54 protein-coding genes and 1 other RNA gene (1 of these 55 only partly in view) are annotated in these 57,671 nt (G+C 41.8%); 13 read left to right on the forward strand and 42 right to left on the reverse strand.

What is annotated here, in order from left to right:
* Positions 1-157 precede the first annotated feature (157 nt).
* From gcvH to KDJ85_RS07730, 6 genes are all read right to left on the reverse strand, one after another.
* Positions 158-550, reverse strand: coding sequence for a glycine cleavage system protein GcvH (gcvH, locus tag KDJ85_RS07705; protein WP_047756761.1), 393 nt, complete (start codon positions 548-550; stop codon positions 158-160).
* Between the two features lie 43 nt (positions 551-593).
* Complete coding sequence (gene gcvT, locus KDJ85_RS07710) at positions 594-1,688, reverse strand: glycine cleavage system aminomethyltransferase GcvT (protein WP_225819153.1); 1,095 nt, start codon at positions 1,686-1,688, stop codon at positions 594-596.
* Between the two features lie 570 nt (positions 1,689-2,258).
* Positions 2,259-3,488: an FAD-dependent 2-octaprenylphenol hydroxylase gene (gene ubiI / locus KDJ85_RS07715; protein ID WP_225819154.1), complete on the reverse strand. Its 1,230-nt coding sequence runs from the start codon at positions 3,486-3,488 to the stop codon at positions 2,259-2,261.
* Positions 3,489-3,513: 25 nt separating this feature from the next.
* Complete coding sequence (gene ubiH, locus KDJ85_RS07720) at positions 3,514-4,692, reverse strand: 2-octaprenyl-6-methoxyphenyl hydroxylase (protein WP_225819155.1); 1,179 nt, start codon at positions 4,690-4,692, stop codon at positions 3,514-3,516.
* Between the two features lie 48 nt (positions 4,693-4,740).
* Positions 4,741-6,063 (reverse strand): Xaa-Pro aminopeptidase, encoded by a 1,323-nt coding sequence (gene pepP, locus KDJ85_RS07725; protein ID WP_225819156.1) that lies wholly within the window; start codon positions 6,061-6,063, stop codon positions 4,741-4,743.
* A gap of 164 nt (positions 6,064-6,227) precedes the next feature.
* Positions 6,228-6,806 (reverse strand): YecA/YgfB family protein, encoded by a 579-nt coding sequence (locus KDJ85_RS07730; RefSeq protein ID WP_206082656.1) that lies wholly within the window; start codon positions 6,804-6,806, stop codon positions 6,228-6,230.
* 138 nt (positions 6,807-6,944) lie between these two features.
* Here KDJ85_RS07730 and zapA point away from each other — a divergent pair, with 138 nt between their 5' ends.
* From zapA to KDJ85_RS07745, 3 genes are all read left to right on the forward strand, one after another.
* Positions 6,945-7,274, forward strand: a complete 330-nt coding sequence (gene zapA / locus KDJ85_RS07735; RefSeq protein WP_047756767.1) for a cell division protein ZapA — start codon at positions 6,945-6,947, stop codon at positions 7,272-7,274.
* A 111-nt stretch (positions 7,275-7,385) separates the two neighbouring features.
* Positions 7,386-7,567: non-coding RNA, 6S RNA (gene ssrS, locus KDJ85_RS07740), on the forward strand.
* Positions 7,568-7,698: 131 nt separating this feature from the next.
* The gene (locus KDJ85_RS07745) at positions 7,699-8,289 is read left to right on the forward strand and encodes a 5-formyltetrahydrofolate cyclo-ligase (protein ID WP_225819157.1); all 591 of its coding nucleotides are present in this window, start codon (positions 7,699-7,701) and stop codon (positions 8,287-8,289) included.
* A gap of 46 nt (positions 8,290-8,335) precedes the next feature.
* On the opposite strand, the gene serA is transcribed toward KDJ85_RS07745, so the two are convergent.
* On the reverse strand, positions 8,336-9,586 hold the full coding sequence (serA, locus tag KDJ85_RS07750) for a phosphoglycerate dehydrogenase (RefSeq protein ID WP_206082658.1): 1,251 nt from the start codon (positions 9,584-9,586) through the stop codon (positions 8,336-8,338).
* Between the two features lie 482 nt (positions 9,587-10,068).
* On the reverse strand, positions 10,069-10,731 hold the full coding sequence (rpiA, locus tag KDJ85_RS07755; protein WP_206082659.1) for a ribose-5-phosphate isomerase RpiA: 663 nt from the start codon (positions 10,729-10,731) through the stop codon (positions 10,069-10,071).
* Positions 10,732-10,924: 193 nt separating this feature from the next.
* Between rpiA and KDJ85_RS07760 the strand changes: the two genes are divergently transcribed.
* Positions 10,925-11,839, forward strand: a complete 915-nt coding sequence (locus KDJ85_RS07760; protein WP_225819158.1) for a LysR family transcriptional regulator ArgP — start codon at positions 10,925-10,927, stop codon at positions 11,837-11,839.
* Here the strand turns inward: KDJ85_RS07760 and KDJ85_RS07765 are convergent.
* From KDJ85_RS07765 to KDJ85_RS07780, 4 genes are all read right to left on the reverse strand, one after another.
* A complete protein-coding gene (locus KDJ85_RS07765) occupies positions 11,836-12,567 on the reverse strand; it encodes an oxidative stress defense protein (RefSeq protein ID WP_225819159.1) in 732 nt (243 codons plus the stop codon). The two genes, KDJ85_RS07760 and KDJ85_RS07765, sit on opposite strands and share 4 nt — an antisense overlap.
* Positions 12,568-12,722: 155 nt before the next feature.
* A complete protein-coding gene (argO, locus tag KDJ85_RS07770) occupies positions 12,723-13,355 on the reverse strand; it encodes an arginine exporter ArgO (RefSeq protein ID WP_225819160.1) in 633 nt (210 codons plus the stop codon).
* Between the two features lie 179 nt (positions 13,356-13,534).
* Complete coding sequence (mscS, locus tag KDJ85_RS07775; protein ID WP_225819161.1) at positions 13,535-14,401, reverse strand: small-conductance mechanosensitive channel MscS; 867 nt, start codon at positions 14,399-14,401, stop codon at positions 13,535-13,537.
* Between the two features lie 142 nt (positions 14,402-14,543).
* Entirely contained in the window at positions 14,544-14,909 is a 366-nt protein-coding gene (locus tag KDJ85_RS07780) for a YacL family protein (protein WP_225819162.1), read from the reverse strand.
* A 180-nt stretch (positions 14,910-15,089) separates the two neighbouring features.
* On the opposite strand from KDJ85_RS07780, the gene KDJ85_RS07785 reads away from it, so the two are divergent.
* Complete coding sequence (locus KDJ85_RS07785) at positions 15,090-15,467, forward strand: VOC family protein (RefSeq protein WP_225819163.1); 378 nt, start codon at positions 15,090-15,092, stop codon at positions 15,465-15,467.
* A 50-nt stretch (positions 15,468-15,517) separates the two neighbouring features.
* Here the strand turns inward: KDJ85_RS07785 and acnB are convergent, their stop codons facing one another.
* The 14 genes from acnB to nadC all read right to left on the reverse strand — a co-directional run bounded on the left by acnB (position 15,518) and on the right by nadC (position 32,534).
* Positions 15,518-18,115 (reverse strand): bifunctional aconitate hydratase 2/2-methylisocitrate dehydratase, encoded by a 2,598-nt coding sequence (gene acnB / locus KDJ85_RS07790; protein ID WP_225819164.1) that lies wholly within the window; start codon positions 18,113-18,115, stop codon positions 15,518-15,520.
* A gap of 441 nt (positions 18,116-18,556) precedes the next feature.
* Positions 18,557-18,910, reverse strand: coding sequence for a VOC family protein (locus KDJ85_RS07795; protein WP_225819165.1), 354 nt, complete (start codon positions 18,908-18,910; stop codon positions 18,557-18,559).
* 149 nt (positions 18,911-19,059) lie between these two features.
* The gene (locus KDJ85_RS07800; RefSeq protein ID WP_225819166.1) at positions 19,060-19,344 is read right to left on the reverse strand and encodes a hypothetical protein; all 285 of its coding nucleotides are present in this window, start codon (positions 19,342-19,344) and stop codon (positions 19,060-19,062) included.
* Between the two features lie 274 nt (positions 19,345-19,618).
* Positions 19,619-19,855 carry a hypothetical protein gene (locus KDJ85_RS07805; RefSeq protein ID WP_225819167.1) on the reverse strand — a complete coding sequence of 79 codons (237 nt, stop codon included), beginning with the start codon at positions 19,853-19,855 and terminating at the stop codon, positions 19,619-19,621.
* The gene (locus tag KDJ85_RS07810) at positions 19,852-20,943 is read right to left on the reverse strand and encodes a Contact-dependent inhibition of growth factor CdiA (RefSeq protein ID WP_225819168.1); all 1,092 of its coding nucleotides are present in this window, start codon (positions 20,941-20,943) and stop codon (positions 19,852-19,854) included. The genes KDJ85_RS07805 and KDJ85_RS07810 overlap by 4 nt, the downstream gene beginning before the upstream one ends.
* A 2-nt stretch (positions 20,944-20,945) precedes the next feature.
* Positions 20,946-21,077 carry a hypothetical protein gene (locus KDJ85_RS19225; protein WP_263974615.1) on the reverse strand — a complete coding sequence of 44 codons (132 nt, stop codon included), beginning with the start codon at positions 21,075-21,077 and terminating at the stop codon, positions 20,946-20,948.
* A gap of 24 nt (positions 21,078-21,101) precedes the next feature.
* Complete coding sequence (locus KDJ85_RS07815; RefSeq protein WP_225819169.1) at positions 21,102-21,467, reverse strand: DUF596 domain-containing protein; 366 nt, start codon at positions 21,465-21,467, stop codon at positions 21,102-21,104.
* Between the two features lie 225 nt (positions 21,468-21,692).
* Positions 21,693-22,016, reverse strand: coding sequence for a hypothetical protein (locus KDJ85_RS07820; protein ID WP_225819170.1), 324 nt, complete (start codon positions 22,014-22,016; stop codon positions 21,693-21,695).
* A 14-nt stretch (positions 22,017-22,030) separates the two neighbouring features.
* Positions 22,031-23,650: a hypothetical protein gene (locus KDJ85_RS07825; RefSeq protein WP_225819171.1), complete on the reverse strand. Its 1,620-nt coding sequence runs from the start codon at positions 23,648-23,650 to the stop codon at positions 22,031-22,033.
* A 269-nt stretch (positions 23,651-23,919) separates the two neighbouring features.
* Positions 23,920-25,347 (reverse strand): dihydrolipoyl dehydrogenase, encoded by a 1,428-nt coding sequence (gene lpdA, locus KDJ85_RS07830; protein WP_206082677.1) that lies wholly within the window; start codon positions 25,345-25,347, stop codon positions 23,920-23,922.
* Between the two features lie 204 nt (positions 25,348-25,551).
* Positions 25,552-27,411 carry a pyruvate dehydrogenase complex dihydrolipoyllysine-residue acetyltransferase gene (gene aceF / locus KDJ85_RS07835; RefSeq protein ID WP_225819172.1) on the reverse strand — a complete coding sequence of 620 codons (1,860 nt, stop codon included), beginning with the start codon at positions 27,409-27,411 and terminating at the stop codon, positions 25,552-25,554.
* 13 nt (positions 27,412-27,424) lie between these two features.
* Positions 27,425-30,091: a pyruvate dehydrogenase (acetyl-transferring), homodimeric type gene (gene aceE / locus KDJ85_RS07840; RefSeq protein ID WP_225819173.1), complete on the reverse strand. Its 2,667-nt coding sequence runs from the start codon at positions 30,089-30,091 to the stop codon at positions 27,425-27,427.
* 173 nt (positions 30,092-30,264) lie between these two features.
* On the reverse strand, positions 30,265-31,035 hold the full coding sequence (pdhR, locus tag KDJ85_RS07845; RefSeq protein WP_225819174.1) for a pyruvate dehydrogenase complex transcriptional repressor PdhR: 771 nt from the start codon (positions 31,033-31,035) through the stop codon (positions 30,265-30,267).
* 596 nt (positions 31,036-31,631) lie between these two features.
* Positions 31,632-32,534: a carboxylating nicotinate-nucleotide diphosphorylase gene (gene nadC, locus KDJ85_RS07850; RefSeq protein ID WP_225819175.1), complete on the reverse strand. Its 903-nt coding sequence runs from the start codon at positions 32,532-32,534 to the stop codon at positions 31,632-31,634.
* Positions 32,535-32,639: 105 nt separating this feature from the next.
* Between nadC and ampD the strand changes: the two genes are divergently transcribed.
* The 7 genes from ampD to yacG all read left to right on the forward strand — a co-directional run bounded on the left by ampD (position 32,640) and on the right by yacG (position 38,225).
* Positions 32,640-33,176, forward strand: coding sequence for a 1,6-anhydro-N-acetylmuramyl-L-alanine amidase AmpD (gene ampD, locus KDJ85_RS07855; RefSeq protein ID WP_225819176.1), 537 nt, complete (start codon positions 32,640-32,642; stop codon positions 33,174-33,176).
* A 276-nt stretch (positions 33,177-33,452) separates the two neighbouring features.
* Positions 33,453-33,878, forward strand: coding sequence for a prepilin peptidase-dependent pilin (ppdD, locus tag KDJ85_RS07860; protein ID WP_206082683.1), 426 nt, complete (start codon positions 33,453-33,455; stop codon positions 33,876-33,878).
* 12 nt (positions 33,879-33,890) lie between these two features.
* On the forward strand, positions 33,891-35,288 hold the full coding sequence (locus KDJ85_RS07865; protein ID WP_225819177.1) for an ATPase, T2SS/T4P/T4SS family: 1,398 nt from the start codon (positions 33,891-33,893) through the stop codon (positions 35,286-35,288).
* Position 35,289: 1 nt separating this feature from the next.
* Entirely contained in the window at positions 35,290-36,477 is a 1,188-nt protein-coding gene (locus KDJ85_RS07870) for a type II secretion system F family protein (RefSeq protein WP_225819178.1), read from the forward strand.
* A 161-nt stretch (positions 36,478-36,638) separates the two neighbouring features.
* Positions 36,639-37,244, forward strand: coding sequence for a dephospho-CoA kinase (gene coaE, locus KDJ85_RS07875; RefSeq protein ID WP_225819179.1), 606 nt, complete (start codon positions 36,639-36,641; stop codon positions 37,242-37,244).
* Positions 37,245-37,252: 8 nt separating this feature from the next.
* Positions 37,253-38,011 (forward strand): cell division protein ZapD, encoded by a 759-nt coding sequence (gene zapD, locus KDJ85_RS07880; protein ID WP_225819180.1) that lies wholly within the window; start codon positions 37,253-37,255, stop codon positions 38,009-38,011.
* 16 nt (positions 38,012-38,027) lie between these two features.
* Positions 38,028-38,225, forward strand: a complete 198-nt coding sequence (yacG, locus tag KDJ85_RS07885) for a DNA gyrase inhibitor YacG (RefSeq protein WP_206082688.1) — start codon at positions 38,028-38,030, stop codon at positions 38,223-38,225.
* A gap of 83 nt (positions 38,226-38,308) precedes the next feature.
* On the opposite strand, the gene mutT is transcribed toward yacG, so the two are convergent.
* From mutT to secM, 3 genes are all read right to left on the reverse strand, one after another.
* Complete coding sequence (mutT, locus tag KDJ85_RS07890; RefSeq protein WP_225819181.1) at positions 38,309-38,701, reverse strand: 8-oxo-dGTP diphosphatase MutT; 393 nt, start codon at positions 38,699-38,701, stop codon at positions 38,309-38,311.
* Positions 38,702-38,761: 60 nt separating this feature from the next.
* A complete protein-coding gene (gene secA, locus KDJ85_RS07895) occupies positions 38,762-41,473 on the reverse strand; it encodes a preprotein translocase subunit SecA (protein ID WP_225819182.1) in 2,712 nt (903 codons plus the stop codon).
* Positions 41,474-41,569: 96 nt separating this feature from the next.
* Entirely contained in the window at positions 41,570-42,097 is a 528-nt protein-coding gene (gene secM / locus KDJ85_RS07900; protein ID WP_225819183.1) for a secA translation cis-regulator SecM, read from the reverse strand.
* Between the two features lie 76 nt (positions 42,098-42,173).
* Between secM and KDJ85_RS07905 the strand changes: the two genes are divergently transcribed.
* Positions 42,174-42,695, forward strand: a complete 522-nt coding sequence (locus KDJ85_RS07905; RefSeq protein WP_225819184.1) for a DUF721 domain-containing protein — start codon at positions 42,174-42,176, stop codon at positions 42,693-42,695.
* 26 nt (positions 42,696-42,721) lie between these two features.
* Here the strand turns inward: KDJ85_RS07905 and lpxC are convergent, their stop codons facing one another.
* The 13 genes from lpxC to ftsI form a co-directional block, all read right to left on the reverse strand.
* A complete protein-coding gene (gene lpxC, locus KDJ85_RS07910; protein ID WP_225819185.1) occupies positions 42,722-43,639 on the reverse strand; it encodes a UDP-3-O-acyl-N-acetylglucosamine deacetylase in 918 nt (305 codons plus the stop codon).
* Between the two features lie 99 nt (positions 43,640-43,738).
* Positions 43,739-44,899, reverse strand: coding sequence for a cell division protein FtsZ (ftsZ, locus tag KDJ85_RS07915; protein ID WP_206082694.1), 1,161 nt, complete (start codon positions 44,897-44,899; stop codon positions 43,739-43,741).
* 60 nt (positions 44,900-44,959) lie between these two features.
* On the reverse strand, positions 44,960-46,216 hold the full coding sequence (gene ftsA, locus KDJ85_RS07920) for a cell division protein FtsA (protein ID WP_225819186.1): 1,257 nt from the start codon (positions 46,214-46,216) through the stop codon (positions 44,960-44,962).
* A gap of 35 nt (positions 46,217-46,251) precedes the next feature.
* Positions 46,252-47,058, reverse strand: a complete 807-nt coding sequence (ftsQ, locus tag KDJ85_RS07925) for a cell division protein FtsQ (protein ID WP_225819187.1) — start codon at positions 47,056-47,058, stop codon at positions 46,252-46,254.
* 1 nt (position 47,059) lies between these two features.
* Entirely contained in the window at positions 47,060-47,980 is a 921-nt protein-coding gene (locus KDJ85_RS07930) for a D-alanine--D-alanine ligase (protein WP_225819188.1), read from the reverse strand.
* 2 nt (positions 47,981-47,982) lie between these two features.
* Positions 47,983-49,446 (reverse strand): UDP-N-acetylmuramate--L-alanine ligase, encoded by a 1,464-nt coding sequence (murC, locus tag KDJ85_RS07935; protein ID WP_225819189.1) that lies wholly within the window; start codon positions 49,444-49,446, stop codon positions 47,983-47,985.
* A gap of 45 nt (positions 49,447-49,491) precedes the next feature.
* Positions 49,492-50,565 (reverse strand): undecaprenyldiphospho-muramoylpentapeptide beta-N-acetylglucosaminyltransferase, encoded by a 1,074-nt coding sequence (gene murG / locus KDJ85_RS07940; RefSeq protein WP_225819190.1) that lies wholly within the window; start codon positions 50,563-50,565, stop codon positions 49,492-49,494.
* Positions 50,562-51,755 (reverse strand): cell division protein FtsW, encoded by a 1,194-nt coding sequence (ftsW, locus tag KDJ85_RS07945; RefSeq protein WP_225819191.1) that lies wholly within the window; start codon positions 51,753-51,755, stop codon positions 50,562-50,564. The genes murG and ftsW overlap by 4 nt, the downstream gene beginning before the upstream one ends.
* Complete coding sequence (gene murD, locus KDJ85_RS07950; RefSeq protein ID WP_225819192.1) at positions 51,755-53,065, reverse strand: UDP-N-acetylmuramoyl-L-alanine--D-glutamate ligase; 1,311 nt, start codon at positions 53,063-53,065, stop codon at positions 51,755-51,757. Before murD ends, ftsW begins: the two co-directional genes overlap by 1 nt.
* A gap of 1 nt (position 53,066) precedes the next feature.
* Entirely contained in the window at positions 53,067-54,149 is a 1,083-nt protein-coding gene (gene mraY / locus KDJ85_RS07955; protein ID WP_047756943.1) for a phospho-N-acetylmuramoyl-pentapeptide-transferase, read from the reverse strand.
* Positions 54,143-55,507 (reverse strand): UDP-N-acetylmuramoyl-tripeptide--D-alanyl-D-alanine ligase, encoded by a 1,365-nt coding sequence (murF, locus tag KDJ85_RS07960; protein ID WP_225819193.1) that lies wholly within the window; start codon positions 55,505-55,507, stop codon positions 54,143-54,145. The genes mraY and murF overlap by 7 nt, the downstream gene beginning before the upstream one ends.
* A complete protein-coding gene (gene murE, locus KDJ85_RS07965) occupies positions 55,504-56,991 on the reverse strand; it encodes a UDP-N-acetylmuramoyl-L-alanyl-D-glutamate--2,6-diaminopimelate ligase (RefSeq protein ID WP_225819194.1) in 1,488 nt (495 codons plus the stop codon). Before murE ends, murF begins: the two co-directional genes overlap by 4 nt.
* Positions 56,978-57,671, reverse strand: the 3' end of a protein-coding gene (gene ftsI, locus KDJ85_RS07970; RefSeq protein WP_206082705.1) for a peptidoglycan glycosyltransferase FtsI. The gene runs 1,073 nt beyond the window's last position; only the last 694 of its 1,767 coding nucleotides appear in the window; its start codon lies off the right edge, out of view — the gene reads right to left on this strand; its stop codon occupies positions 56,978-56,980. Before ftsI ends, murE begins: the two co-directional genes overlap by 14 nt.

The following is a 57,671-nucleotide window of genomic DNA, read 5'->3' on the forward strand; positions in this document are numbered from 1 at the left end:
GGTAAACTCAACACACCTAACACCTCAATAAATCCTCTAAATAGTTCATCTTGTGGCTAGGCGGCAAACGAGACAATCTTGGGGAGCATACACCAGTATGTGACCCGAGTTGTCGAGTGCAGCCAACACCGCCACAAGAAGAAATATGACGAGGATTTTATTCTTCGGCTTCAATCATAGAGGTATACCCCGCCGCATCAATCAAATCCGCCAGCTCTGCAGTATCTGATGCTTTAATACGGAAAATCCAACCTTCTTGATACGGCTGTTCGTTTACCAGCTCCGGAGAATCGCTCAGTTCGCTGTTTACTGCCACTATTTCGCCGCTTAGTGGTGCGTAAATATCGGATGCCGCTTTAACGGACTCGACCACGGCAACATCATCACCTGCACTGACGACATTTCCCACCTCAGGTAAATCAACAAACACCATGTCCCCTAACGTTTCTTGTGCATGTTCAGTGATACCAACGGTATATTCACCATTGCCTTCATCACGTAGCCACTCATGTTCACGGGTATACATTAACTCTTTAGGTGTATTGCTCATCATTAGCCTCTCATTTTAAATTTATTGATTGGGTTAGCCCAAATTACACTAAGCGGTTACCTTCACGGACAAAGCCCGGTTTAACCACTTCAACTGGCATTTCTCGCTGTCGAATCTCAACAATCGCTTTGTCTTGAATTCCGTTCGGGACACGTGCCAACGCAATACTAAAACCTAAAGTGGGCGAGAAAGAACCACTGGTAATGACTCCTTCTTTCAATTCACCCAGATCATCTGTAAAGCGAACCACTTGCCCTGCACGCAGTATACCCTTATCACGCATCACAATACCGACAAGTTTTTCTGTTCCTTGCTCACGTAACTTTTCGAGGGCTTCTCGACCGATAAACTGGCGATCTTCAGGTTTCCACGCAATGGTCCAACCCATATTGGCTGCAAGGGGAGAAATGCTTTCATCCATATCTTGGCCGTATAGGTTCATCCCTGCTTCTAAACGCAATGTATCACGAGCACCTAAGCCTGCGGGATGAACGCCTGCTTTCAATAATTTATGCCAAAAATCAACAACCTGCTCTTTTGGCATTGCAATTTCATAGCCTTTTTCGCCAGTATAACCCGTTGTTGCAATAAACAAATCGCCAGTTTGAACGCCATAGAATGGCTTCATCCCCTCAATGGCCTGATTTTGCTCTGGGCTCAATAATGAATGAACTTTTTCTAGCGCTTTAGGGCCTTGAACGGCAAGAAGGGCTAAATCATCACGCACTTGGATATCGACGGCATAGCCTGCGGCGTGTTGCTCAATCCATGCAAGGTCTTTTTCCCGAGTTGCCGAGTTAACCACAAGACGATAAAAATCATCAGTAAAGTAATACACAATCAAGTCATCAATCACGCCACCTGATGCATTCAACATACCGGTATACAGTGCTTTGCCTTGCTCAGTCAGTTTATTGATATCATTTGCTAAGAGGTAACGCAGGAAGTCACGGCAGCCATCACCCTGCAAATCGACAATAGTCATATGGGAAACATCAAACATCCCTGCATCCGTTCGAACAACATTATGTTCATTAATTTGCGAACCATAATGCAATGGCATCATCCAACCATGAAAATCCACCATCTTTGCACCACAAGCAATATGCTCGTCATACAGTGTTGTCTGCTTTACCATGAATACCCTCTTTGTTCGATTAAGATATTTTGGAATGTTTACGGGTTAAAAATACCAATTGGTCATTATTAAATGGGCATTTTTAACCTAACGCAAACGATAACTGCTGTTAAAAAACTACCACTGTTTGCTTTCTGACTCTATAAAAAAAAATAGGGCGATATCTCCTTCTGTATTACTGATTACCCCCTACTTTTACCAGTGATTTTTGTTAAATAATTGAGAATGATCACTCAAAAACAGCCCAACACTGCTTATTTAGCTCAAAATATCGCCAGCCAACTCTAAAAACACACTAATGATTTAATTAATCAAAACCCCATTAAATTAGAAAAACTAATGCGAAAAATTGATGTGATTAGTTTTTTTCAGTTATTGCTAGAAATAATAACAGAGCAAAACTAACTCAAAAATGATCATTAATAGCGACAAAGGATAAAAAGATGAATGACTCAATTATTTTAATTGGCAATTGATGTTATGAAAAATAGGTCACTGATAGTGGGACGTTGGAAGGTTTTAATCATGAGAGAAGGCATAATGTGTAATTATGCCTTCTGAGAAAGAAATTTATACTACGTCATCAACTTGCAGCTGTTCCAGCCACTTAGGCATATCAAACAGCCCCATCGCGTGGTTCAATAATTGAGGTTTTACACCCGGTAGGCTATCTGCCAATACTAAACCGATATCGCGCAAAAGTTTTTTCGCTGGGTTATTGCCATCGAACAACTCACGGAAACCTTGCATTCCCGCTAACATCAATGCAGCGCTGTGTTTACGGCTACGCTCATAGTCGCGCAAATAAAAATACTGGCCAAAGTCCTTACCTTCACGGTGTAAACGCTTAATTTCACCGATTAACATCGCCACATCCATGAAACCAAGGTTAACCCCTTGCCCAGCCAATGGGTGGATGGTATGGGCAGCATCGCCCAATAAGGCTAATCGCTGCGCCGCAAACTGCCGTGCATAACGCCCTGTGAGCGGAATGGTCATACGGTCACTTTCTACTTGGCAGAGGCCAAGCTGAACATCGAATGCAACAGCAAGTTCTTTATCAAAATCGGCTTTATCCAGCGCTTGGCGCCTTGCCGCTTCGGCTGCGGGTTGAGACCAAACAATAGAGCAAAGATGCGGGTCAGCTAACGGTAAAAAGGCTAAAATACCTTCTCCATCAAAAGATTGACGCGCAACACCCTCGTGCGGTTTTTCTGTACGAATGGTTGCCACCAGCGCAGTATGTTCGTAATCCCAAAAAGTCAGAGGAATATCGGCATGGCTGCGTAACCACGAATTCGCGCCATCAGCACCCACAATCAGCCTTGCAGTCAACATGTTTTCATCATCTAACGTGATAAACACATCGTTCTCACCCCATACGACTTTTTTAATGGTTGTAGGTGCCAATAATGTCACATCACGCAGTTCAGAGGCCTTTTGCCACAACGCATCGCGTACCACATTATTTTCGACAATATGGCCTAAATGGGTCAGGTTGCGCTCTTGCGCTGAAAATGTGATACGCCCAAAACTATTGTTGTCCCACACTTCCATACCGTTATAGGCAGCAGCTCTCATGCTTTTAATCGCTGGCCAAACACCCAAATGGGTTAACAGTTTTTCACTTGCCGCATTAATCGCAGATACTCGTAATGCATAAGGCTCCGACGCAGAAAATGTCTTTTTCGGTGGATGATTTTCCACCACAGCAACGCGCAGGCCGCTCCCTTCAAGGCCACATGCAAGGGCAAGCCCCACCATGCCACCACCAGCGATAACCACATCAAACGATTGCATACTTTTTTTCCTCTTTATATCGTGGTTATTGGTGAACAACCCAGCCCAATGTTTGACGAGCTAAAACATCGCGGACAGGCGGCAACATCTCCATTGCCATTAAACCTAAATTTCTTCCCACAATTAATGGGATACAGCGATTTGCAAATACGCGAACCAAACCATCAGTCATTGCCACAGTTTTTTCACGGTCAATTGCACGAGCCTGTTGATACTGACTTAAGAGTGAATAGCTGCCAATATCTAGCTGATTTTTATGAGCCTTAACCACAATTTGTGCCAATTGCATCACATCACGAATACCAAGGTTAAACCCTTGCCCCGCAATAGGGTGTAATGTTTGAGCGGCATTACCGACTAAAACGACACGGTGACTCACTGGGTTCAGTGCTTTGCGAAGTGCCAGCGGGTAGCAATGGCGTTTGCCCGCCATTTCTATTTTCCCTAGGCGCCAACCAAATGCGGTCTGCAATTTGTTAATAAAGGTTTCATCATCCCATGCATTAATCGCCTCTGCGTGTTCTTGATGATGACACCAAACTAGCGAACTGCGCCCCTCTGACATAGGTAATAATGCCAGCGGCCCAAACTCAGTAAAACGTTCAAAAGCTTGGCCTTTCGGATCAATGGCCGTTTTCACATTAGCAATAATGGCGACTTGGCCATAATTATCCTGCTGCCACTGCATATTGCAGGCTTGACCAACTAAAGAACGACTACCATCTGCTGCAATCAATAGCGCACCACTCACCGTTTTCCCCGTATCTAATGTCACGGTGACAGAATCTTGTTCGCGGTGAATACTGTCAACTTTTGCTGGGCAATATAACGTGACACCAGGCGCCTTTCGTAATAGTGAAAAAAGACGAGCACCCGCTTCGTGTAACTCAATCACATTGCCAAGAGCAGGAATATGATAGTCTTTTGCGTTGATATTCACAAAACCTGCGTGCCCACGGTCAGAAACATGAACGTGAGTAATCGGCGTTACGCAGTCGGCAAATGCTGGCCATACCCCTATTTTCGCCAAATACTGGCATGTACCATGGGCTAATGCGATAGCACGCGCGTCGAATCCGGGGTGTTTACCTTCTGGTAAAGAGGCCTCGATTAATGAAACCGATAATTTTCCTTGGCTAAGTGAAGAAATTGCTAGGGCTAATGTCGCCCCAGCCATACCTCCACCCACGATGATCACATTCATGGGTTGTTTATTACCTTTTTATGATTAACCTTTTACCGTTAATAACCTCTACCCTAAACGCTGCTTTGCAGCCGCCATTAGGGCTTCTATTTCATCAGGGTCTTTGACCACTAAGTCCGTTAAGTTCTCATTCCCGTTTTCAGTGATCACAATATCATCTTCAATACGAATACCAATTCCACGGTATTGTGGTGGCACATCAGCATCTGGCGCAATATACAAGCCAGGTTCAACCGTCAGCACCATCCCCACTTCTAATTGACGATCACGGTCTGTACCATAGAAACCAACATCATGTACATCTAACCCTAACCAGTGACTTAAACCATGCATAAAGAAGGCTTGATATGCTTTGTTTTCGATCAATTGATCGACGTCACCCTGTAAAATTCCGAGTGCAACTAACCCTTCAGTCTTAATCCGCACAATTTCACGTGTCACTTCATGGATACTGGTGCCCGGGCGATACAGCGTTAATGCTGTATCCAACGCTTTAAGAACAATGTCATAAATTTCACGTTGTGCTTGACTAAACTTACCGTTCACAGGGAAAGTACGGGTAATGTCCCCTGCATAGCCGTCAAACTCGGCGCCTGCGTCAATCAACACTAACTCGCCATCTTTCATTTGGCATTCATTTTCGGTGTAATGCAAAATGCAGGCATTTTCGCCGCTACCCACAATCGAGTTATACGATGGGAAACGTGCTCCATGACGAGTGAACTCGTGTTCTAACTCGCCACAAAGTTGATATTCATACATATTTGGTCGGCAAGTTTCCATCGCACGGATATGTGCCAAGGCGGAAATACGCCCTGCCTCACGCATGGTATTCAGTTCAGCTTCAGATTTAAACAAGCGCATTTCATGGACGATTGGACGCCAATCGATCACCGCTTGCGGTGCACGTAGATTACGGCGGCTGCCTTTACGCAAGGTTTCCAGTGCATCAAACACCAGCTTATCTGCGTAAGCAAATTCACCCTGTGCATGGTAAACCACATCCAATCCATTCAGTAATTGGTAAAGTTGCTCTTCAATTTCATCGAAAGGTAATGCTTTATCGATAGCCAATTTTTGAGGGGCGGCTTCTTGCCCAAGGCGACGACCAAACCAAATTTCAGCCGTTAAATCACGAACACGGTTAAAAAGAACAGTATGGCTATGTTTGTCGTCACTTTTAATCAGTACTAATACCGCTTCTGGCTCACTAAACCCTGTCAAATAAAGAAAATCACTGTGTTGACGATACGGGTATTCACAATCGGCATTACGTTGCGCGGGCGGCGCAGAAAAGATCACAGCTGCACTTCCCGCGTCCATTTTTGCCAATAATGCATTGCGACGAGCAACAAATTCCTGTTTATTCATACCGTTTTTGCCTTATTATCTGAATTATTAGGTTGCTAACATATTGTTAGTGCCAATATGTGCGACGATAATGACTTAACACTGATTAAAATCGACCCAAAGCCGCTTCGTTCTATCTTTCGATAAAACAAAGTGGCGTGTTTTTAGTCACCAACAAGTCGGGATTAGTGAAGGATCGGCTTGTTATTCTCAACAACAGTTGGGCCTTTTTTCGGCTCAACTAACGCGATATAACACAACTGCACAGCCACTCTCACGTATTCAACCACTTCTTCTAGTGCCTGTTCGAGTTCTTCTTGGTCTTCATCTTCATCGTAACCAAGCATCCCGATATTACGCAGGTCAGTAATGACTTCGCTGATTTCTTTTTTATCAGCCAATTTCGGTTGCGCAACACCCACGCCTAATAGAAAGTGGTTAACCCAGCCCGCTAAAGCGTCTGCGTGGTCAAATATTGAGGCCTCTTCGTCAGGAAATAGCATCGTAAATGCAAATTCACTGTCATCTAGCGCTTCAAATGTGGTATCGAACAGCTCACGCAGAGGTTGAGCGACAGTTTGCGGGAATGCAAGACCATCGTTAGCAAGGTCATGGACAAGTGTTTGCCAGCCATGGTCACGGCTTCCGCCACAGATTAAGCCCGTTATTAAACCATGGATTTCCGCCGCAGTAAGTGCTATTGAGTGCTGTTGCAGCAGTTTGTCCAGTGATTCATAGTTTGGTAAAGATTTTTGTATAGACATCTGAATTCGTCATGTTAGCTTATGATTCGTGATATGCTACCATCAAGGGTAGTCGCTAACCAGTATGCTTTTGTCTTATCTATTAATTGCGCCAAATATGATGTATTTATGGCGAGTATTATTCAGTATGGAGGTTTCATGTCCGCACAACCTGTCGACATTCAGATTTTTGGGCGTTCAATGCGCGTTAATTGCCCATCAGAACAAAAAGAGGCCCTTCTTGAGTCGGCTAAAGAATTAGAACAACGCTTGCAAAATCTGAAAGATAAAAGCGGTGTTACCAATATGGAACAACTTATTTTTATCGTAGCATTGAACGTCTGTCACGAATTAGCACAAGAAAAGACAAAAACGCGTGATTATGCTTATAATATGGAAGAGAAGATAAAAATGTTGCAACATACGATTGAACAAGCCTTGCACGATCAGGTGAAAATCACTGAGAGGCAGGTATTGCCCTTAGAGTAAATCTGCTTATTAATCAGACACTAGTAGAAAAAAATATACAAAATTAGGGTTGCATTTTAAATCTAGTTTCGTACAATGAAATCACTGAGTAACGATAAGTTCTCAAACCAAATTTCTCTGAGATGCGCGTGAGTGGGCGAGTCCCCTGAGCCGATATTTCAACTAAAAAGAATGCGGTTATTGCGCTGGTGAGCATGCCTGATTCGTTCAGGAAGCCTAAAGGTTGCTAAACTGCGTTCACCTTGAACCAAGGGTTCAAGGGTTACAGCCTACAACGGCATCTTGGAGACCCTCAATTTTCCTGTCGTACTTTCAATTGCTTAATCCCTCAAGCACAATTTATTAACCTGCACTATTTCTGACCTTGCGATATACTATTTTAAATATTGCTATTTCCTATCGCCGTTCATAGTAGGTTATTGATATGCAAGACACACTTTCTACCCAGCGCCAAAAAATTCGCCAAACCATTCGTCAAGCTCGCCGCCAGTTAACCCTTGAGCAACAAAAAATTGCGGCTGAACATGCTAAGCTCAATGCGTTGCAGCACCCTAAAATTGCATTGGCAAAAAATATCGCCCTGTTTTTATCATTTGATGGCGAAATTAATACCCAGCCGCTTATCGATGCCTTATGGCAACAAAATAAACAAGTTTACTTACCCGTTTTACACCCTTTTAGTGCTCACCATTTGCTATTTCTTCACTATCGCCCAGATTCACAGCTAGTGAAAAACCGCTTTAATATTGCCGAGCCACCATTAGATGTGCGTGATGTTTTACCGCCTGAGCAACTTGATGTGATGTTAATTCCGTTAGTGGCCTTTGATAGCCAAGGGCAACGCTTAGGAATGGGTGGCGGTTTTTACGATAGAACGTTAGCGAATTGGCAGAAAAGTGGTTTTTATCCCATCGGTCTGGCCCATGATTGCCAACACGTTGAACAGTTGCCTGTTGCTCATTGGGATATTCCATTACCTGAAATTATTACCCCGAAAAAAATATGGCGCTGGTAATCAATACCTGCGCCATCGCATTAGAAATAAAACGGGTTATCCGAAATTAGAATAACAGACGTGCACGAATAGTGCCTGGCAAGTCTTTCAGTTTTTGTAACGCTTCATCTGTTTGATTTGGTGTTTGCATCAATACGTCGATAACGACGTAGCCAACATTACCAGATGTCCGCAAATACTGACCCACCACGTTAATGTTACTTTCAGTAAACACTTGGTTGATGCTATTCAAGATACCAGGGCGGTTTTCATGGATATGCAAGAAACGGTTAGTATCTTCAGTATGCACTGGCAGAGAAACTTCTGGGAAGTTAACCGCAGAGAGCGTTGAACCGTTATCTGAGTATTTCGCCAGCTTACTTGCGACTTCTAACCCAATATTTTCTTGCGCTTCTTCTGTAGAGCCCCCGATGTGAGGGGTTAAGATCACATTATCAAATTTAATCAGCTCTGAAATAAACGGGTCATTCGGGTCATTATTTGCCGCAGGCTCACTTGGGAATACGTCAACCGCTGCACCTGATAAATGCTTACTTTCCAGCGCAGCTGCCAACGCAGGAATATCCACCACAGTACCACGTGACGCATTAATAAAGATTGAACCTGGTTTCATGCGGTCAAACTGTTCTTTAGCAAACATGTTTTTCGTGCTAGCTGTTTCTGGGACATGGAGGCTGACGACATCACTCATATTGAGTAACTCAGTCAAAGAACGCACTTGTGTTGCATTTCCTAAAGGCAGCTTGTTTTCAATATCATAGAAGAAAACATTCATACCAATACCTTCAGCTAAGATCCCCAGCTGGGTACCGATATGGCCGTATCCAACGATACCAAGACGTTTACCACGTGCTTCAAAACAGCCTTTCGCTTGCTTTTCCCAAATGCCACGGTGTGCTTGCATATTCGCTTCAGGAATACGACGTAACAGCAGTAATAGTTGACCTAATACCATCTCAGCAACGGAACGGGTATTTGAGAATGGTGCATTAAAGACAGGGATACCGCGTTTTGCCGCAGCATCCAAATCCACTTGGTTGGTTCCGATACAGAAACAACCCACCGCCACTAATTTTTCAGCAGCGGCGAAAATCTCTTCAGATAAATGAGTGCGGGAACGGATACCGACAAAGCGCGCATCTTTGATCGCTTCTTTTAATTCTTCATCAGATAATGCGCTTTTATGGTATTCAATATTGGTATAACCCGCCGCTTTTAGGTTATCAACAGCGCTCTGGTGAACACCTTCTAGCAGTAAAAATTTTATTTTGTCTTTATGCAAAGATACCTTGACCATTTCCCTACCCTATCGTGAACGTTTTAAATTTGTGACAGATGAATTTGCTTGTTTAACTCATGGTTTTGCTCAACATAATTCAAGGCATATCCATACCAGCACATTCATCTACCTTGAAATCTGAAAAGAGTATACCAACATAGCAAAATTCCGCGCAGTATCAATACAACCGTTTGCTTAAGGGGTGCTAAAAAGCGCGAGAAAAAAGAAGTTAAATGGTAGAAAATCAGGAGCAGTAACACAAAATAAGGATTTTTCCTGCACAATGCATATTAGTGTGAGATATATCACCAAAATCGCGGAATAATAAAAATAATGAAATAAATTTCAAATTAATGATATTTATAAAACTGGTCAATTATTTTCCTATCTACCCACTAACTAAATACGTTAATTCCTTTTTTACCTTATAAAAAAGCCAGCAACTAAACAGTTTGCTGGCCTATAAATTAGGTCAATTAATTCACCAAAATAATTAGCGATTATAATTTGATCGTTTTAACACCTTCATCTGTTGTTCCCATCAGGACAACATCAGCACCACGATTAGCAAATAAACCAACAGTGACTACGCCCGCAATACCATTAATGGTATTTTCTAACGCAACAGGATCAACAATGCTTAAATTATGAACATCTAAGATTACATTGCCGTTATCAGTAATCACATTTTGACGGTATTCTGGTGTACCGCCCAGTTTAACCAATTCACGCGCCACATAACTACGTGCCATTGGAATAACTTCAACAGGCAGAGGGAATTTACCTAATACATCAACCAATTTTGATTGGTCAACAATACACACAAAGGTTTTCGCGATCGCAGAAACGATTTTTTCACGTGTTAACGCAGCACCACCGCCCTTGATCATGTTCATATGGTGATCGACTTCATCAGCACCATCAACGTAAACATCTAATGAATCCACTTCATTACAATCAAAAACAGGAATACCTAATGATTTAAGTTTTTGAGTAGAGGCTTCAGAGCTAGAAACAGCGCCTTCAATTTGCCCTTTCATTGTCGCCAAAGCATCAATAAAGTGCGATGCAGTCGACCCTGTACCTACACCGACAATTGTGCCTGGTTTGACGTATTCCAATGCTGCCCAACCTACCGCTTTTTTTAATTCATCCTGCGTCATGCTCATGCCTTTTGCTATTTAATTGAGACGTAATTGTGAATGAGTATATACCGAACCGAAAATAAGTTGCAGTGTTGTTCGCTGCATTTGTGCGTTACTTCTTGCGATTTGTCGGAAGCTCGCAATAATTGCAGGTGTTATCAATAAAAATATGGCATAGTGCTTAGCAGAATAACAACAAGGAGACTTTTTGATGAAGCGCCCTGACTACCGCGCATTACAAGCACTGGATGCTGTTATCCGTGAACGCGGCTTTGAGCGTGCAGCTCAAAAGCTTTGCATCACGCAATCTGCTGTTTCACAAAGAATAAAACAGTTAGAGAACCTGTTCGGGCAACCTTTACTTGTGCGAACCGTTCCGCCACATCCGACTGAACAAGGGCAAAAGCTGTTAGCACTGCTTCATCAAGTTGAATTATTGGAAGAACAGTGGCTTGGAGATGAAAATACAGGGTCAACGCCTCTACTACTTTCCCTTGCAGTTAACGCCGACAGTTTAGCAACGTGGTTTCTCCCTGCGCTCAACCCAGTTCTAGGCAATAGCCCTATTCGATTGAATATCCAAGTGGAAGATGAAACTCGTACCCAAGAACGTTTAAGACGTGGGGAAGTGGTTGGCGCAATCAGTATTCAGCCACAAGCGTTACCCGGCTGTTTAGTGGATAAACTGGGTGCTTTGGACTATATCTTTGTTGCTTCACCTGATTTCGCTGCTAAATATTTTCCAGATGGCGTCACTCGCTCATCATTATTAAAAGCCCCCGCAGTCGCATTTGACCACTTGGATGATATGCACCAAGCTTTTGTTCAGCAAAACTTTGGACTATCGCCGGGCAGCGTTCCTTGCCATATAGTTAATTCGTCAGAAGCCTTTGTGCAATTAGCTAAGCAGGGGTCTACCTGTTGTATGATCCCACATTTACAGATTGCTGATGAATTGAAAAATGGTGAGTTAGTCGACTTAACACCTGGGTTGTGCCAACGACGAATGCTGTACTGGCACCGTTTTGCACCCGAAAGCCGTACAATGAAGAGAGTGACTGACGCCCTCTTAAAAACTGGGCGTCAGATGCTAAAACAAGAAGACGAAAATGAGGCTGAAAGTTAACGTTTCAGTTCAAACACAACATCAACTTGGTCATTAAAATCAATACTTTGCTGTTCATAGGTCTCATCAATATTGAGATCTTGAGCAGCAGCTTTCATTTTACCACCATAAGCTCTTGCCGCTATTGGATAAGGCACTGCCGCAGGTGCATTGTAACTAATGCTATACACTGGGCCCAACTGTGCATTAAACCCTTTTGCAACTTCAGCCGCTTGCTCTGTCGCATTTTTGATCGCTTGCGCACGAGCGGCATCACGGTATTGCTCTGGTTTTAACACACCAAATTGCACGGAGTTAATATCATTTAAACCTGCCGCTAACGCACCGTCTAATAAGGTGTTCAGTTGGTCAAGTTTAGTGACTTTCACTTCAACTGAACGAATAGCGGTATAGCCTTCAATCGTCGATTTTTGCTTCACGCTGCTGTAATCATATTTTGGCTGCGTACGCACATTGGCGGCGTTAATGTCTTGTTTTTCGATTCCGTTTTTCTTTAAGAATTCGAAATACTCGGCAACACGCTTGTCTACCGCAGCTTTTGCAGCCGCAGCATCTTTTGCTGTCACTTCCACAACGATGTTCAATGTCGCCATATCGGGGGTTGCTTTCACAACAGAATTACCCGATGTGGTAATGTGCGGGCCATTTGGTAGCGCATCGGCCAGAGACAGGGTAGGAACCGCTGCACCTGCCACCATGGCAGCGAGAACTAAAGATTTTAATTTCACAGAACCTCCCAATACAATAATTTATCGCTAAAAAAGGGATAGTTAACCGTAAACTATCCCGAGTACAAATTAACAGTAACACATCATAAAAAAAGTGCAGATCAGAATAATGAGAAATTTACAGTATTTATCATTCTGTTGAGGTTATGTTGTTATTAGTGTATCACTCCTAACCCTTTAAGCCCTTGTATTGCCAGCTGAAATGCAATAAACCACATCACACTTCCCACAAAGACATTAATAATTCGCTGTGACACAGGCTTATTCAATACAGGCGAGAACCAAGCAGCCAAAATCGCTAATGCAAAAAACCACACAAACGATGCTGTCAGCGCACCTGCCGTAAACCAAGGCCGTAATTGGCTTTCTAATTGCCCTCCCACGCTACCAAGCACCACGAATGTGTCCAAGTAGACATGCGGATTTAGCCATGTGACGGCAAATAGCGTAACTATCACTTTCCAGCGAGTAATCACTTTATTTTCAGCTTGTAATACAACATCATCTGGGCTGAGTGCAGTACGGAACGCACCATAGCCATACCACACCAGAAAAATAACCCCAGCCCATGTAATTAACTGCATCAATATTTCGGATTGGCTCAATAGCGCGCTGCCACCAAATACCCCACCAATAATTAGCACAGTATCACTTAAAGCGCATAGAAATGCACTCATCATATGAAACTGTTTACGACTGCCTTGTTGTAAAACAAAGGCATTTTGTGGCCCTAGCGGTAAAATCATCGCTGCACCAAGAAGTGCACCCTGGATATAAGTTGTAAACATGCAAAAAATCCTAATAATTATTCAGTCCGTATACGCAAATAGTAGCGAGAAAAAATTATTAGTGGAAATGATTAACTCTAATAGGTCATAAGCTAGACTTATGTAACTAAAGGGGGAATACAGAGACAAAAATAGCGCCATAAATAGCGCTATTTTATTGAATTTAACTAAAAATTCTTTTATTGAATTTTGTGGGTTTCAGAACCTTGTTTATGTACATGCACATCCATTTGTGGGAATGGAATACCAATATTGTGCTTATCTAATGCACGTTTAAATTCCTCTAACAGATCCCAATAGACAGGCCACGCATCACCATTTGTTGTCCAAAAACGAACTAAATAATTTAATGACGATGGAGCCATATCATGCAAACGAATAGTCACGCCTTTACCATGTTGAATACGGCCATCAGCAGCAACAATATCACCTAATACTTTTTTCACCACATCAATATCAGAATCATAAGCCACACCAATAATAATATCTTGACGACGGTTAGGCTCTCGAGTTGTATTGATAATGTTATCTGCGATTATCTTACCGTTCGGAATAACAATAATTCGGTCATCGGCTGTTTTCAGTGTAGTGGAAAAAATTTGGACATTTTGCACTGTCCCTTCCACAGCACCAATAGACACATATTCTCCCGCTTTCAGTGGCCTAAATACCACCAGTAATACGCCCGCAGCAAAGTTACCCAGTGAATTTTGTAATGCTAAACCAACCGCTAAACCAGCCGCACCCATCACTGCAATAACAGAAGCCGTTTGAACGCCAATCTTGCCTAAAACAGCAATTAAGGTAAATGCAACAATGGTATAACGCACAATCGCTGATAAAAAGTCACTAACCGTGCTATCAATACCTTTTAGAGTCATCACACGGTGTAAACCACGGCCAACCCATTTTGCAATCATCATACCGACAATGAGGATGACAATGGCAGAAACAATATTCACCACATACTGGACTAACAGATCTTGGTTTGCGACAAACCAACTCGTTGCATCATTCAACGCACCTGTAACATCATCAGTATTCATATGTGTGTTCCTTTCGCTTTTGTTATCAAAAAATAAATTTCCGCTAGCTTATCTTAACTGAAGCGTTAAACCGCTAGTTTCACACTGCAAATAATAATGGCAATTTGTTAAAATACAAAACTTATCACTAAAAAAAATGCTTTTATCGATTTTCGATAACAAAAATACGATAATCCTTTAACATTAAGAGGAAGTCATCAATACCACAAAAAGCAACACTTTCATTATCATAGTAGCTCATTCCCTCTTCAAGCCCCTCAGTTTCAAACGATAACTGATTAGCTTTAATCATCACTTCTTCATCATCAAGTAGCAGCGTATACTCATGGCCAATCAGCTCCCACTGATTTTCGCTGCCTTTTAATTTTTCATAATTTTCTTCGATAGTATCGAGCAGACTAAGGTCATTTTTAACCTCTTCATTTAGCCAATATCCAATTGCCTCATGATCCATCGAGAATTTTGCGGAAATAGCGCCGGTGATGTCTTGGAAAAATTGGTAGTCCATATGCAATACCTCTACTCTTGCGTCATTATGGCTCAGTATAACGCGAGACAATTAGGTTTGTTGAGAGGTATTAACGCCTATTGCGCGATATTTAAAGAAAGGCATAAATTTCAACGCCGCCCCGATAAAATTCGCTTAAAATTAATGCAAATGATATGAATGCAATGAATAGGAGTAGCAATGATCAATCGTTTAGACCATATCGTCCTGACGACAACACAATTAGACGCCTGCCTTGATTTTTACCAGCGCGTTTTAAAAATGCAGGTAATAACCTTTGGTGAACAACGCTATGCACTACAATTTGGCCAGCAAAAAATTAATATTCATCAGTATGGTAAAGAATTTGAGCCTAAAGCTCACTTACCTGTTCCAGGTGCGTTAGATTTGTGTTTTATCAGCGATATTCCTCTTGCTGACGTTCAGGCGCATATCCAGCAACAAGGCGTAGAAATTATTGAGGGGCCCGTTAAACGAACCGGGGCAATGGGCCCCATTCTGTCTATCTATTTACGTGATGTGGATTTAAATCTGATTGAAATTTCGGAATATCTTTAAACAACAAAAAAGGCCTCTAGTAGAGGCCTCATCGTTAACAAAATAACAGATTACACTGCGGTTTGGAAAATCACACCGTCAGCTTTTTCCGTATATTGTGATAACTGGTCAAAGTTCAGATAGCGGTAGGTATCTGCCGCAGTTTCATCCACTTTGTCCATATATTGCAGATATTCTGCAGGCGTTGGTAAACGACCTAACAATGACGCAACAGCGGCCAACTCAGCGGATGCAAGATACACATTCGCCCCTGTGCCTAAACGGTTCGGGAAGTTACGTGTTGAAGTCGAAACGACGGTAGCGCCATCTGCCACACGTGCTTGGTTACCCATACACAGTGAACAGCCTGGGACTTCAATACGTGCCCCACTCTTACCAAATACGCTGTAATAACCTTCTTCCGTTAATTGTGCGGCGTCCATCTTCGTTGGTGGAGCAACCCATAAACGCGTTGGTAACTGGCCTTTGTGAGAGTCTAATAACTTACCTGCAGCACGGAAGTGACCGATGTTAGTCATACAAGAACCGATAAACACTTCATCGATTTTCTCGTTTTGCACATCAGACAACAAACGCGCATCATCTGGGTCGTTTGGCGCACACAGGATTGGCTCTTTGATATCGTTTAAGTCGATTTCAATCACGGCTGCGTATTCTGCGTCTGCATCACCTTCAAGCAGTTGCGGGTCCGCTAACCAACTTTCCATGCCTTTAATACGACGTTCGATAGTACGACGGTCGCCGTAGCCTTCTGCGATCATCCATTTTAACAGGACGATGTTAGATTGCAGGTATTCAGTAATTGGCGCTTTATCCAGTTTGATCGTACAACCTGCGGCTGAACGCTCAGCGGATGCATCCGCTAATTCAAACGCTTGTTCAACTTTCAGTTCTGGCAGACCTTCGATTTCTAAAATACGACCAGAGAAAATATTTTTCTTCCCTTTTTTCTCAACCGTCAGAAGGCCATCTTTAATCGCATATAATGGGATAGCATGTACAAGGTCACGTAACGTGATACCCGGCTGCATTTCACCTTTAAAGCGCACCAATACAGATTCTGGCATATCCAGTGGCATAACACCAGTTGCCGCAGCAAACGCCACCAGACCAGAACCCGCAGGGAACGAAATACCGATTGGGAAACGTGTATGGGAGTCACCACCCGTACCGACGGTATCGGGTAACAACATACGGTTTAACCATGAGTGGATAATACCATCACCTGGACGCAGAGAAACACCACCACGGTTCATGATAAAATCAGGTAATGTGTGGTGAGTTGTTACGTCAACAGGTTTTGGATACGCCGCAGTGTGGCAGAATGACTGCATCACTAAATCTGCAGAGAAGCCTAAACACGCTAAGTCTTTTAACTCATCGCGAGTCATTGGGCCCGTCGTATCTTGCGAGCCTACTGAGGTCATTTTTGGCTCACAGTATTCACCAGGGCGAATACCTGGGCGACCACAAGCACGACCCACCATTTTCTGTGCTAATGAGAAACCACGATTGCTTTGTGCAACAGATTTCACATGACGGAAGATGTCAGTTGCTTCTAATCCTAATGACTCACGTGCTTTGCTGGTTAAGCCACGACCGATAATCAGTGGAATACGTCCACCCGCACGCACTTCGTCAATCAGCACGTCAGTTTTTAATTCGAACGTTTCGAGTAATTCATTGGTTTCGTGGTTGCGAACTTCACCTTTAAATGGATAGATATCAATGACATCACCCATATTCAATTTAGATACATCCACTTCAATTGGCAGCGCACCCGCATCTTCCATTGTATTAAAGAAGATAGGTGCAATTTTACCACCTAATACCACACCGCCACCGCGTTTGTTCGGTACGAATGGAATATCATCGCCCATAAACCACAATACGGAGTTAGTTGCAGATTTACGTGAAGAGCCCGTCCCCACAACGTCACCAACGTAAGCCAGTGGGAAGCCTTTTTTGCTCAGTGCTTCGATTTGTTTGATTGGTCCAACGTTACCTGCATCATCTGGTTCAATACCTTCACGAGCATTTTTCAGCATCGCTAACGCGTGCAGAGGGATATCTGGACGTGACCATGCATCTGGTGCAGGTGATAAATCATCGGTGTTGGTTTCGCCTGTTACTTTAAACACTGTGACAGTCATTTTTTCGGCTAACGCAGGGCGTTGTTTAAACCACTCGGCATCTGCCCATGATTCAATAACTTGTTTCGCGTGTGTATTCCCAGCTTTCGCTTTTTCTTCCACATCGTAGAAGTTATCGAACATTAATAAGGTGTGGGAAAGGGCTTTTGCCGCGATAGGGGCTAATTTAGCATCATCCAGCGCTTCAATCAGTGCATGGATATTATATCCACCCTGCATAGTACCAAGCAGTTCAATCGCTTTTTCAGGGGAGATCAGAGGGGAGGAAGTTTCGCCTTTTGCGATAGCGGCTAAAAATCCAGCTTTTACGTACGCTGCTTCGTCAACACCAGGGGGGACGCGGTTGGTCAGCAGGTCTAACAAGAAATCTTCTTCACCTTTGGGTGGGTTTTTCAGTAACTCTACCAGTGCAGCTACTTGTGACGCATCTAATGGCTTAGGGACAATCCCTTGAGCGGCACGCTCGGCTACGTGCTTACGGTATTCTTCTAGCACGACGTTCTCCTCGCTTCTTTGTTATTTATATACCCGGCTGTCTGCACCTTATTGACAAAATTATCATCCGGTGCCAGGTCAGAGGAATTTGCTCGCATAATCTCAATGGCGGTAAAATTATGTCCAGCTTCGGGCTCTCAGCATAGCAGAATTTAAACGTAATGTTAATTCATTCACAAGAAAGTAACATTTATCTACTAACTTCATGCCTTAACACTTAATTACGGGTTATTTTTTAGCTTAAGAGACTATAAATCATCATAAAAAGCTGAAAAAACCATACTTTTTATAATGCATTTTGCTGAGTAAAGCACCCTCTTTTGTGGCTTTTTCCCTCAGGTATCACAAATTATATTTATTATCGCAATTTTATTTACATTACTAATTGATAAGGTAAATCATTGCGATTGGTTTTTATAAACTTAAAGGATTTAATTGATTTTATTGACCTTTTATTCCAAGCAAGTTTCCGAAGGGATCAACAAACTGACACATTTGCTTGTTACCATCGATTAACATCGGTCCACGATACAATTTAGCCCCTAGCTGAGTGAAATGCTCAAACGCCAAATCAAAACTATCGGCTTGCCAATACAACACAGTCCCTTTTTTACCTTCACTCACTTTTTCATCTGCTTGCACGACTTCAATCATAAAGTCCCCCACATGCAATAAGGTAAAGTCAAACTCAGGTAAATATTCAGCAATGGCTTGAGGAAATGCCTGTTGATACCAAGCCAGCCCTACTTGAACATCAGGCACGTGAATTAAAATTGCAGTTGGTTTTAGTTGCATGATGGTTTAGTTATTAACTAGATGATAAACGGTGGCCTGTATCATAAGAAGTTATCAAATCAGATCAAGTACGCTGTTAGCTTGATAAGTGTGAATGATTTAGCTACATCATGAATGCGTTAATGATGGCGTACCTAATTAACATAAGGTTAATTAAAGGATTTTTCTGCTATGTACCTCAAAATAGCAGATATACTCTTCAAGTTATCTCTCACTAAAATATCTTTCTCTTTTGCCTGACATAATGTTTTATAATCATCTTCTAGTTGGCCAACATCAAGCTGAATTGGTTCTTTATAGATATCATAAATAGATTCAGAAGGCACATTCCAATAAAAATCCGATTCTAAGTTAATCGTATTAATGTTTTGACTTTTCATTTCATGAAAAATTGTCATGATACATTCTTCAAGTAATTCAAGTTCTATTTTCATGTATTAACCTTTATTATTTCACTAATATTTCTTATTAAGATTCAACGACTTTAATTTTTCTACCAACCAGCCATCCAATATCTTCACTTTGTGAAATGATTGAGGTATTTCCTCAATACTCGCTTGAAGCCGTTGTGCAACTAAACATGTAATAGGCAGAGTCTGTACTCAATGCGCCAAGCTGGACTGTTGATTATCCAGCTGGCTGAGGAGTGAGTAAGGCGACTAAGAAGATCCCAGTAAAATGGGATCTTTTACTTGCTAGGCTAGAGACTCACTGTTTCTTCAATGTATCTCTAGCTTCAATTAATATTGCAATTAGATCATCTAAAGGCATTTTAGCTATAAAGTTGCGAGATAGATCTGAACCAAATAGTTCAGCCTCTAAATTATCAACACCTTTATCTTGATTAATTTCTACAACCTTATCCCAGTTTAATTGAACCTCTAACGTTAGATTCTCATATTCCATTGGACTTGAAAAAAATAATTCTAATTTATTATCTTTCATTTTTTTACCTTAGTTGGATCTAACACCGTATAAAATGAACCATCCGCATTATATCTGATACCTTTTCCGCTAGGTAAACGATATTCGAATGCACCGCCACTTAAATCTTTTCGGACTACTTTAGGGTCTTTAAGAATTTCTCGAATAAAATTCTCAGCAGCAGCATTTTTTTGCGCTGGATTACCTTTTAATGGTTCAAATACTCCATCAGGTCTAGCGGCATGCTTATCCCATGCACGAGCTGCCGTAGAAAGTCCTTGTTTATTTATTGGTTTATTTGCTGAGGAAATGAGATCTTCTTCAGAGAAGTTTTTAAATTTACTCTCATTCTGTTGTTGCTGTTGATTATATTTATGCTCTTCATCATCTGGCTCAAATCCATTAGGTGTGCCAGTAGCACTACCACCACTAGAGATTCCAAGCGCCTCTTTCTCTTCTGCGGTTAGCTCTTTTCCAACATTTGGATTTTTTGCTGCTTTATCTAAATCATTTGAGCAGCTCATGCCAAAAGAACAATCAAACGTTTCAGCTAATCCATCGCGAATATTGCCTACTGTATTTTCGATACCTTTCGCAAGGCCATTATTTCCCGCTTGTGTTACTTGCGAGTTTGAACCTGCACGATAAGATAATGTAGGAACACTTGGCGTGGGGATAACCAATACACTACTTCGAGCTATTCTCAGTTTATTTAATTCATTTATATTAGACTGAATTTCATTCAGTGTATTTTGATGCCGCGCTTTAAAAGCCAATAAATGATTTCTTGCTTCTATTTCGGCGCGCTGATTAACTGCCTTATAAAATGGCTCTACATTAAAAAAATCAACTCGGGGTATACCCGGTATTTTACCTGAAAAATTATTAGATAAAATTCTATCTCTATCTTGCTTCGTATTTAATTTTAATGTTGCAGTGATATTTAATTCTGATGAATAGAACTTCCATTGATAAGTACAAGGGTATTTCTCTGGGTTATTCAAAAACTTCCACTCATAAGATTTTTCAATATTACTCAGTTCCTCCCTTAATATAACAATTTTATCTTCGATAATTACTAGATACAACCCGTTAAATTGCAGTCTCAAAGCTAATCTTTAACGACTTTAATTTCTTTATCAACTATCCGCCCAAAGCTTTCACTTTGTGAAATTACTGTGATGGTTTTCTGTATTAATTCATCAATACTAACTTGAAGCTGTTCAGGAATTAAGCATTCCATAGATAGAATCTTCCCTCTATAGTTCTAAGTCCATTCTAATGCCCCATCGTTAAGTATCCAAACAGCCCCGCCAGGGCATCCTTCATCAAAAAACCAAAACTGATCAATTAATTGCTCTTCTGTTTCTGGAAATGCAGTGTAGAAGCACTGTAATTGTTCATCTATTGAACCACTTAAAAATTTACCGTTCTTAGCTAATTTTAACTTTCCATCACGTAATAACTTGTCTAAAAACCAAAAGAATATTTGCTTCCTTTCCTGAAAGGAAAAATTATCATACGTGGCATAGAGTGAAGGAAGCATATCTGGCGTGATATACGCCCATAACCCATCAAGGGCTTGGGTTTCAGCGAATTCAATAATAGTTTTATATTCAATATTTGATATCATCTTATTTGTTACTTAAACTTGATCTCTGCATTTTTTCCAAGGCCGTTCTCTACTTGGCGTAAAGTTGGATTATTTCTTATTTATTTCAAACTACCTTAGGATCTTTAAAGATTTCTCGGATGAAATTCTCGGCAGTAGCATTTTTTTGTGCTGGATTACCCCGCAGTCCGAGGGAGAGTAAAACTATTAACAGAGATCCCAGCACAGAACTGGGATCTTTTGTCACTAAAAATCAGACCACTCTGCGTAGCTAATATCATCTTCGGTTAATTCAGTAAAACCATCTTGACTTAGCATTTTATTAAAATAAAGGATCGTATCTTCTAATGCCTCCTCAATAGTATCTCCATACCCAATAGCACATTCAGGAGAACCATCAAATTTTCTTTTTATTGCTAAGTCAGTCATTCCAGTGAAATTTCCAGATTGGCTTTCATAGATTTTCACCTTCATTTTAGAATAAGGTAAAATAGGGATCATAGTAATCGTAAATTCAGCAACTGTTTTTTTTATCCTACCAACATTCGTAATATGTAAATCATGCCACATAATGTATTCACCTTTTATTGTTTTCCAAACGATATTATCTTTCCATCAGTTGTTTTATCTAGATATTTCCCGTTTTTATAATAACGAGTTACATTATCAGTCTCACCCCTTATTTTAGCGGTTCGAGCACCTTTTAAATTTTCAGCGAATCCTCCCGCTTTCCTTTTATATTCCGCAACACTATCTGCTCCAACGTCTTTTCCATGCTTTTCATAATGTTTTTGTAACGACTCTTCAGGTGAATTAAAACTACCTTGATGCCATTCATCCTTAATTTTGTTCTTATTCTTAGATAAATAGGCAATATCTTCTATTGTAATCTGATTAGGAAGTGGTGTTATATGCGTATTATCAATACGTTCAGGAATTTGTTCTCCACCAGTGTCAGTCCGTCCTTGTTCAGGAATTTGGTTACCGCCAGTATGAGGTTTAACATCTATTCGGTCACCCCATGTTTGAGTCCCAAACATCCCCCGAGCCATGCCTTTTCCACTGATAATTTGTTCATCAATATAAGCAATTTGCAGTGGGGATAGCCCTTTTATTGCGTCAGTATCGCCTTTTCTTGCGGCTATTCCTGCATTTATCGCTTCTGCGATTTGGTCTCGCGTTAAACCAAAATTAACACCTAACTTAGCGATATCGTTCTGGCAACCGCTACTTTTAACGCATTCGCTATAGCCTTTTTCTACCCCCTCTACGACGGCTGTTTTGGCTGCACTTAATGAATTATTCCCAACATTTGTTTTTTTTGCTGCTTTATCTAAATCATTTGAGCAGCTCATGCCAAAAGAGCAATCAAACGTTTCAGCTAAACCATCGCGAATATTGCCTACTGTATTTTCGATACCTTTCGCAAGGCCACTATTTCCCGCTTGTGTTACTTGCGAGTTTGAACCTGCACGATAAGATAATGTAGGAACACTTGGCGTGGGGATAACCAATACACTACTTCGAGCTATTCTCAGTTTATTTAATTCATTTATATTAGACTGAATTTCATTCAGTGTATTTTGATGCCGCGTTTTAAAAGCCAATAAATGATTTCTTGCTTCTATTTCGACGCGCTGATTAACTGCCTTATAAAATGGCTCTACATTAAAAAAATCAACTCGGGGTATACCCGGTATTTTACCTGAAAAATTATTAGATAAAATTCTATCTCTATCTTGCTTCGTATTTAATTTTAATGTTGCAGTGATATTTAATTCTGATGAATAGAACTTCCATTGATAAGTACAAGGGTATTTCTCTGGGTTATTCAAAAACTTCCACTCATAAGATTTTTCAATATTACTCAGTTCCTCCCTTAATATAACAATTTTATCTTCGATAATTTCTTGTGGTGATTTTTTCGGTTCATTTTTTAAAACGGGCAACTCTGGTGGTGGCTGTACCTGCTCCTGATAATCATGAAACTCCTTTTGAGGAGGCTCTTTATTAAAGCTATCATGGTAATAATCAACTTCTTTTAACCTATCATAAATATCAGTGATCCATGTGTTTTTATGCATCTCCTCATATTGATCATCAGAAACATTATTCATTTCATTTTGAAAATAACGGCTAAAGCTACTGGGTGGGGTGTGACTTCCTATTACTGTCATTGAATCTATATGACTCATATCTGCCATAATCTAATTTCCTTATTAGCGATTAAATAACTCAATAAGGAAAATAAGATTTTAATTTTTTATAGTCAACTAAGTGATACCATTCTAATAATACGAAATTTCAGAATTAAATAATTATATTTAAAATAAGCATTATTGAATTAAATAAAATATTGTTTTTTATTTTTAGACAGATACAAAAAAGCCAACGTGTTTCCACATTGGCTTCAATTCGCTTTGGCGATAAACAGTATACTAGAGATACTGTTTATCTGTACGATTAAAGAAAATTACTTTTTCTTTTTCGCTTTAGCGTTTGGTAAGTCAGTGATGCTACCTTCGTAGATCTCTGCAGCCATACCAATTGATTCGTACAGTGTTGGGTGAGCATGGATAGTTAATGCTAAATCTTCTGCATCACAACCCATTTCGATTGCTAGACCGATTTCGCCCAGTAATTCGCCACCGTTCACACCGACAACCGCACCACCGATAACACGGTTAGATTGCTTGTCAAAAATCAGCTTAGTCATACCTTCTGAGCAGTCAGATGCAATTGCACGACCTGATGCAGCCCATGGGAAAGTTGCCACTTCGTAGCTGATGTTTTGCTCTTTCGCTTCTTTCTCAGTTAAACCAACCCAAGCAACTTCTGGCTCAGTATAAGCGATAGATGGAATAACTTTCGGGTCAAAGTAGTGTTTCAGACCAGAGATAACCTCTGCCGCAACGTGACCTTCGTGAACACCTTTGTGAGCCAACATTGGTTGACCAACGATGTCACCGATAGCAAAGATGTGCGGAACGTTAGTGCGCATTTGTTTATCCACGTGGATAAAGCCGCGATCATCAACTTCAACGCCAGCTTTGCCTGCATCTAAGTTTTTACCGTTAGGAACACGGCCAATAGCCACTAACACAGCATCATAACGTTGTGGTTCTGCGGAAGCTTTTTTACCTTCCATAGACACATAAATACCGTCTTCTTTCGCTTCAACTGCAGTAACTTTCGTTTCTAACAGCAGGTTGAATTTTTTGCTGATTTGTTTGGTGAATACTTTAACCACATCTTTGTCAGCCGCAGGGATGACTTGGTCAAACATTTCAACCACATCGATTTGAGAACCCAGTGCATGATACACAGTTCCCATTTCTAAACCGATGATACCACCGCCCATAACCAGAAGACGCTCTGGAACTTCTTTCAGTTCTAACGCATCGGTTGAATCCCAAATACGTGGGTCTTCATGAGGAATGAATGGTAATTGAATTGGACGTGAACCCGCTGCAATGATTGCGTTATCGAAATTGATAGTCGTGCTACCGTTTTCGCCTTCAACAACCAGTGTATTTGCACCTGTAAATTTACCCAGACCGTTAACGACGGTCACTTTACGGCCTTTCGCCATACCAGCCAAGCCACCCGTCAGCTGATTAATGACTTTTTCTTTCCATAAACGAACTTTAGAGATATCGGTTTTTGGCTCACCAAATACGATACCGTGCTCTGCTAATGCTTTCGCTTCTTCGATCACTTTTGCAACATGCAATAAAGCTTTTGAAGGGATACAACCCACGTTTAAACAAACACCACCAAGGGTTGAATAACGTTCAACTAAAACAGTTTCTAAACCTAAGTCAGCGCAACGGAAAGCCGCAGAATAACCTGCAGGGCCTGCACCAAGCACAACGACTTGGGCTTTAATTTCAGTACTCATCATGACCTCTTTTTGTTTTGTCCAGCGGTACTGCTGAATAAACGATCTTCCACTGGAAAAGTACACACCGAGAGCAGTTTACAGAATTGTTAACACCCTGAAAAGGCTCATTTCGTGATGTAACTCCCAACCTTTCGTAGCAGCAGCAAAAAATTCTGCCTCAGCCTAAATAAAACAGACCGGCCTATCAGCCGGTCTTATTATTTACATCACTAAACGGCGAATATCGCTCATTAATTGCCCTACTAGGGTGATGAAGCGTGCTCCATCAGCCCCATCGATGACACGGTGGTCAAAGGACAGTGACATAGGCAGGATCAGGCGAGGAACAAACTCGCTACCGTTCCAAACAGGTTTCATTGAAGAACGTGACAGCCCCATAATAGCCACTTCTGGTGCGTTCACGATTGGTGCAAAACCAGTTGTACCGATACCACCAAGGCTAGAGATGGTGAAACATCCGCCTTGCATATCAGCCGCAGTCAGTTTACCTGCACGCGCTTTCTTAGAAACTTCCATCAGTTCACGAGATAACTCTAAAATGCCTTTTTTGTTAACGTCTTTAAAGACAGGAACAACTAAGCCATTTGGTGTATCAACCGCGATACCGATATTGATATATTTTTTCAAGAACAGACGCTGTGCATCTTCAGAAATCGAGCTGTTAAAGCGCGGCATTTCTTCCAGAGCGCGGGCAACCGCTTTCATGACAAAAACTAATGGCGTGATTTTCACGTCCAGTTTTTTCTTCTCTGCTTCTTTATTCTGTTGCTTACGGAATTCTTCAACTTCAGTGGTATCCACTTCTTCCATCAGCGTAACGTGTGGGATCATCACCCAGTTACGGCTCAGGTTTGCACCAGAGATTTTTTGGATACGACCCAGTTCGACTTCTTCAACTTCACCAAACTTGCTGTAATCCACTTTCGGCCATGGCAACATACCTGGTAAACCACCACCTGCCGCAGCTGGAGATTCAGCGCGTTTGACTGCATCTTTCACGTAAGCTTGAACGTCTTCACGCAGGATACGGCCTTTACGACCAGTGCCTTTTACTTTCGCTAAGTTAACACCGAACTCACGCGCTAAGCGGCGAATAACCGGTGTTGCGTGGATGTATGCGTCGTTCTCAACAAATTCATTTTTGCTATCAGCTGCTTTTGCAGGTGCAGGTGCAGGTGCAGGTGCAGCTGGAGCTGGAGCTGGTGCAGCAGGTGCCGCTGCTTGAGCAACTGGTGCGGCACCGGCAACTTCAAAGGTCATGATCAGCGAGCCAGTTTTGACTTTGTCACCTGTCGCAATCTTGATTTCTTTAACGGTTCCAGCAAATGGTGCAGGAACTTCCATTGATGCTTTATCGCCTTCAACCGTAATGATTGATTGCTCAGCAGAAACGGTATCACCCACTTTAACCATCACTTCGGTAACTTCAACTTCATCACCGCCGATATCTGGCACGTTAACGTCTTTAATTGCAGAGGCTGCTGGAGCCGCTGGTGCTGCTTGAGCAACTGGAGCAGCGGCTGGCGCTGAGCCTGCGACTTCAAAGACCATGATCAGCGAGCCCGTTTTCACTTTATCGCCTGTCGCAATCTTGATTTCTTTAACAGTTCCAGCAAATGGTGCAGGGACTTCCATTGATGCTTTATCGCCCTCAACGGTAATTAAAGATTGCTCCGCAGTCACGGTATCGCCAACTTTAACCATGATTTCAGTAACTTCAACTTCATCGCCACCGATATCAGGTACAGCAACGTCTTTTGACGCTGCGGCGCTTGGTGCTGCCGCTGGGGCTGCTGGCGCTTGTGCTGGAGCGGGTGCTGCTGCACCCGCTTCTGCTTCAAAGACCATGATCAGCGAACCAGTTTTCACTTTGTCGCCTGTCGCAATTTTAATTTCTTTTACCACACCCGCTTGTGGTGATGGGACTTCCATAGAAGCTTTATCACCTTCAACGGTAATGAGCGATTGCTCTGCTTCTACTTTGTCACCAACTTTAACCATCACTTCGGTGACTTCAACTTCATCAGCACCGATATCTGGCACTTGGATTTCAATAGACATTGATATTTACCTCTTATGCCAAACGTGGGTTAACTTTTTCTGGGTTGATGTTGTATTTTTTAATCGCTTCTTCAACGACTTTAACATCAACTTCACCACGTTTAGCTAATTCACCTAACGCTGCTACGATGACATAGCTGGTATCCACTTCAAAGTGGTGACGCAGGTTTTCACGACTGTCAGAACGACCGAAACCATCAGTACCCAGTACGCGGTAATCACTTGCTGGTACATAAGTACGAACTTGTTCAGCAAACAGTTTCATGTAGTCAGTTGATGCAACTGCTGGCGCATCATTCATTACTTGTGCAATGTATGGAACGCGTGGCGTTGCAGATGGGTGCAGCATATTCCAACGCTCACAATCTTGACCATCACGTGCCAATTCAGTGAATGAGGTTACACTGTAAACATCAGAACCGATGCCATACTCAGCAGACAGAATATCTGCCGCTTCACGAACGTGGCGCATCATTGAGCCTGAACCTAACAACTGCACTCTACCTTTGCTACCTTCAACAGAAGCCAGTTTGTAAATACCTTTACGGATACCTTCTTCTGCACCTTCTGGCATTGCAGGCATGTGGTAGTTTTCGTTCAGAGTCGTGATGTAGTAGTACACGTTCTCTTGTTTCTCACCGTACATGCGCTCTAAACCGTTTTGCATAATCACTGCAACTTCATAAGCGAATGCAGGGTCATAAGAAATACAGTTAGGAATAGTCAGTGATTGAATATGGCTGTGACCATCTTCGTGCTGTAAGCCTTCACCATTCAGCGTTGTACGACCTGAAGTACCACCAATCAGGAAGCCACGTGCTTGTTGGTCACCTGCTGCCCACATTAAGTCACCAATACGTTGGAAACCAAACATTGAGTAGTAGATATAGAATGGGATCATCGGTAAGTTGTTAGTGCTGTAAGATGTTGCAGCCGCTAACCAAGAAGAACCTGCACCCAGCTCGTTAATACCTTCTTGCAGGATTTGACCTTTCGAGTCTTCTTTATAGTAGGCAACTTGTTCTCTGTCTTGCGGTGTATATTGCTGACCTTTCGGGCTATAAATACCGATTTGACGGAACAGACCTTCCATACCAAATGTACGCGCTTCGTCAGCGATAATTGGCACTAAACGCTCTTTGATAGAGTTATTTTTCAACATCACGTTCAATGCACGAACGAAAGCAATCGTGGTCGAAATTTCTTTTGATTGTTCTTCTAATAATTGGCTGAAATCTGCTAGTGCAGGGATTTCCAGTTTCTCATCAAAAGTTGAACGGCGAGCAGGTAAATAGCCACCCAGCGCTTGACGACGCTCATGCAGGTATTTGTACTCTTCAGAATCTTTTTCGAAAGTAATGTATGGCAGTTTTTCGATTTGCTCATCAGCCACTGGCACATTGAATTGATCACGGAAATGGCGAACGCCATCCATGTTCATTTTTTTCACTTGGTGCGCAATGTTTTTACCTTCTGCTGTTTCGCCCATACCATAACCTTTAATGGTTTGCGCTAAAATAACAGTTGGTTTGCCTTTGGTTTCTTTTGCTTTCGCAAATGCAGCATAGACTTTCTTCGGATCGTGACCGCCGCGATTCAATGCCCAAATCTCATCATCAGTCATATCTTTAACTAATGCAGCAGTTTCTGGGTAACGATTGAAGAAGTGCTCACGGACGTATGCACCATCACGTGATTTAAAGGTTTGGTAATCACCGTCTAAAGTTTCGTTCATTAACTGAACAAGCTTGCCGCTCGTATCTTTACGCAGCAGCTCGTCCCAACGGTCACCCCACATAACTTTGATAACTTGCCAGCCAGCACCGTTAAAGATACCTTCTAATTCGTTAACAATTTTTCCGTTACCTGTTACTGGGCCATCCAGACGCTGCAGGTTACAGTTGATAACGAAAACTAAGTTATCTAATTTATCACGTGTTGCGATAGTAATCGCACCTTTAGATTCAGGCTCATCCATCTCACCATCACCTAAGAATGCATATACGCGCTGCGCAGATGTATCTTTCAGGCCACGGTTATCAAGGTATTTCAGGAACTTAGCTTGATAGATAGCATTGATTGGGCCCAACCCCATTGATACTGTTGGGAATTGCCAGAAGTCAGGCATCAATTTAGGGTGCGGATATGAAGATAGGCCATTTCCACCAATTTCTTGACGGAAGTTGTTCATTTGCTCTTCAGTTAAACGACCTTCTAAGAAAGCACGTGCATAGATACCTGGAGAGATGTGACCTTGGAAGAATACTAAGTCTCCGCCATCATTATTGTTATGAGCACGGAAGAAGTGGTTGAAGCAGACTTCATACAAGGTTGCTGATGACTGGAAAGAAGCCATGTGGCCGCCCAGTTCTAAGTCTTTTTTAGACGCACGCAGAACAGTCATTACTGCGTTCCAGCGAATTGCAGAGCGAATACGGCGCTCTAAGTCCATGTTACCAGGGTATGCAGGCTCATCTTCAACAGCAATTGTGTTGATGTAATCAGAACGACCAGATGCACCAGCAGCAATACTTACGCCGCCTTTACGCGCTTCGCTTAATACCTGTTCGATAATAAACTGAGCACGATCAACACCTTCTTCACGGATGACCGATTCAATCGCCTGTAGCCAGTCGCGAGTTTCAATCGGATCCACGTCATTTTTTAACATATCTGACATGGTGTATTCCTTATCTGTTATCTATTTTATATGGTTATGTGGAGCCTATCTTCCTGCTATTTTCCCAATATTGCTAAAACAGCGGGAAGATAGGCCCTGATGTAGTTGCCGCTTTAACTCTTACTTTTAGAGCATTCACAATAATATAGACGCAGCAGTCAGGATCTATATTACTAAATTAAATCAGGGTGTTGCTGTAACCGCCGTAAAGAACGTTCCCGACGAGTTTGCTCTCGGCTAATATCCAATAGCAAATCTTCAATAAAAGACAGGTGACGGTGAGATGCTTCGCGCGCTTTTTCAGGCTCTCTTGCCATTATTGCAGCAAAAATTTGTGCTCTATGGGAGCTAACCGCGTTATACATCTCTTTACGGGTATACAAAAATTCAAAGTTTTGACGGATATTCTGTTCTAACATAGGGATCATGCAACGCAATAAATGCAATAGAACCACGTTGTGAGCCGCTTCTGTCACAATGAGTTGGTATTGGAGTACCGCATCTGACTCGGCATCTAACTCGCCGCTTTTTTGCGCTATTTCGATAAGTTCATAACTTTGACGAATACGGTCAAGATCTTCTTCAGTACCACGAAGTGCAGCATAATAGGCTGCAATACCTTCAAGGGCATGACGAGTTTCAAGAAGATCAAATTGAGATTCAGGATTACCTTCGAGTAACTGAGCTAAAGGATCACTAAAGCTTTGCCACATTTTCTTTTGTACGAAGGTGCCGCCGCCTTGACGACGAGATAGAAGCCCTTTCGCTTCTAATGTTTGAATTGCTTCACGCACTGATGGCCTAGATACGTCAAACTGTTTTGCGAGTTCACGCTCAGGGGGCAGCTTTTCGCCAGGGCGCAATGTCCCTTCGAAAATAAGATGTTCAAGCCGTTGCTCTATTACATCTGATAACTTTGGTTGGCGAATTTTACCGTAAGTCATAATCTGCCATATTCATAAGTGAGTAATTATTGATTACGTATTACCCAGTGTTAATTGGTAATACCAATTTGTTTATGGGCTAATAAAGTAACAAAGTATTCACTATCTGTCCATAAAGACCTTGCGCTAAATCATAAAATCCTGCAAATATTAACAAATTTTTTTAAAATTTAGCATGTTTTGATAACTAAACAACCAATGTCGTGAGAATATTTTTAACATAAAAAACATCATTTACCGACTAAAAATACAAACTGAATCGTAAAAGCAATTATTTTAATGAATAAAAATTCAAAATAAGCAAGTTAAAAATCAAATGAAACCTTAGCTACTCTATTATACTTAAATGTCTCACTTTTTTTGTTTCGAAAATGTTAAAATAACAACTGAATTTATACTTATCTTAAATTCCAACCGCATCTTCAACCCAAATTGGCCCGCTTTCTATAGAAAAATATTGGTTCTTTTAAAAATAATATGCCAACACATCCGCTTTATGGATGCTGATATAAGCCACTTAATGAGAAATATAAGAACTGTATGATAAAATTAAGCAATACAGTTCTTATATCAAACTTTGATAGCGTAATGATGCCCTAGGAATGGCTCTCAACAAAACGCATCGATAAGTCCATCGCTTGAATATGTTTAGTTAAAGCCCCCACTGAAATAAAATCAATGCCAGTTTCTGCAAATTCTTTTATTGTTTTTAGTGTCACATTACCTGAAACTTCAAGCGCAGCCTTCCCTGCAGTTAGCACTACAGCCTCTTTCATCATTGTCGGTGTAAAGTTATCTAACATAATGATGTCTGCGTCTGCTTTTAGCGCTAGAAGTAACTCATCTAGACTTTCCACCTCAATTTCAATCGGTACTTCAGGATGTGCTTGTCTGGCAAGTTCAACCGCCTTATCCACCGAACCTGCTGAAATAATATGATTTTCTTTAATTAAATAGGCATCTGACAGTCCCAAGCGATGGTTAAATCCTCCCCCCATAAGAACAGCATACTTCAATGCAGTTCTTAGGCCAGGAATCGTTTTACGAGTATCGAGTAGCTTGGCTCGAGTTCCTGCAATCTCTTTTACGTATATCGCAGTTACTGTTGAAACCGAAGAGAGTGTTTGAATAAAATTCAGCGCAGTCCGCTCCCCTGTTAATAAAACTTGAGATGGCCCCTGCATTTCACATAACACTTGATTTGATGTGACGGTATCACCGTCTTTCACTTTCCAATCAGTTTTAACTAACCCGCCTAATTGAAGAAAGACTTCTTCTAACCATTGTTTACCGCAAAAGATACCGTTTTCCCGTGTAATAATACGGGCGGTTGCAATCGCGCTTTCACTAAGTAACTGCCCAGTGATATCTCTTTTATAGTCAACAACCTGCCCAAGGTCTTCTTTTAATGCAACTGTCACCATAAAAGGGATATCAACTGCTAATCGCTCTAGTAGAATGCCGCGTCTTTGCTGTTCATCATAACGCCGTATAGCCATTTCTTTCTCCAAAATATGCTCTCGTCTTATTGTATCTATGCTAATCTTTCCATCCAAAGATAACGAGCCCTGACAAAAAGAAAACAGAATACTATGGATAACGAGATGAAAATACATGATGGTTGGTTAAATAATGTGACTCATATCCCCTCACCGCATCATGATCAACGCCCTGATGGTGTTACTCCCTCTTTGCTCGTTATCCATAATATTAGCCTTCCTCCAGGTCAATTTGGTGGGCCTTATATTAATCAATTATTCACAGGGGTTTTGAATCCTCAAGAACATCCTTTTTTTGAGGAAATAAAACACCTTCGCGTTTCTGCTCATTGCCTAATTCGCCGTGATGGCTCAATTATTCAGTATGTTCCTTTTCATTTACGTGCTTGGCATGCAGGGCAATCAAACTACCAAGGAAAAGAAAAATGCAATGATTTTTCAATTGGCATTGAGCTAGAAGGCACTGATTTTGAGCCGTTTACTGAATCACAGTACCAATCTCTCGCGACTTTAACCCAACAACTTATTACTCAATATCCATTGATCGCCCATAATATTACGGGTCATAGCGATATCGCCCCTTTACGTAAAACCGATCCTGGTCCATTTTTTGATTGGCAACATTATAGAAACTTACTTTAAAATTAGTTTAATAATATATAGCAATGAAAGTTAATTATTCTTTAATTGCTATATATTTATTACTCTTAATATGCTTATCCTCCTTTAATTAAAGGCAGTAAAAAACACCAAGATTAAAATTAAATTATATTTTGCGAAGCCGATCGATAAAATATGTAATAAACAATCAATTCATTTATTTATCTACAAAGCGTTTCGCAATATGTTTTACAATGAATAAAATATAGGGAAAAATAGCTTTATGATAAAACCTCACTTAACAACAGAGGTTTTATTATGCGACAACAAGGATTTTCACTTATCGAAATAATGGTTGTTATTGCAATAATATCTATACTTGGTGTTATTGCTATTCCAGGTTATCAAAGCTATATGCAAAAGGCTGCAATGACCGATGTCCTGCAAACCATTCTACCTTACAAAAATAGTATTGAGATATGCCACTTCAATTTCGGTAGTCTATCTCAATGTAATAGTGGTAACGATAATATTCCAAATAATATTTCAGGGAAACACATCAAAACCATTGATGTAAAATCAGGTATTGTGAAACTGAGTGGAGATAAAACATTATCAGACCTTAATATTACACTAACACCTGTTGTCACAGGTAATAACTCGCCATTTAAATGGAATGTTGCTTGCGAAATAAAAGACAATACCAATTTGAAATCTTTATGTGAAAAAACGTTTAGTTTTTAATTGAGGATAATTATGAATATAACGAAAGATAACCAGTTTATATTTAAAGAATTAAAAAAACTATGTGATAAGCACTATATTATTATCGTGGATTATAACCATAAGCGATTATCTATCGCCACGGTTAAAAAACCTGATGATAATCTTATGGCGACTCTAAAGTTTATTGCTAGCGTTCCTGTTTGCTATGATATTTGGCCTAAAGAAAAGGTTGATCATTACTTTAATAGTGCAATACATCAAATCAAAGAGGAGGATATCTCTTACCAACCTAAAGAAGCAGAGACATTAAATATTACATCTCCTGCGGTTGATTTTGTTGAGAATTTACTTAAAACCGCTGTTCATAAACGCTCATCAGATATTCATCTTGAGCCATCCAAGCAGGGTTTAAAGATTAGGATCCGTGTTGATGGGAAACTTTACTTCCTTCCTTCAGCACCCTACGAAATTAACAATGAAATCATTGCGCGGCTAAAAATACTTTCCAAAATGAATATTGCGGAAAAAAGACGTCCACAAGATGGACAGATGAATTGGTACTTTGATGGGCAAAATTACAGCATACGCCTTTCTAGTATTCCCACCTTATATGGTGAAAAACTCGTATTAAGAATTCTTAATACTCAATTAAAATATTCATTAGAGCACATAGGGATGTGCTCTTCCCTTCTTGACTCATTAAAAAGATACTTAAATCAGCCTCAGGGGCTAATCTTAGTGACAGGCCCTACAGGCAGTGGCAAAACAGTGACTTTATATAGCGCCTTGGAATTTTTAAATCAATCTTCTCGGAATATTTCAACAATAGAAGACCCCATTGAAATTCCTTTACACGGAATTAATCAAATACAGGTTCATGAAAAATCCGAACTTAGCTTTGCTTTTATTCTTAGGGCGCTATTACGCCAAGATCCCGATATTATTATGATTGGTGAAATAAGGGATGAAGAAACCGCCCAAATTGCTACTCGTGCAGCGCAAACTGGCCATTTAGTTTTATCTACATTGCATACCAATTGTACTGTAAGCGCTATAGAACGTATGATCCAACTTGGTGTAGAAAAAAAACAATTAATGTCTTGTTTAAAAATGGTGATAGCTCAAAGATTAGTACGTAAATTATGCCCTAAATGCAAAATACCGGCGCCATCAAAAACTCAGCTAAATAGAGTGTTAACGGTTAATGAATGGAGGTCTAAAGGATGTGAGCATTGTTTTTCTGGCTTTATGGGAAGAACAGCTGTTTATGAGTATATTGACCAGCAAATAATTCAAGATTTACAGGAACAACAAGGTCGTAATATTGTAAATTTTGAACGTCTTTTTCAAGCAGGTATCAAGCTTATTGAATCAGGGGAAACAACGTTACAAGAAATTTATGCCATTGTTGGCAACGAAGGGGCTTAAAATGTTCATTTATTCATATATTGCACTCAATGCTCACAACCAAATAATTGAAGATACCTTGTTAGCTAAAAGTAAAAAAAAAGCTTTTCTTATTATTACTGAGAATAACCTTATTCCATTAAAAATAAAAATTAAAGCGATTTTTAATTTAAATCACACTTGTATTAACTATCGAATACATTTCTTTCATCAGCTAGGTGCCTTAACATCATCAGGGATAACTCTAATACAAAGCTTAAAAATACTTTCAGAAAATTGCCACCTTCCTTTTTGGCGTCACTTTATTAAAAGTTTAATTCTACATATCGAAAAAGGGGAGCTTTTTTCCGATTTTTTAAAGAATCATCCACAAATTTTTAGCAGCACAATTATTAGCCTTATCATTGTTGCAGAGAAAACAGGTAAATATGATGAAAATTTCAATACGATTAGCTTTATGTTAGAGCATAATGAAAAAATCTCTGCGTTGTTCAAAAAAGCAATACGTTATCCGCTCACTCTCTGTCTATTTTCAGGTATGTTACTATGCATTATGTTTTTGTATGTCATTCCTCAATTTAAAGAAATTTACGATAGCTTTCAACAGGAGCTGCCTCTATTAACACAAGTTATGCTTTACCTATCCGACTTTATAAAAAAACAATTCACATATTTTTTATCGTTTATTTTCGTTATTATAATATTTACACTAAAGATAAATAATCGCCATAACTTATACTTACAACATTTTTTTTCAAAACTGCCAGTATTTAAAAACTTAATCGCCTATCATTATCTAAGCTTGTATTTTCTAACAGTATCATCTACATATAAAATCGGTCTTCCACTAATTGACTGTTTAAACTGTACAATACAAACAATCAATAATAAGCGATACAAAAATGATTGTGAAAATATTCTCTCTGCTGTTCTTAAAGGTGAGACACTCTCAAATTCAATGAAAGCGACGGTTTTATTCCCAAGTTTAGCCGTTCAATTAATCGCCATTGCTGAAGAGTCAGGTAAACTCCATTATTTTACAAGATACCTATTTAAGTTCTACTCCGAACAATACATGCTCCATATAGAGAGAAAAGTGAAAAACTTAGAACCCGCCCTTCTTGTATTTATTTCACTCTTAATCGGTATCATTATGCTAGCGATGTATCTTCCAATATTTAATTTAGGGAATGTTGTCACTGGATTATAATTTTTCAATAATATTCTTTTCGTATTATTAACATACTCCAACTATATGGAATCATGCATATAAGTATTTTTAACTACATTCATTCGCGTTAATTTGAGTGAAGACAAACGGATAATTTCAGTGTAATCTATTTTTATTTTCTATAAGTGATCGAAAAATTTATGCCTTATATCGTTGCTTTAACAGGGGGAATTGGGAGTGGTAAAACGACCATTGCGAACAACTTTGCTAAATTTGGCGTCCCCATCGTCGATGCTGATGTAATAGCTCGTCAGGTTGTAGAGCCGAATACTCCCGCTTTTGACGCTATCAGGTCACACTTTGGTAAAGAGATTATCTCTTTAGATGGCACGCTAAATCGAGCTCTTTTAAGAGACATTATTTTCTCAAACACGAATGAAAAAAAATGGCTAAATGCACGTCTTCACCCTTTAATTCAGCAAGAGACGCAAAAACAGCTCCACCAAGACAATTATCCTTATGTATTATGGGTTGTTCCTTTATTAATTGAAAATAATATTTCTCATTTAGCAGACAGGGTATTAGTCGTTGATGTTACCCCTGAAGAACAAATTCAACGTACAATAAAAAGAGACAATATTAGTCTCGAACAGGTTAAAAATATATTAAATGCACAAGTTAGCCGTGAAAAACGATTATCTTATGCTGATGACATTATTACAAACCATACTAAAGACACCAGCATTCAAGACAAGGTAGCAAATCTTCACAATAAATATTTAACACTAGCAAAAATAAAAACATAGGAATTAAAATGGGCGAACTAGCAACTACAAATTTAATCACTTATGAATATCCAATGAATGAAAAGATCCGTTCTTGGTTGCGCCTTGAAACTCTTTTATCTCAAATTTATGAACTCAGCAATATCACCTCCTACTCTTCCGGTATCGCATTTTTTCGTTCAGTCTCAGAACTTATTGAAATTCTAGATAGAGGCGAAGTCCGTTCAGATCTTATTAAAGAGCTTGAAAAACAACGCACTCGCTTATCAAATTGGGCTAGCGACCCTAATGCAGACAACCAACTAATTAGTTCATTACTCACTGATTTATCAAATAAAATATCTCACTTAATGTCTGCACCTCGCTTTGGTCACCATTTACGAACAGATAAAATTATTAGCATGGTTCGCCAAAGACTAAGCATTCCAGGTGGCTGCTGTAGTTTTGATTTACCTACCTTACAACTATGGTTAAATATTCCGCAAAATGAACGTGATAAAGCCATCAGTGGCTGGCTTCAAAGTCTCGATCCTTTAAATGATGCTTTAAAAACAGTTCTGTCATTAATTCGTCAATCAGGAACGTTTGAAACTAAAGAATCATTTAATGGCTTTTATCAAGATAGTGTCGAAGGTAAAGAACTACTGCGCATAAAATTGCCCGCAGAAAACTTTATTTACCCACAAATTTCAGGTCACAAAACACGCTTTGCTTTACGTTTTCTACATATCGATAGCGAGAATGGTATACTCCCTGATATGATCCGTTTTGAATTATCTTGCTGTTAAAGTAGAGAAATGTTTTATGAGTGAAATTATTGAAGTTAACTGCCCAACCTGTCAAAAAGTTGTGATTTGGAATGAAAGCAGCCCTTTTAGGCCTTTTTGCAGCAAGCGATGCCAGCTCATTGATCTTGGTGAATGGGCCAGTGAAGAAAAACGCATTGCAAGCCAGAGCGATATCTCTGAAAGTGATGATTGGAGTGAGCAACCAGATAACTAGCTTTATATTTTTATAAAGTGGAAAATGTAACCTCAGTTTAAACTTGTATATTTTCCACTTTATTTTCAATGTATTAAAAAATATTATTGTATAAGCATCTCTACAATAACACGGTTTGCTGGTGGGAACTCATTCTCAACCAATGCTTTTTGTTCTACCCAGCGTGAATCCTGCCCTTCTTTTCCATAAGGTTCATTATCCCACTCTGAGACAATAAAGAAATAAAGTGTAATAATTCTATCTTCAAACTCATGATCTACACGATGAAATTGTTCATACTGAGTGGCAATAATCCCGACTTCTTCCTCAAGCTCACGAATCAAGGCAGCTTCAGGTAATTCACCTTGTTCTAGCTTTCCGCCAGGAAACTCCCAAAAGCCAGCCATATGCGTGCCTTCTGGTCGTTTAGTAATAAAAATTTTTTGCTGGGAATTACGAATAATTCCAGCCGCGATATGCAGATGTTTTTTTTTCATAGTCTTTTCGTCAAAAAGGCGGGTTACCCCGCCTTTTTTATCTTAATGAGTAATAGTAACTTAATTCAAACGGCCATGACATTGTTTGTATTTTTTACCTGAGCCACAAGGACAAGGGTCGTTACGGCCAATTTTGTGACCTTGAGTTGCTATGTTAGCTTCGGTTTCAGTCATTAAAGATTCAGCACCCGCTTCATGACTTAATTGTTGCCTTTTCGCTAAACGCTCAGCTTCTTCACGACGCTGTTGCTCTAATGCTTCAACCTCTTCAGGTAAACGAACTTGTACCTTAGATAATGTGCTGATTACTTCATATTTCAAGGCTTCAAGCATATTAGCAAACATACTAAAGGATTCGCGTTTATATTCTTGTTTAGGGTCTTTTTGTGCATAACCACGTAAGTGAATACCCTGGCGCAAGTAATCCATCGAAGCCAAGTGCTCTTTCCATAAGGTATCTAGTGTTTGTAACATGACACCTTTTTCAAAGTTGCGCATCGCTTCTGCACCAACAATTTCCTCTTTACGCTCATAGATTTCAACCGCTTTTTGCATGATACGTTCACGTAAAGTTTCTTCATGCAATTCAGGTTCTTTATCCAGCCATTCTTTCATTGGCAGATCAAGGTCAAAGTCATTAACTAAACGCTGATGCAATCCGTCAATATCCCACATTTCCTCTAACGATTGAGGTGGAATATAGGCATCCATCGTGGTGGTAAAGACATCTTCGCGAATGCTGTCAACCGTTTCTTTAATATCACCACCGTCGAGTAATTCATTACGCTGTGTATAAATAGCACGACGTTGATCACTCGCAACATCATCATATTCAAGCAATTGTTTACGAATATCAAAGTTACGGCTTTCAACTTTGCGCTGTGCGTTAGCAATCGCTTTAGTTACCCATGGATGTTCAATCGCTTCTCCTGGTTTCATACCCAGTTTTTTCATCATGCCTGTCACACGATCAGAGGCGAAGATACGCATCAGAGCATCTTCCATCGATAAGTAAAAACGTGAAGAACCCGCATCCCCTTGACGACCTGCACGACCACGTAACTGGTTGTCAATACGACGTGATTCATGGCGCTCTGTACCAATGATGTGCAAACCACCTGCTGCTAAAACCGCATCATGGCGCACTTTCCAATTTGCTTTGATTTCATCAATTTGCTCTTGCGTTGGCTCTTCTAACGCAGCAACTTCGGTCTGCCAGCTTCCCCCTAACATGATATCCGTACCACGGCCTGCCATGTTAGTTGCAATAGTAACTGCACCAGCTTGTCCCGCGTTTGCGATGATATCCGCTTCCATTGCGTGGAATTTTGCATTCAGCACATTATGGTTAATCTTAGCTTTTTTCAGTGCGTTAGAAATCAGCTCTGATTTCTCGATAGAAATTGTCCCCACCAGCACAGGTTGGCCATTCGACGTTCTTTCACGAATATCTTCAATGATGGCTGCAAATTTATCGGTTTCGTTCATGTAAACGAGGTCAGGTAAATCTTTACGCACCATTGGACGGTTAGTTGGGATAACAATAGTGTCTAATTTATAAATTGAGCTAAATTCAAATGCTTCAGTATCCGCTGTACCCGTCATACCCGCCAGTTTTTCGTATAAACGGAAATAGTTCTGGAATGTAATCGACGCTAAGGTTTGGTTTTCATTTTGAATTTCAACACCTTCTTTTGCTTCAACCGCTTGGTGTAAGCCATCTGACCAGCGACGCCCTTCCATTGTACGACCCGTATGTTCGTCAACGATTACGATTTGGCCATCTTTAACAATATAGTCAACATCTAAGGTGAACAATGCATGAGCACGTAAGCCTGCCATTACATGGTGCATAAGCATAATGTTTGTTGGTGAATATAATGATTCGCCTTCATCCATTAAGCCTTCTTTTGCCAGAAGTTCTTCAATTAACACCAGACCACGTTCGGTGATAGTGACTTGGCGTGATTTCTCATCAACAGAGAAATGCCCTTCCCCTTGGAAAGTATCTGAATCTTCTTTTTCTTGGCGTTGCAAATGTGGAATTAACTTATCCACTTTTTGGTAAAGTTCTGAGCTATCTTCTGCTGGACCTGAAATGATCAGCGGTGTACGCGCTTCATCGATAAGGATTGAGTCGACCTCATCCACTAATGCATAGTGCAATTTACGTTGTACACGCTCTTCAGGGCTAAATGCCATGTTGTCACGTAAGTAGTCGAAACCAAACTCGTTATTAGTACCATAAGTAATATCTGCAGCGTAGGCTTCGCGCTTCGCAGGCGGTGCCATACCTGGTAAATTGATACCAACCGTTAAACCTAAAAATTCAAATAATGGGCGGTTATTTTCCGCATCACGTTTTGCTAAGTAGTCGTTTACCGTCACAACATGGACGCCTTTGCCACTTAACGCATTAATATAAGCAGGTAATGTCGCGGTTAATGTTTTACCTTCACCTGTACGCATTTCTGCAATACAACGTTCGTTGAGTACCATCCCACCAATTAACTGCACATCAAAGTGACGCATACCAAAAACACGACGGCTTGCTTCACGCACGGTCGCAAATGCTTCTGGAATAATGCTTTCTAAGCTCTCGCCTTTAGTTAAGCGTTCACGGAATTCAACTGTTTTGGCTTTTAACTCATCGTCTGATAATTTTTCAAAATCAGGCTCTAAGCGATTAATTTTTTCCACTTCTTTGCGCAGTCTGCGCAGAGTACGATCATTACGGCTACCGAATACTTTGGTCAAAATTTTAGTTAACATACTTGTAATCTCATTAAATCAATAAGTTATTTTATTATTTCATAGATTTTAAGGCGCAGATTTTCTCAACATTGAGTTGATAAATCTGTTAAGAGATCAAGCAGTTAATGGACCAGCACGAATGCCATGCACTTGTGCAACCCAAATTGCAGGCTGGTAGGTAACAAAATGAGGGTAAATATAATGACTGACTAGCACCGTGCTTTCGTGCGTTTGAAGTGAACGCTCTGCCAACATGGCATAAAGCGTATCCAACATCAATTGTGGTGCAATAAGCTGTTCGGATTCTTCTTTTGTCGTCGCTACGTCATCATCTTCATTTGCAGAAAAAGCAAACGTGAGTTGTCGAATAACATTGCGCACCGCATGTTGCTGCCAATAATTAACCGAGTATGATGATGAAGAAGAAGAGCGCTGAGAATTTTGCTGCGCAAATAAGTTATCAAATGCATTAACCGCTTGGTTTTGGCGGTTTGCGGGTGATGAGTTAACTTGCGTAAGCTGAGATTCAGAAAGAGCATTTAAAATCGTAGGCAAGCCGACACCCGTGGCAACCACACCTAATAATAGGTGGGACCAAAAGTATTTTCTACCGAGCTGTCGCCAAAAATTTAAAATGCCCATTAAACTCTTATATAATAAATACGTGACAATATTTTTATCTGTATATTAGTTTCATCATTGTTAGCTGGAGCCACAAATGAGAGATAGTCATCCACAAGCACTTTTCGATGTTCTTGAGGGATCATTGGCAAATTCATCAAATACTTTACAAACTATTCAGCGAAATGCGAAAGCCATTATCAAGCTGAACCGCGCTGTAAAGGGCTTATTGCCAGCTGAAATTAAGCCAATGTGCCGTGTTGCAAACTACCGCAATAATATTATGGTCATTGAAGTGGCAAATGCCAGTTGGATGACCCGTCTTAATTATGAAAAATTAAACTTACTTTCCGCACTAAGAACTTCTATTCTACCATCATTATCGTCTATCGACATCAGAATCAATCCCGATTTAATGCGAAAAAGCAAACAAAATAGTTCAGTAAATAACCGAACAGCTGCATCAACACAAAAAATGAACGAAAGGCAGATAAGTACACAAACAGCACAAGTATTATTAAAATTAGCAGAAAATAGCCCGAAAGGATTAAAAGAAAGGTTTGAGCGGCTGGCTGCACTAGCCGGAGAGAGTACTAGTGCAACCAACAGAAAGCGCTAGCCCAGGTTGGGCTAGCCGCATATTAATTATGCGTATACAGCTGAAGGCGCTTTGAATGCCACAGGCAATTGCGCTTCATCTTCAAAGGTGACCAGATCCCAAGCTGATTCTTTCGCAAGAACCGCCTGCAGAAGTTTGTTATTCAGTGCGTGGCCAGATTTGAACGCAGTGAATGCGCCAATAATGTTGTGCCCACACATGAATAAATCACCAATTGCATCCAACATTTTGTGACGAACGAATTCATCTTCAAAACGTAAGCCATCTTCATTGAGGACTTTATAGTCATCAACAACGATAGCGCAGTCGAAACTACCGCCTAAGCATAAGCCTTGGGATTGCAGATATTCGATATCACGCATAAAACCAAACGTACGTGCACGGCTGATTTGGTTCACAAATGATTCCGCAGAGAAATCAAGTGAATAGCGCTGAGTGCTGCTATCAATCGCCGGGTGTTGGAAATCGATAGTGAAATCAAGACTGAAACCATTGTAAGGTCGCATTTCTGCCCACTTATCGCCATCTTCAACACGAACAGTTTCTTTAATACGTAAAAATTTCTTCGCACAATTTAATTCTTCAATACCGCCATCAAGCAGTAAGAAAACAAACGGTGCAGCACTGCCATCCATAATCGGGATTTCAGGCGCATTGACTTCAATAACAATGTTATCGATACCTAACCCTGCTAAAGCAGCATTCAAATGCTCAACGGTCGAAATACGTACGTTATCTTCATTGACTAAGCAAGTACATAACATCGTATCGCGAACGGATTTCGCATCTGCCGGAAAATCAACCGGTGGATTAAGGTCAGTACGACGGTAGATGACCCCGGTGTTTGCCGGCGCTGGACGTAAAGTCAGCGTAACTTTTTTGCCGGTATGTAAACCAACACCAGTCGCTGTAATAATACGTTTTAATGTCCGTTGTTTGATCATCGTCTATTTCTCGCAATGTTATAAGTCCTACTGATCATCATACAAGATAATCAGTAGGAAATTTTAGCACAAAAAGCGGAGAATCCAATATAAATAAAATTAATCGGCTTGCTTACGCAAGAACGCAGGAATATCGAGATAATCTGGTTCTTTGTTTGTTTGCGTATTTTGGTCATTGACCGCTTTAGCCGCTGCTGGTTTCTCTTCGGTTAATGAAGACATGCTATTTTGCATTTGCTGATAGCGTTGTTCCATTGACGCCTGCTGTGACATTTTGTTGCTAACTAAGGTAATTTCAGGGCGTTTGTCCATACCAATACCTGTTGCAACAACTGTAACTCGCAGCTCTTCATGCATTTCTGGGTCGAGAGAAGTACCGATTACCACGGTCGCATTATCAGATGCGAATGCACGAATAGTGTTACCTACCGTTTCAAACTCATCCAAACGCAGGTCGAAACCAGCGGTGATGTTGACTAACACACCACGAGCGCCTGACAGGTCGATGTCTTCCAGTAATGGGCTAGAAATTGCCATTTCAGCAGCTTCTTCGGCTCTATCTTCACCGCGTGCCACACCAGACCCCATCATCGCGTAGCCCATTTCTGACATAACGGTACGCACGTCAGCAAAGTCCACGTTCATTAAACCTGGGCGAGTAATCAGCTCTGCGATACCTTGTACTGCGCCTTTAAGTACGTCATTTGCCGCACCAAAAGCATCCAGTAATGAGATACCACGACCAAGAACTTTTAATAATTTGTCATTTGGGATGGTGATCAACGAGTCAACATGTTTTGATAACTCAGTGATACCCGCTTCTGCAAATGCCATACGCTTTTTGCCTTCAAAATTGAAAGGCTTAGTCACGACCGCAACTGTCAGAATACCCAATTCTTTCGCCACTTCGGCAACGACTGGCGCTGCACCTGTGCCTGTACCACCGCCCATACCTGCTGCGATGAAAACCATGTCTGCACCATCTAATGCATTACGTAGCGCTTCGCGATCTTCTTCCGCAGCATTGCGGCCGACTTCAGGGTTTGCACCTGCACCCAGACCTTTTGTAATACCCGTACCGATCTGGATAGTTTGTCCGACTGCGGTTTTACGCAGTGCTTGTGCGTCCGTGTTGACGGCGAAGAATTCGACGCCTTCAATACGTTCACGCACCATGTGTTCAACGGCATTACCGCCGCCGCCACCAACACCGATGACTTTAATCACCGCATCGTTAGTGAGCTCCATTGGTTCAAACATAATGTCTCTCCGTTTTGTGCTTACTACTTTTGAAGCTAATAATAGGCTTCTTTATTAAAATTAGAATTCTTTTCTCAACCAACTGGTGATTTTACTGAACCAACCTGTGACTGAGGCACGCTTTTCTGTCTCGGTATCATCGCCAAGATGGCTTTCTTTACCGTAATGCAGAAGCCCTACCGCGGTAGAATAATATGGCTCCTGCGCGTAATCTGTTAACCCCGTAATATTTAATGGCGTACCAATTCTTACTTGGGTGTGGAACACTTTCTGGGCACATTCAACTAAACCGTCAATCTGTGCAGCACCGCCTGTTAAAACAATACCAGCCGCTAAATGGTGTTTGACACCTTGTTGACGTAACTGTTCCTGTAAATTTAAAATTTCTTCATTTACTAAGTTTAACAGCTCAGTATACCGCGGCTCGATGACTTCTGCTAAGGTTTGACGTTGTAAACTTCTCGGTGGTCGACCACCGACGCTCGGCACTTCAACTGTTTCATCTTTGCTCACAATCGAACCAACAGCACAACCGTGGCGAACTTTAATCGCTTCTGCATCACTTGGTGGCGTACCAAAGGCATACGCGATATCGCTGGTAACCACATTCCCTGCATAAGGAATCACTTTGGTGTGGCGTAACGCACCGCCAGTATAAACGGCCATATCCATAGTACCACCACCGATATCCACCACACACACACCTAATTCACGTTCATCTTCAGTTAATACGCTATAGCTTGCTGCGAGACCAGCAAAAATCAGCTGGTCAACTTTTAGTCCACAACGTTCAACCGCTTTAACAATGTTTTTCGCCATATCATTATGACAAGTAATTAAATGAACTTTTGCTTGCATGCGCACACCCGACAAACCTACTGGGTTTTTAATCCCTTCTTGGTAGTCGATCGCAAATTCTTGCGGGATCACGTGCAGAATTCGATGCTCATCACGCACACGCACTGATTTCGCCGTATGCACCACACTATCAACGTCTTCTTGTGTCACTTCTTCTTCAGAAACTGGCACCATACCAATTTCATTTTGGCAGCTAACGTGTTTACCTGAAAGCGCCAAATAGACAGAGGAAATTTGGCAATCTGCCATCAGCTCTGCTTGGTCGATAGCCCGTTGAACACATTTTACGACAGACTCTAAGTCGTTTACGCCGCCTTTATCCATTCCACGAGATGGGCAGCTTCCCACCCCGATAATATTAACCATACCATCGGGCAGAATTTCGCCAACAAGGGCTGATACCTTGGAAGTTCCAATTTCAAGGCCTACCACTAATTTTCTGTCCGTTGCTTTAATCATTTCTTCTGCCTAAATTGAGTTATTAGCAATATTTTTTATTGTAACCCCGGTGGTGCATCAACCAAAACTGGCGCCCAGCCCACCGCAGCACCACTGGTATAACGTAAGTCAACGTAGTCGACGCGTTTGTCCGTTGTTTGCTGCAAGAGCGGATAAAGTTCAAGGAACCGATTTAACCGCTCTGAAACATCTTTTTTACCCAGTTCGATTCGGGTGTCGTTATCCAAAATGATTTGCCATGCATGGCGGGCTGTCATTGATAACGATTTAAGCTTTAACTTATGTGTCGCAAGCGTGTTTTTAAAGTTAGCGAGCTCTTTTAGTACCTCTTTTTGGCTACCTTGTGGGCCATAAAGCAATACATAATCTCCTTTACCATTTTCGCTTGCAGGTAAGTTAAACACCCTACCTTCTACATCCACCATATTTTGATCGTTCCATCTGGCGAATGGTTGGTACTCAACAATATGAATTTTCAATTCATCTGGCCATTGTTTACGCACAGTAACTTGGCGTATCCATGGCATCATACTTATTTGGTTTTGGATAGCGTTGACATCGACTGTCATAAACGTACCCGGTTGCCCTAACGATAAAATCGCCTTTCTTACATCATCGTTCTTGGTGTAATGCCGCTCACCTGTTAAGACGAGCTTTGACATCGGTAGCCTGTCAGCATCTTTCATCCACGTCATCACCATCCAACCACTCCAAACGATGGTACCGACAACGATGAGAAAGAAAAACAACCCGCCTAAAAATGCCCCATTACTTGGGCCTGAACGTGGGTCATCATCGTTGTGATTCTTATGATGCCTGACGTTTAACGCTGCTTGCGACATATCAACGAGCCAATTCTAAAATTCGCACAACTAACTGCGAAAAATCTAAACCTGCCTGACGCGCGGCCATTGGTACTAAGCTGTGGCTCGTCATACCTGGCGAAGTGTTCACTTCCAACAAGTAAAACTGCCCATCGCTATCTTGCATCACGTCAACACGCCCCCAGCCATCACAACCGACCGCTAAATAGGCATTCATCGCTAACTCAGCAAGCTCAGACTCACGTTGTGCATCTAAACCACTTGGGCAGAAATATTGGGTCTCATCAGACAAATATTTTGCTTCGTAGTCATAAAATATTCCTGGCGGCTGGATACGAATCGACGGTAGCGTTTTATCACCTAATACCGCGATGGTGTATTCAGGACCACTGAGCCACTTTTCAATTAATACGGTTTCGTCGAAACGAAACGCTAATTCAAGTGCCGCAGGTAATGCATCTAAGCTGTCCACCTTACTCATACCAACACTCGAACCTTCTAAGCTTGGTTTTACAATTAATGGCAAACCCAGTGTGTTAACTTTTGCAGCGATTTGTTCACAACTCAACTGCGAATGTTGCTGTTTAGTTAAGTATATATAAGGAGATACACTTAGTCCCGCACCTTGCCATAATTGTTTTGTTCTGAGCTTGTCCATACTCAGTGCCGATGCCATTACGCCACTTCCCGTGTAAGGCAAACCAAGGTATTCAAGCATCCCTTGGATCGTACCATCTTCACCACCTCGACCATGCAATGCGATGAAAACTTTATCAAAACCTGCTTCTTTTAACGTAATAACAGGGAAAGTTTTGGTATCAATAGGATGCGCATCAACTCCGCCTTGGCGAAGCCCTGCCAATACGGCATTTCCTGACTGAAGTGACACTTCACGTTCAGCTGATGTCCCACCAAATAGCACCGCAATTTTCTCTGCCATGTTTATTCCTCGACCATTGGTGGCTGTAATTTCGTTTCCGCGAGCGTTTTGGCTATTTTACCAATATTTCCTGCGCCTTGAACTAAAATTAAATCATTTTCATCAAGAGTTTGAGCTAAAAGATGAGAAATTTGTTCCGGTTCTGAAACATAAATCGGATCAATCTGACCACGACCTCGAATTGTGCGGCATAATGAGCGGCTATCAGCCCCTGCAACATGCTTTTCACCCGCTGAATAAACATCCAACATCAGCAATACATCCACTTGCCCTAATACATTGACGAAATCGTCGTATAAATCACGGGTACGTGTATAACGATGTGGTTGAAAAATCATCACAATGCGTTTATCTGGCCAACCGGCTCGTGCCGCTTTAATGGTGGCATCCACTTCTGTTGGGTGGTGACCATAGTCATCCACTAACATGACCTCACCTTCTTTGCCGTTGACATTGCGTAATGCAAAATTGCCCAAGAAGTCAAAACGGCGTCCTGTACCCTGGAATTCCACTAATGCAGATAAAATGTGTAAGTCATCAATGCCTTCTTCCGTCGCAACCGCAACCGCAGCTGTGGCGTTTAATGCATTATGGCGACCTGGCGCGTTCAACACGACCGTCAATTCCGGCATATTTTCACGTGCAATAGTGAAAAAGCCTTGGTTGCCTTTTTGTTCGTATTTGGTGATGCGCACATCGGCATCCTCACTAAAACCATAAGTGGTGATGTAGCGGCCAATTTTTGGTAGCAATGAACGAATGACAGGATCATCAATACACATCACTGCACGGCCATAAAATGGCAAGTTATGCAGAAAATTAATGAAGGTGTCCGTTAAATTATCAAAGTTACCTTGGTAAGTATCCATGTGGTCAGCTTCGATATTGGTCACTACCGCAACTAATGGCTGCAAATGCAAGAACGATGCATCACTTTCGTCCGCTTCCGCAATCAGATAACGGCTACTCCCTAAACGTGCATGTGTTCCCGCTGATTTCACTAACCCGCCGTTAACAAACGTAGGGTCTAAACCTGCTTGTGCATAAATGCCTGAAATCATTGCCGTCGTGGTCGTTTTACCATGTGTTCCCGCAACAGCGATACCGTGACGGTAACGCATTAATTCAGCTAACATTTCAGCACGACGAATAACAGGAATACGGAGTTCTTTCGCCGCTTGAATTTCAGGGTTTTCACTTGAAATCGCCGTTGAAACGACAACCACACTGGCATTCTCAACATTTTCTGGACGGTGATTAAAATAAATCGTTGCACCTAATTCAGTTAATTGTTGAGTCACAGCATTGGGCGCCAAGTCTGAACCACTAATTTCATAGCCTTCATTTGCCAACACTTCAGCGATACCACCCATGCCAGCACCACCGATGCCGACAAAATGGATGTGCCTGACTCTTCTCATTTCTGGCACTGATGTTCTTAATTTCGCTAATTGTTGTGTATTCACTCTGTTTTCGCTTCTTTATAAAATCGGTATCAAATGTGACTAAAACTATTTAGCCACTTCGCAAATCACGGCTGCAACACGTTCAGTTGCATCACTAATTGCACAATCATGGGCTTTTTCAGCCATCGACAACAATTCTGCTCTATCCCACTGCTCAAGCAGGTTTGCTACCGCTTCTGCGGTAAATTGTGGTTGCTCTAAGATCTTCGCAGCGCCCGCTTTTTCCAGTGGTAATGCATTCCAATATTGCTGGCGGTCTTTGTGCTGAAAAGGAACAAAAATAGCAGGTAAACCTGCGGCTGCAACTTCACTGACGGTCAATGCGCCAGAACGGCATACAACAATATCTGCCCAAGCATAAGCTTGCGCCATATCGTCAATAAATTCAGTAACTTTATACTCAGAATTGCCTGAAACTTGCAGATGTTCATTATACAACGCTTCAGTAGATTCCTTACTGCCTTTTCCCGCTTGGTGCCAGATATTTAACTGTTTGCCTACTTTTGCAGCAACTTGTGGCATCACTTGGTTTAAAATCCGAGCACCTTGGCTGCCACCTACAACTAATACGCGTATCGCGCCTTCTCGACCTGCTAAGCGAGCCGCAGGTGCAGGCAGTGCCAGTACATCTTCACGAACAGGGTTACCAACTACAGGTGCATCAGGGAAAGCCCCCGGAAACGCTTGCAAAACCCGTTTTGCGATACGCGATAACCATTTGTTCGTCAAACCCGCGATGCCATTTTGCTCATGAAGAACAACCGGAACACCACACTGCCATGCCGCAATACCACCGGGGCCTGAAACATACCCCCCCATGCCTAAAACCGCATCGGGCTGATAACGTTTAATAATCGTTTTTGCTTGGCGAATCGCTTTATAAATACGCCATGGCGCGCCTAACTGTGCGGCAATACCTTTGCCTCTTAAACCTGAAATCTGAATAAACTCAATATCTATGCCATGTTTTGGCACTAAGGTCGCTTCCATTCTATCCGCCGTTCCTAACCAGCGAATTTCCCAGCCCTGAGCCTGCAAATAATGCGCCACAGCCAGCCCTGGAAAGACATGCCCTCCTGTTCCACCTGCCATGACGAGTAATTTTTTTGGCTGACTCATTTGGTACTCCTTACAAACGCCTGCGCTTTTTCTAGGCGTGTTTCAAAATCAATTCGCAGTAATACCGCTATCGCTGCGGCCATCACTAATAAACTGGAACCACCATAACTAATTAGGGGTAACGTTAACCCTTTCGTTGGCAGCATACCGGATGCTGCACCGACGTTAACCAAGGCTTGGAAAGTAAACCAAATACCAATAGAGCAGGCCATATAGCCGCCAAATAATTGGTTAGACATCAACGCACGACGCCCAATCATCATCGCCCTAAATGCCAACATGAACACCATTAACAGGACTAATACAACTCCGACATAACCCAATTCTTCCGCTAACACGGAGAAAATAAAGTCAGTATGCGCTTCAGGCAGATACTCCAGTTTTTGAACTGAATTTCCTAACCCTTGGCCTAACATTTCACCACGACCAAATGCCATTAATGACTGTGTTAACTGATAGCCACTACCAAATGGGTCATCCCATGGGTTTAAAAACGAGGTTACACGGCGTAAACGGTAAGGCTCAAACCAAATCAGCGCTAATACCCCCACCGCACAGGTGGCAATACCAATAATAAACGGAGCTAACCTTGCGCCTGCTAAAAACAGTAAGCCTAATGTTGTGACGACTAATACAATGACCGTACCTAAGTCAGGCTGTAAAAGCAGTAATGATGCCATCACAATCAAAATACACATCGGTTTGATAAACCCAAGGAAGCGAGTACGAACTTCTTCCGACTTACGTACTAAGTAACTGGAAACATAGCAAAATAAAGTAAATTTAGAAATTTCAGCTGGCTGAATTTTCACTAACCCGACGTCAATCCAACGAGATGCCCCGTTAACCGAACTCCCTGCCACTAATACCACGACTAACATGCCCAGTGAGCCCATCAAAAATAGGAAGTTATACTTTTCCCAAAAAGCCATCGGTATGCGCATGACCGCTAATGATAAGGCGAAAGCAATAACGAGATAGACCATGTCGCGCTTTGCAAAGTAAAACGGGTCTTCCGTCAGACGCTGCCCCACAGGCATCGAGGCCGAAGTCACCATAATGAAGCCGATTGCCGCTAAACCGAATGCCAACCAGACCAATGTACGGTCGTACAACGTTGAGCCTGAAATCACGCCATTTTTTTCACCAATGACCCAATTTTTTAAACGCATCGCACCCGGTATGCTCATTACCCCAGCTCCTTCGCTAATTGAGCAAAAACAGCACCACGCTGCTCAAAGTTTTTAAACTGATCTAAACTGGCGCAGGCTGGGGATAGTAAGACCATATCCCCCGCTTTTAATTGCGGTGCAATTTGGCGCAAGCTTTGCTCCATCGTGTCAGTTAATACTGATTTTTCAGGGGCTAATGATGCTAATGCTTTTCCATCACGACCAAAGCAGTATAAATGGTAGTTATCCGCAGCAATATATTGTTTTAACGATGAAAAATCAGCTGACTTACCATCTCCACCTAACAATAAATAGACTGAGCCATCAACATGCAACCCATTTAATGCGGCTTCGGTGCTGCCCACATTGGTGGCTTTGGAGTCGTTAATCCAACGCACACCGTTGTTAAATAACACGAGTTCAAAACGATGTGCTAGCCCTGCATAGGTTTTCAACACCTCAATACAAGCTGGACGCGAAATATTCACTGCATCCGCAAGGGCTAACGCAGCCAGTGCGTTCAAATAGTTATGCTGACCCGTCAAGTGCATCTCATTCACGTCCAACAGTGTTTTACCGTTGACCACCAGCACGCGATTTTTAGTGTCAAAACAATACTTGCCACTGTTCACCCCAAAACCAATACATTCATCAGCGGATTGGTTTTCAGGCAGCGTTAACGCATCTTGCATATTCACGATACAATTCTGTGCACCATGATAAATTTTTAATTTCGCACCGCGGTATTGTGATAAGCCCAGTGGATATCTGTCCATATGGTCTTCGCTGATATTCAGTACCGTTGCTGCTGCCGCTTTTAAGCTTGATGTAGTTTCGAGTTGGAAGCTGGATAGTTCTAAAACGTACAATGCATGGCCTGAATTGAGCAGAGACAGCGCTGGTGTGCCAATATTGCCCCCCACGCCAACAGAAATTCCCGCCGCCTTTGCCATCTCCCCGACTAACGAGGTGACTGTGCTTTTTCCGTTTGACCCCGTAATCGCCACAATCGGCGCATCGGCTTCACGACAAAACAGTTCAATATCACCAACAATTTCAATGCCGTTTTGTGCCGCTTGCTGTAATTGTGGTGTCGCTAACGCAATCCCAGGGCTTGCAACAATCAAATCCGCTTCTTGAAGCCATTCGTTATTCAAACTTCCACGATGACACTGCACATTTTCGGGCAGTTTATCCACACCTGGGGGGGTTGCTCGGGTATCCATCACGCGTGGCACAGCACCACGCTCGATGAAAAATTGAACGCAAGATAGGCCTGTGACGCCCAGACCTATAATGACAACGTTCTTACCCTGATAATCAACCATATTAACGCACCTTCAACGTTGCTAGCCCAATCAGTACTAGCATCAAGGAAATAATCCAGAAGCGCACGATAACACGAGGTTCTGGCCAGCCTTTCAATTCATAATGGTGGTGAATTGGTGCCATGCGGAAGATCCGTTGACCACGTAATTTAAACGAACCAACCTGTAAAATAACGGATAAGGTTTCAACCACAAATACCCCACCCATAATCACTAATAGGAATTCTTGGCGCAGTAAAACGGCGATTGTACCTAATGCACCACCGAGCGCTAGTGAGCCTACATCCCCCATGAAAACTTGTGCTGGGTATGTGTTAAACCAAAGAAAGCCTAAACCAGCCCCAACAATAGCAGTGCAAACAATCACCAACTCACCTGCGTGTGGTAAGAATGGAATATGCAAGTAGCCCGCAAAATTGACGTTACCTGTCGCCCATGCCACTAATGCAAAACCAGCCGCAACAAATACCGTTGGCATGATGGCTAAGCCATCAAGGCCATCCGTTAAGTTCACCGCATTACTCGTACCGACAATCACAAAATACGTCAGTAAAATGTATAACATGCCCAGTTGTGGCATCACATCTTTGAAGAATGGCACAACAAGTTGAGTGGCTGGCGTGTCTTTGCCTATCGCATACATAGAAAAAGCAACAATTAATGCGATAACGGACTGCCAAAAATATTTCCAACGAGCGATTAAGCCGCGCGTGTCTTTTCTTACCACTTTGCGGTAATCATCCACAAAACCAACGATGCCGTAGCCGATTAACACCAGCAACACACACCAAACATAAGGATTATCTAAGCGCGCCCACAGTAAAACTGACACTGTAATTGAAAATAGGATCAACAGACCGCCCATGGTTGGCGTGCCACGCTTACTGAAATGTGACTCAGGGCCTTCGCTACGCACGACTTGCCCAATCTGCATTTTTTGCAGATAAGCAATCAGGTGCGGCCCCATCCATAACGCAATCGCAAGTGCAGTCAGCAAACCGACAATGGCTCTGAACGTCAGATATGAAAAGACGTTCAAGACAGAAAACTTGTGGACCAACATTTCGGCAAGCCAGACTAACATTCGAAGCACTCCTTCAATGCATTCACAACATCTTCCATCGCGGAGCTGCGTGAACCTTTAACTAAAATGGAAACAACATCATTCTGCTGTGCTAGCGGAATTAGTCGGGTTAATAAATCGCTTTTTACCGTAAAGTGCTCACCACACTCACTAAATTCGCTGATCAACTTACTGAGTTCACCAACGCTAAATACTTTATCTAAACCAGCCTGTTTTGCTGCAACACCCACTCGCTGATGGCACTCCTCTGCGTAGTCACCCAGTTCGCCCATATCACCAACGACTAAAATGCGGTAACCCGGCATTTTTTCCAGTACGTGAATAGCTGCAATCATGGAGCCATCATTGGCATTGTAGGTGTCGTCCAATACCACTTTGTGTTCTGCTAAGCGCACAGGAAACAAACGACCTGGCACGGCTTTGGTATTTGCTAAGCCATTTTTGATATCTTCAAGGCTTGCCCCAACCGATATGGCTAATGCACTCGCCGCTAATACGTTGGCAATATTGTGGACACCAGGCAGTGGTAACGTAATATCAACAGCGCCAATTGGCGTATGTAACACAAAATCCGTGGTTAATTGGTTAATTCGAATATCTGTCGGGTAGAAATCAGCTTTAGGCTGTTGTGTTAATGAGTAATACCACACCGTTTGGCGTGGTTGGAACTGCCATTTTTCACTGTAACTATCCAGATTGACAATTGCCGTCCCTTCTTCTGGGATACCTTGGTAAATTTCACCTTTGGCTTTTGCTACACCTTCTGGCGAACCAAACCCTGCTAAGTGCGCACCAAATAAATTGTTTACTAATGCCGTTTCTGGCTTAACAATATTAGTGGTGTAGGCAATCTCATTTGGGTGGTTAGCCCCCATCTCAATCACAGCAAAATCGTACTCTGGCGTTAAGCGAAACAGCGTTAACGGCACGCCGATATCGTTATTTAAGTTACCTGCGGTATATAATGTTTTGCCTCGCTCAGCCAAGATAGATGCCGTCATTTCTTTCACAGACGTTTTACCCGATGAACCTGTTAAACCAACAATGCGAGCACTCACTTGCTGGCGAACCCAGGCAGCCAGTTGCCCCATTGCGATACGGGTATCATCTACAACCACTTGTGGGCAATTTACGGCCAGTTGGCTCTCGACTAATAAGGCTTTTGCGCCGTCGGCCACCACTTGCTCAGCAAAATGATGAGCATCAAAACGTTCCCCTTTAAGGGCAATAAACAAACCGTTCTCACCAATTTTACGGCTGTCTGTGCTAACGCTTTCAAGCTCAAGTTCGCAGTTAGAGGCAAACTCAATCCGCCCTGAAGTAATTTTTGCGAGTTGCGTGAGGGTTAATGGGATCATGCTATCACCCCCAATAACCGTGCCACCGTTAATCGATCGGAATAATCTAACTTGCGATTACCAATAATTTGGTAGTCTTCATGCCCCTTCCCTGCAAGGACAATCACATCATCGGGTGAGGCTTGCAAAATAGTATTAGTTACTGCTTCTGGACGCCCTGGTATCGCTAGCGCACGGCTTGAATCCAGTAAGCCCGCCATAATATCGTTGATAATATCCATTGGGTCTTCACTGCGAGGATTATCGTCAGTGATAATGATTTTATCTGCCCACTCTTCTGCCGCAGCCCCCATAAGTGGGCGCTTACCTTTATCGCGATCTCCACCACAACCAAACACACACCAAAGCTGCCCTTTACAATGTAAACGAGCTGCTGCAAGGGCTTTTTCTAATGCGTCAGGTGTATGTGCATAATCGACAACAACAGTTGGTTTGTTCGGTGCACTGAAGACTTCCATTCGGCCACAAACTGGTGAAAGAGATGAGGTCGATGCTAATAATTGCTCGAGTGGATAATCCATCATTAACAATGTCGCCATCGCAACTAATAAGTTACTGACGTTAAACGCCCCCATTAATGGACTTTCAAATGCGCCGTTACCCCACGTGGAATCAAAATGAATCGTCGCGCCTTTATCGTGGTATTCCACTTCAGTGGCTTTTAACCATGGCCCTTGCCAGCTTGCTGGAATACGATTTTCCATCGTCACCGCACATGCTTGTGGTAGGCGCTGTAACCATTTCAGCCCAACGTCATCATCAGCATTAATAATTTGATTTTTAGTTTGATGCGTCGAGAAAAGTAACCATTTTGCCGATTCATAATTTTCCATATCACCATGGTAATCAAGGTGATCACGACTTAGGTTAGTGAACACTGCGGCGGCGAATTGCAATGCCGCGACACGCCCTTGTACTAAACCGTGGGAAGACACTTCCATCGCAGTCAATGTGGCTTTTTTATTTAATAGCTGCGTAAGTTCTAACTGAATATCTACCGCAGAGCCTGTGGTATTCTCCGTTGGTGAAACCTGCCCTAATAAACCATTTCCAACAGTCCCCATCACAGCGCTTGTCTCACCAAGGCCTTTCGCCCACTGTGCAATCAGTTGGGTTGTTGTTGTTTTACCATTTGTTCCCGTCACGCCTACTAATTTCATTTTGGCAGAAGGCTGGTCATAAAACTCACCTGCCAGTGCAGATAAACGATTGTTTAAGTCATTGAGGTAAATCACTGGCACGCCATGAACAAAACGAACTTCGCCTTCCTCAGCTTCACCTTGCGCCTCTGCAATCACAGCACCAACCCCTTGTGCAATCGCTTGAGGAATATAATGCCTACCATCCGACTGGTGGCCTTTTATGGCAATAAACAGATCACCCGCGGCAGCCTTCCGACTGTCTAGCGTCATCTCACGCAGTGAGATAGGAGTTGTGCTTACACCAAATGGCGCAAGAAGATCACAAAGATTACGATCTGCCACTTTTAACCTCTTTTTGACTGTTCACAATTTCATTTTTATCATCAGGTTGTAACGCATCTGGCTCAATATTCATCAGTCGTAAGACTCCGCCCATAATCGAACCAAACACAGGAGCAGAAACTGCCCCTCCGTAGTATTTACCACCACTTGGCTCGTTGATTAATACAACAAGCGCATAACGTGGATTACTTGCAGGTGCTACACCCGCTGCGTAAGCGAGATATTTTTCAACGTATCGCCCTTCGGGGCCGACTTTTTTCGCAGTACCTGTTTTAATGGCAATACGGTAACCTTTAATCGCGGCACGTGCACCACCACCACCAGGCAGAGCGACACTTTCCATCATATGCACCACAGTACGCATAATTGGCTCAGGGAAAACACGAGTTCCAGGTACTGGTGGGTCAACTTTTGTGATAGATAGCGGCCTATAGATACCAAAACTACCAATTGTTGCGTAGGCTCGCGCTAATTGTAACGGTGTTACCATTTGCCCATAGCCAAAAGAAAAGGTGGCCCTATCTAAATCAGACCACCGTGTTTTTTTACTTGGAAAGATGCCACTACTTTCCCCGACTAACCCCAGATTAGTCGGCTTGCCAAACCCAAAGCGGCTATACACATCCACCAGCTCTGTGGCAGGCATCGCTAACGCCAGTTTAGAAACACCCACGTTACTC

The organism is Providencia vermicola, assembly GCF_020381325.1.
GTDB classification, from domain to species: Bacteria; Pseudomonadota; Gammaproteobacteria; order Enterobacterales; family Enterobacteriaceae; genus Providencia; species Providencia vermicola.

What these genes read in the sequence shown, in the direction of transcription:
- ampD (WP_225819176.1), top strand. Translation starts at nt 32,640, where the DNA reads ATGAAAATACATGATGGTTGGTTAAATAATGTGACTCATATCCCCTCA.
- KDJ85_RS07805 (WP_225819167.1), bottom strand. Translation starts at nt 19,855, where the DNA reads ATGAAAGATAATAAATTAGAATTATTTTTTTCAAGTCCAATGGAATAT.
- KDJ85_RS19225 (WP_263974615.1), bottom strand. Translation starts at nt 21,077, where the DNA reads ATGGAATGCTTAATTCCTGAACAGCTTCAAGTTAGTATTGATGAATTA.
- ubiI (WP_225819154.1), bottom strand. Translation starts at nt 3,488, where the DNA reads ATGCAATCGTTTGATGTGGTTATCGCTGGTGGTGGCATGGTGGGGCTT.
- KDJ85_RS07905 (WP_225819184.1), top strand. Translation starts at nt 42,174, where the DNA reads ATGAGAGATAGTCATCCACAAGCACTTTTCGATGTTCTTGAGGGATCA.
- pdhR (WP_225819174.1), bottom strand. Translation starts at nt 31,035, where the DNA reads ATGACTTACGGTAAAATTCGCCAACCAAAGTTATCAGATGTAATAGAG.
- KDJ85_RS07865 (WP_225819177.1), top strand. Translation starts at nt 33,891, where the DNA reads ATGAATATAACGAAAGATAACCAGTTTATATTTAAAGAATTAAAAAAA.
- gcvT (WP_225819153.1), bottom strand. Translation starts at nt 1,688, where the DNA reads ATGGTAAAGCAGACAACACTGTATGACGAGCATATTGCTTGTGGTGCA.
- KDJ85_RS07760 (WP_225819158.1), top strand. Translation starts at nt 10,925, where the DNA reads ATGAAGCGCCCTGACTACCGCGCATTACAAGCACTGGATGCTGTTATC.
- gcvH (WP_047756761.1), bottom strand. Translation starts at nt 550, where the DNA reads ATGAGCAATACACCTAAAGAGTTAATGTATACCCGTGAACATGAGTGG.
- murF (WP_225819193.1), bottom strand. Translation starts at nt 55,507, where the DNA reads ATGATCCCATTAACCCTCACGCAACTCGCAAAAATTACTTCAGGGCGG.
- yacG (WP_206082688.1), top strand. Translation starts at nt 38,028, where the DNA reads ATGAGTGAAATTATTGAAGTTAACTGCCCAACCTGTCAAAAAGTTGTG.
- serA (WP_206082658.1), bottom strand. Translation starts at nt 9,586, where the DNA reads ATGGTCAAGGTATCTTTGCATAAAGACAAAATAAAATTTTTACTGCTA.
- ftsA (WP_225819186.1), bottom strand. Translation starts at nt 46,216, where the DNA reads ATGATTAAAGCAACGGACAGAAAATTAGTGGTAGGCCTTGAAATTGGA.
- KDJ85_RS07870 (WP_225819178.1), top strand. Translation starts at nt 35,290, where the DNA reads ATGTTCATTTATTCATATATTGCACTCAATGCTCACAACCAAATAATT.
- murD (WP_225819192.1), bottom strand. Translation starts at nt 53,065, where the DNA reads ATGGTTGATTATCAGGGTAAGAACGTTGTCATTATAGGTCTGGGCGTC.
- pepP (WP_225819156.1), bottom strand. Translation starts at nt 6,063, where the DNA reads ATGAATAAACAGGAATTTGTTGCTCGTCGCAATGCATTATTGGCAAAA.
- ftsZ (WP_206082694.1), bottom strand. Translation starts at nt 44,899, where the DNA reads ATGTTTGAACCAATGGAGCTCACTAACGATGCGGTGATTAAAGTCATC.
- ftsW (WP_225819191.1), bottom strand. Translation starts at nt 51,755, where the DNA reads ATGAGCATACCGGGTGCGATGCGTTTAAAAAATTGGGTCATTGGTGAA.
- zapA (WP_047756767.1), top strand. Translation starts at nt 6,945, where the DNA reads ATGTCCGCACAACCTGTCGACATTCAGATTTTTGGGCGTTCAATGCGC.
- aceF (WP_225819172.1), bottom strand. Translation starts at nt 27,411, where the DNA reads ATGTCTATTGAAATCCAAGTGCCAGATATCGGTGCTGATGAAGTTGAA.
- lpdA (WP_206082677.1), bottom strand. Translation starts at nt 25,347, where the DNA reads ATGAGTACTGAAATTAAAGCCCAAGTCGTTGTGCTTGGTGCAGGCCCT.
- secM (WP_225819183.1), bottom strand. Translation starts at nt 42,097, where the DNA reads ATGGGCATTTTAAATTTTTGGCGACAGCTCGGTAGAAAATACTTTTGG.
- mutT (WP_225819181.1), bottom strand. Translation starts at nt 38,701, where the DNA reads ATGAAAAAAAAACATCTGCATATCGCGGCTGGAATTATTCGTAATTCC.
- KDJ85_RS07730 (WP_206082656.1), bottom strand. Translation starts at nt 6,806, where the DNA reads ATGTCTATACAAAAATCTTTACCAAACTATGAATCACTGGACAAACTG.
- KDJ85_RS07745 (WP_225819157.1), top strand. Translation starts at nt 7,699, where the DNA reads ATGCAAGACACACTTTCTACCCAGCGCCAAAAAATTCGCCAAACCATT.
- KDJ85_RS07780 (WP_225819162.1), bottom strand. Translation starts at nt 14,909, where the DNA reads ATGGACTACCAATTTTTCCAAGACATCACCGGCGCTATTTCCGCAAAA.
- aceE (WP_225819173.1), bottom strand. Translation starts at nt 30,091, where the DNA reads ATGTCAGATATGTTAAAAAATGACGTGGATCCGATTGAAACTCGCGAC.
- mscS (WP_225819161.1), bottom strand. Translation starts at nt 14,401, where the DNA reads ATGAATACTGATGATGTTACAGGTGCGTTGAATGATGCAACGAGTTGG.
- KDJ85_RS07785 (WP_225819163.1), top strand. Translation starts at nt 15,090, where the DNA reads ATGATCAATCGTTTAGACCATATCGTCCTGACGACAACACAATTAGAC.
- KDJ85_RS07820 (WP_225819170.1), bottom strand. Translation starts at nt 22,016, where the DNA reads ATGTGGCATGATTTACATATTACGAATGTTGGTAGGATAAAAAAAACA.
- nadC (WP_225819175.1), bottom strand. Translation starts at nt 32,534, where the DNA reads ATGGCTATACGGCGTTATGATGAACAGCAAAGACGCGGCATTCTACTA.
- ftsQ (WP_225819187.1), bottom strand. Translation starts at nt 47,058, where the DNA reads ATGTCGCAAGCAGCGTTAAACGTCAGGCATCATAAGAATCACAACGAT.
- ppdD (WP_206082683.1), top strand. Translation starts at nt 33,453, where the DNA reads ATGCGACAACAAGGATTTTCACTTATCGAAATAATGGTTGTTATTGCA.
- secA (WP_225819182.1), bottom strand. Translation starts at nt 41,473, where the DNA reads ATGTTAACTAAAATTTTGACCAAAGTATTCGGTAGCCGTAATGATCGT.
- KDJ85_RS07815 (WP_225819169.1), bottom strand. Translation starts at nt 21,467, where the DNA reads ATGATATCAAATATTGAATATAAAACTATTATTGAATTCGCTGAAACC.
- mraY (WP_047756943.1), bottom strand. Translation starts at nt 54,149, where the DNA reads ATGTTAGTCTGGCTTGCCGAAATGTTGGTCCACAAGTTTTCTGTCTTG.
- argO (WP_225819160.1), bottom strand. Translation starts at nt 13,355, where the DNA reads ATGTTTACAACTTATATCCAGGGTGCACTTCTTGGTGCAGCGATGATT.
- rpiA (WP_206082659.1), bottom strand. Translation starts at nt 10,731, where the DNA reads ATGACGCAGGATGAATTAAAAAAAGCGGTAGGTTGGGCAGCATTGGAA.
- KDJ85_RS07825 (WP_225819171.1), bottom strand. Translation starts at nt 23,650, where the DNA reads ATGGCAGATATGAGTCATATAGATTCAATGACAGTAATAGGAAGTCAC.
- coaE (WP_225819179.1), top strand. Translation starts at nt 36,639, where the DNA reads ATGCCTTATATCGTTGCTTTAACAGGGGGAATTGGGAGTGGTAAAACG.
- lpxC (WP_225819185.1), bottom strand. Translation starts at nt 43,639, where the DNA reads ATGATCAAACAACGGACATTAAAACGTATTATTACAGCGACTGGTGTT.
- murG (WP_225819190.1), bottom strand. Translation starts at nt 50,565, where the DNA reads ATGAGTCAGCCAAAAAAATTACTCGTCATGGCAGGTGGAACAGGAGGG.
- KDJ85_RS07795 (WP_225819165.1), bottom strand. Translation starts at nt 18,910, where the DNA reads ATGCAACTAAAACCAACTGCAATTTTAATTCACGTGCCTGATGTTCAA.
- ubiH (WP_225819155.1), bottom strand. Translation starts at nt 4,692, where the DNA reads ATGAATGTGATCATCGTGGGTGGAGGTATGGCTGGGGCGACATTAGCC.
- KDJ85_RS07930 (WP_225819188.1), bottom strand. Translation starts at nt 47,980, where the DNA reads ATGGCAGAGAAAATTGCGGTGCTATTTGGTGGGACATCAGCTGAACGT.
- KDJ85_RS07800 (WP_225819166.1), bottom strand. Translation starts at nt 19,344, where the DNA reads ATGAAAATAGAACTTGAATTACTTGAAGAATGTATCATGACAATTTTT.
- zapD (WP_225819180.1), top strand. Translation starts at nt 37,253, where the DNA reads ATGGGCGAACTAGCAACTACAAATTTAATCACTTATGAATATCCAATG.